At 46.8% G+C, this 55,198-nt stretch carries 72 protein-coding genes (1 of these 72 cut by a window edge); 68 read left to right on the top strand and 4 right to left on the bottom strand.

Features of this window, described 5'->3' with window-relative positions; all coding sequences use genetic code 11:
* The 7 genes from C7R93_RS17115 to sufB form a co-directional block, all read left to right on the top strand.
* Window positions 1-1,062, top strand: the 3' portion of a protein-coding gene (locus C7R93_RS17115) for a M20 peptidase aminoacylase family protein (RefSeq protein WP_106839951.1). The gene continues 81 nt to the left of window position 1, outside the view; 1,062 of the gene's 1,143 nt are visible here — the last part of the coding sequence; the start codon falls outside the window, past its left edge; it ends in the stop codon at window positions 1,060-1,062.
* A gap of 293 nt (window positions 1,063-1,355) precedes the next feature.
* The gene (gene pckA / locus C7R93_RS17110; protein WP_106839950.1) at window positions 1,356-2,939 is read left to right on the top strand and encodes a phosphoenolpyruvate carboxykinase (ATP); all 1,584 of its coding nucleotides are present in this window, start codon (window positions 1,356-1,358) and stop codon (window positions 2,937-2,939) included.
* A gap of 539 nt (window positions 2,940-3,478) precedes the next feature.
* On the top strand, window positions 3,479-4,267 hold the full coding sequence (gene sufC, locus C7R93_RS17105; protein ID WP_017251436.1) for a Fe-S cluster assembly ATPase SufC: 789 nt from the start codon (window positions 3,479-3,481) through the stop codon (window positions 4,265-4,267).
* A 21-nt stretch (window positions 4,268-4,288) separates the two neighbouring features.
* Window positions 4,289-5,587, top strand: coding sequence for a Fe-S cluster assembly protein SufD (gene sufD, locus C7R93_RS17100; protein ID WP_106839949.1), 1,299 nt, complete (start codon window positions 4,289-4,291; stop codon window positions 5,585-5,587).
* Window positions 5,587-6,813, top strand: a complete 1,227-nt coding sequence (locus C7R93_RS17095; RefSeq protein ID WP_048034590.1) for a cysteine desulfurase — start codon at window positions 5,587-5,589, stop codon at window positions 6,811-6,813. Before sufD ends, C7R93_RS17095 begins: the two co-directional genes overlap by 1 nt.
* Entirely contained in the window at window positions 6,800-7,237 is a 438-nt protein-coding gene (gene sufU, locus C7R93_RS17090; protein ID WP_007726380.1) for a Fe-S cluster assembly sulfur transfer protein SufU, read from the top strand. The genes C7R93_RS17095 and sufU overlap by 14 nt, the downstream gene beginning before the upstream one ends.
* Window positions 7,238-7,276: 39 nt before the next feature.
* Window positions 7,277-8,674 (top strand): Fe-S cluster assembly protein SufB, encoded by a 1,398-nt coding sequence (gene sufB, locus C7R93_RS17085; protein WP_106839948.1) that lies wholly within the window; start codon window positions 7,277-7,279, stop codon window positions 8,672-8,674.
* Window positions 8,675-8,735: 61 nt separating this feature from the next.
* Here the strand turns inward: sufB and C7R93_RS17080 are convergent, their stop codons facing one another.
* Both C7R93_RS17080 and C7R93_RS30935 read right to left on the bottom strand, forming a co-directional pair.
* Window positions 8,736-9,890, bottom strand: coding sequence for a tyrosine-type recombinase/integrase (locus C7R93_RS17080; RefSeq protein ID WP_106839947.1), 1,155 nt, complete (start codon window positions 9,888-9,890; stop codon window positions 8,736-8,738).
* Window positions 9,891-9,949: 59 nt separating this feature from the next.
* A complete protein-coding gene (locus C7R93_RS30935) occupies window positions 9,950-10,084 on the bottom strand; it encodes a DNA-binding protein (protein ID WP_106839946.1) in 135 nt (44 codons plus the stop codon).
* 107 nt (window positions 10,085-10,191) lie between these two features.
* On the opposite strand from C7R93_RS30935, the gene C7R93_RS17070 reads away from it, so the two are divergent.
* From C7R93_RS17070 to C7R93_RS30060, 3 genes are all read left to right on the top strand, one after another.
* Window positions 10,192-10,986: a helix-turn-helix domain-containing protein gene (locus tag C7R93_RS17070; protein WP_158264034.1), complete on the top strand. Its 795-nt coding sequence runs from the start codon at window positions 10,192-10,194 to the stop codon at window positions 10,984-10,986.
* A 316-nt stretch (window positions 10,987-11,302) separates the two neighbouring features.
* Window positions 11,303-12,535 carry a helix-turn-helix domain-containing protein gene (locus C7R93_RS17065; protein ID WP_106839944.1) on the top strand — a complete coding sequence of 411 codons (1,233 nt, stop codon included), beginning with the start codon at window positions 11,303-11,305 and terminating at the stop codon, window positions 12,533-12,535.
* 25 nt (window positions 12,536-12,560) lie between these two features.
* A complete protein-coding gene (locus C7R93_RS30060) occupies window positions 12,561-12,728 on the top strand; it encodes a hypothetical protein (protein WP_158264033.1) in 168 nt (55 codons plus the stop codon).
* Between the two features lie 390 nt (window positions 12,729-13,118).
* On the opposite strand, the gene C7R93_RS17060 is transcribed toward C7R93_RS30060, so the two are convergent.
* The gene (locus C7R93_RS17060; RefSeq protein ID WP_106839943.1) at window positions 13,119-13,493 is read right to left on the bottom strand and encodes a helix-turn-helix domain-containing protein; all 375 of its coding nucleotides are present in this window, start codon (window positions 13,491-13,493) and stop codon (window positions 13,119-13,121) included.
* Between the two features lie 218 nt (window positions 13,494-13,711).
* Here C7R93_RS17060 and C7R93_RS17055 point away from each other — a divergent pair, with 218 nt between their 5' ends.
* The 16 genes from C7R93_RS17055 to C7R93_RS16970 all read left to right on the top strand — a co-directional run bounded on the left by C7R93_RS17055 (window position 13,712) and on the right by C7R93_RS16970 (window position 25,422).
* A complete protein-coding gene (locus C7R93_RS17055) occupies window positions 13,712-13,984 on the top strand; it encodes a helix-turn-helix transcriptional regulator (protein WP_106839942.1) in 273 nt (90 codons plus the stop codon).
* A 297-nt stretch (window positions 13,985-14,281) separates the two neighbouring features.
* Window positions 14,282-14,512, top strand: a complete 231-nt coding sequence (locus C7R93_RS17045) for a group-specific protein (protein ID WP_106839954.1) — start codon at window positions 14,282-14,284, stop codon at window positions 14,510-14,512.
* 36 nt (window positions 14,513-14,548) lie between these two features.
* Window positions 14,549-14,845 carry a hypothetical protein gene (locus tag C7R93_RS17040; RefSeq protein ID WP_106839941.1) on the top strand — a complete coding sequence of 99 codons (297 nt, stop codon included), beginning with the start codon at window positions 14,549-14,551 and terminating at the stop codon, window positions 14,843-14,845.
* A gap of 247 nt (window positions 14,846-15,092) precedes the next feature.
* Window positions 15,093-15,383, top strand: coding sequence for a DNA-entry nuclease (locus C7R93_RS17030; protein WP_106839939.1), 291 nt, complete (start codon window positions 15,093-15,095; stop codon window positions 15,381-15,383).
* Between the two features lie 21 nt (window positions 15,384-15,404).
* On the top strand, window positions 15,405-15,632 hold the full coding sequence (locus tag C7R93_RS17025; protein ID WP_106839938.1) for an AbrB/MazE/SpoVT family DNA-binding domain-containing protein: 228 nt from the start codon (window positions 15,405-15,407) through the stop codon (window positions 15,630-15,632).
* Window positions 15,633-15,805: 173 nt separating this feature from the next.
* On the top strand, window positions 15,806-16,162 hold the full coding sequence (locus C7R93_RS17020; protein WP_106839937.1) for a replication terminator protein: 357 nt from the start codon (window positions 15,806-15,808) through the stop codon (window positions 16,160-16,162).
* A 15-nt stretch (window positions 16,163-16,177) separates the two neighbouring features.
* Window positions 16,178-16,888, top strand: coding sequence for a hypothetical protein (locus C7R93_RS17015; RefSeq protein ID WP_106839936.1), 711 nt, complete (start codon window positions 16,178-16,180; stop codon window positions 16,886-16,888).
* A gap of 95 nt (window positions 16,889-16,983) precedes the next feature.
* The gene (locus C7R93_RS17010; RefSeq protein WP_106839935.1) at window positions 16,984-17,172 is read left to right on the top strand and encodes a hypothetical protein; all 189 of its coding nucleotides are present in this window, start codon (window positions 16,984-16,986) and stop codon (window positions 17,170-17,172) included.
* Window positions 17,169-18,479: an AAA family ATPase gene (locus C7R93_RS17005; RefSeq protein WP_106839934.1), complete on the top strand. Its 1,311-nt coding sequence runs from the start codon at window positions 17,169-17,171 to the stop codon at window positions 18,477-18,479. The genes C7R93_RS17010 and C7R93_RS17005 overlap by 4 nt, the downstream gene beginning before the upstream one ends.
* Window positions 18,479-19,624: an ATP-binding protein gene (locus tag C7R93_RS17000; RefSeq protein WP_106839933.1), complete on the top strand. Its 1,146-nt coding sequence runs from the start codon at window positions 18,479-18,481 to the stop codon at window positions 19,622-19,624. The genes C7R93_RS17005 and C7R93_RS17000 overlap by 1 nt, the downstream gene beginning before the upstream one ends.
* 18 nt (window positions 19,625-19,642) lie before the next feature.
* Complete coding sequence (locus C7R93_RS16995; RefSeq protein WP_106839932.1) at window positions 19,643-20,248, top strand: hypothetical protein; 606 nt, start codon at window positions 19,643-19,645, stop codon at window positions 20,246-20,248.
* 9 nt (window positions 20,249-20,257) lie between these two features.
* Complete coding sequence (locus C7R93_RS16990) at window positions 20,258-21,838, top strand: DEAD/DEAH box helicase (RefSeq protein WP_106839931.1); 1,581 nt, start codon at window positions 20,258-20,260, stop codon at window positions 21,836-21,838.
* A gap of 16 nt (window positions 21,839-21,854) precedes the next feature.
* Entirely contained in the window at window positions 21,855-22,244 is a 390-nt protein-coding gene (locus C7R93_RS31040) for a DUF3797 domain-containing protein (RefSeq protein WP_106839930.1), read from the top strand.
* Between the two features lie 14 nt (window positions 22,245-22,258).
* Entirely contained in the window at window positions 22,259-24,523 is a 2,265-nt protein-coding gene (locus C7R93_RS16980) for an AAA family ATPase (RefSeq protein WP_106839929.1), read from the top strand.
* A 266-nt stretch (window positions 24,524-24,789) separates the two neighbouring features.
* Window positions 24,790-25,191, top strand: coding sequence for a RusA family crossover junction endodeoxyribonuclease (locus C7R93_RS16975; protein ID WP_106839928.1), 402 nt, complete (start codon window positions 24,790-24,792; stop codon window positions 25,189-25,191).
* A 3-nt stretch (window positions 25,192-25,194) separates the two neighbouring features.
* Window positions 25,195-25,422 carry a hypothetical protein gene (locus tag C7R93_RS16970; RefSeq protein ID WP_106839927.1) on the top strand — a complete coding sequence of 76 codons (228 nt, stop codon included), beginning with the start codon at window positions 25,195-25,197 and terminating at the stop codon, window positions 25,420-25,422.
* A 4-nt stretch (window positions 25,423-25,426) separates the two neighbouring features.
* On the opposite strand, the gene C7R93_RS16965 is transcribed toward C7R93_RS16970, so the two are convergent.
* Complete coding sequence (locus C7R93_RS16965) at window positions 25,427-25,645, bottom strand: hypothetical protein (protein WP_106839926.1); 219 nt, start codon at window positions 25,643-25,645, stop codon at window positions 25,427-25,429.
* Window positions 25,646-25,738: 93 nt separating this feature from the next.
* On the opposite strand from C7R93_RS16965, the gene C7R93_RS16960 reads away from it, so the two are divergent.
* The 42 genes from C7R93_RS16960 to C7R93_RS30055 all read left to right on the top strand — a co-directional run bounded on the left by C7R93_RS16960 (window position 25,739) and on the right by C7R93_RS30055 (window position 55,150).
* Complete coding sequence (locus C7R93_RS16960; RefSeq protein ID WP_106839925.1) at window positions 25,739-26,020, top strand: hypothetical protein; 282 nt, start codon at window positions 25,739-25,741, stop codon at window positions 26,018-26,020.
* A 16-nt stretch (window positions 26,021-26,036) separates the two neighbouring features.
* Window positions 26,037-26,513: a hypothetical protein gene (locus C7R93_RS16955; protein WP_106839924.1), complete on the top strand. Its 477-nt coding sequence runs from the start codon at window positions 26,037-26,039 to the stop codon at window positions 26,511-26,513.
* Window positions 26,514-26,545: 32 nt separating this feature from the next.
* Entirely contained in the window at window positions 26,546-27,202 is a 657-nt protein-coding gene (locus C7R93_RS30700; RefSeq protein ID WP_244191571.1) for a hypothetical protein, read from the top strand.
* A gap of 414 nt (window positions 27,203-27,616) precedes the next feature.
* A complete protein-coding gene (locus C7R93_RS16940; protein WP_106839922.1) occupies window positions 27,617-28,015 on the top strand; it encodes a YopX family protein in 399 nt (132 codons plus the stop codon).
* Window positions 28,015-28,509: a YopX family protein gene (locus tag C7R93_RS16935; protein WP_106839921.1), complete on the top strand. Its 495-nt coding sequence runs from the start codon at window positions 28,015-28,017 to the stop codon at window positions 28,507-28,509. The genes C7R93_RS16940 and C7R93_RS16935 overlap by 1 nt, the downstream gene beginning before the upstream one ends.
* Window positions 28,493-28,813 carry a hypothetical protein gene (locus C7R93_RS16930; RefSeq protein WP_106839920.1) on the top strand — a complete coding sequence of 107 codons (321 nt, stop codon included), beginning with the start codon at window positions 28,493-28,495 and terminating at the stop codon, window positions 28,811-28,813. Before C7R93_RS16935 ends, C7R93_RS16930 begins: the two co-directional genes overlap by 17 nt.
* Window positions 28,810-29,565 carry a hypothetical protein gene (locus C7R93_RS16925; RefSeq protein ID WP_106839919.1) on the top strand — a complete coding sequence of 252 codons (756 nt, stop codon included), beginning with the start codon at window positions 28,810-28,812 and terminating at the stop codon, window positions 29,563-29,565. The genes C7R93_RS16930 and C7R93_RS16925 overlap by 4 nt, the downstream gene beginning before the upstream one ends.
* Window positions 29,566-29,605: 40 nt before the next feature.
* Entirely contained in the window at window positions 29,606-30,025 is a 420-nt protein-coding gene (locus C7R93_RS16920) for a sigma-70 RNA polymerase sigma factor region 4 domain-containing protein (protein WP_106839918.1), read from the top strand.
* 91 nt (window positions 30,026-30,116) lie between these two features.
* The gene (locus C7R93_RS16915; RefSeq protein WP_244191570.1) at window positions 30,117-31,334 is read left to right on the top strand and encodes a site-specific DNA-methyltransferase; all 1,218 of its coding nucleotides are present in this window, start codon (window positions 30,117-30,119) and stop codon (window positions 31,332-31,334) included.
* Window positions 31,335-31,465: 131 nt separating this feature from the next.
* Window positions 31,466-31,735, top strand: a complete 270-nt coding sequence (locus tag C7R93_RS16910) for a hypothetical protein (protein WP_106839917.1) — start codon at window positions 31,466-31,468, stop codon at window positions 31,733-31,735.
* Window positions 31,736-31,930: 195 nt separating this feature from the next.
* Window positions 31,931-32,440 (top strand): hypothetical protein, encoded by a 510-nt coding sequence (locus tag C7R93_RS16905; protein WP_106839916.1) that lies wholly within the window; start codon window positions 31,931-31,933, stop codon window positions 32,438-32,440.
* Window positions 32,421-34,259, top strand: a complete 1,839-nt coding sequence (locus C7R93_RS16900; protein WP_106839915.1) for a phage terminase large subunit family protein — start codon at window positions 32,421-32,423, stop codon at window positions 34,257-34,259. Before C7R93_RS16905 ends, C7R93_RS16900 begins: the two co-directional genes overlap by 20 nt.
* A gap of 13 nt (window positions 34,260-34,272) precedes the next feature.
* Window positions 34,273-34,548 (top strand): DUF6148 family protein, encoded by a 276-nt coding sequence (locus C7R93_RS16895; protein WP_106839914.1) that lies wholly within the window; start codon window positions 34,273-34,275, stop codon window positions 34,546-34,548.
* A 15-nt stretch (window positions 34,549-34,563) separates the two neighbouring features.
* Window positions 34,564-36,216: a phage portal protein gene (locus tag C7R93_RS16890; RefSeq protein ID WP_106839913.1), complete on the top strand. Its 1,653-nt coding sequence runs from the start codon at window positions 34,564-34,566 to the stop codon at window positions 36,214-36,216.
* Complete coding sequence (locus C7R93_RS16885) at window positions 36,200-37,273, top strand: head maturation protease, ClpP-related (protein WP_106839912.1); 1,074 nt, start codon at window positions 36,200-36,202, stop codon at window positions 37,271-37,273. The genes C7R93_RS16890 and C7R93_RS16885 overlap by 17 nt, the downstream gene beginning before the upstream one ends.
* A gap of 12 nt (window positions 37,274-37,285) precedes the next feature.
* The gene (locus C7R93_RS16880) at window positions 37,286-37,660 is read left to right on the top strand and encodes a head decoration protein (RefSeq protein WP_106839911.1); all 375 of its coding nucleotides are present in this window, start codon (window positions 37,286-37,288) and stop codon (window positions 37,658-37,660) included.
* A gap of 6 nt (window positions 37,661-37,666) precedes the next feature.
* Entirely contained in the window at window positions 37,667-38,800 is a 1,134-nt protein-coding gene (locus C7R93_RS16875; protein WP_106839910.1) for a major capsid protein, read from the top strand.
* A 12-nt stretch (window positions 38,801-38,812) separates the two neighbouring features.
* Window positions 38,813-39,106, top strand: coding sequence for a hypothetical protein (locus C7R93_RS16870; protein WP_106839909.1), 294 nt, complete (start codon window positions 38,813-38,815; stop codon window positions 39,104-39,106).
* The gene (locus tag C7R93_RS16865; protein WP_106839908.1) at window positions 39,103-39,435 is read left to right on the top strand and encodes a sugar transporter; all 333 of its coding nucleotides are present in this window, start codon (window positions 39,103-39,105) and stop codon (window positions 39,433-39,435) included. The genes C7R93_RS16870 and C7R93_RS16865 overlap by 4 nt, the downstream gene beginning before the upstream one ends.
* Complete coding sequence (locus tag C7R93_RS16860; RefSeq protein WP_106839907.1) at window positions 39,432-39,992, top strand: phage tail protein; 561 nt, start codon at window positions 39,432-39,434, stop codon at window positions 39,990-39,992. The genes C7R93_RS16865 and C7R93_RS16860 overlap by 4 nt, the downstream gene beginning before the upstream one ends.
* Window positions 39,985-40,479, top strand: coding sequence for a hypothetical protein (locus C7R93_RS16855; protein WP_146142431.1), 495 nt, complete (start codon window positions 39,985-39,987; stop codon window positions 40,477-40,479). Before C7R93_RS16860 ends, C7R93_RS16855 begins: the two co-directional genes overlap by 8 nt.
* Window positions 40,476-40,760: a hypothetical protein gene (locus C7R93_RS16850; RefSeq protein WP_106839905.1), complete on the top strand. Its 285-nt coding sequence runs from the start codon at window positions 40,476-40,478 to the stop codon at window positions 40,758-40,760. The genes C7R93_RS16855 and C7R93_RS16850 overlap by 4 nt, the downstream gene beginning before the upstream one ends.
* Entirely contained in the window at window positions 40,760-42,235 is a 1,476-nt protein-coding gene (locus C7R93_RS16845; RefSeq protein WP_106839904.1) for a phage tail sheath family protein, read from the top strand. The genes C7R93_RS16850 and C7R93_RS16845 overlap by 1 nt, the downstream gene beginning before the upstream one ends.
* 24 nt (window positions 42,236-42,259) lie before the next feature.
* Entirely contained in the window at window positions 42,260-42,784 is a 525-nt protein-coding gene (locus C7R93_RS16840; RefSeq protein WP_106839903.1) for a phage major tail tube protein, read from the top strand.
* Between the two features lie 17 nt (window positions 42,785-42,801).
* Window positions 42,802-43,125, top strand: coding sequence for a phage tail assembly protein (locus tag C7R93_RS16835; RefSeq protein WP_106839902.1), 324 nt, complete (start codon window positions 42,802-42,804; stop codon window positions 43,123-43,125).
* 135 nt (window positions 43,126-43,260) lie between these two features.
* A complete protein-coding gene (locus tag C7R93_RS16830) occupies window positions 43,261-45,243 on the top strand; it encodes a hypothetical protein (RefSeq protein ID WP_106839901.1) in 1,983 nt (660 codons plus the stop codon).
* On the top strand, window positions 45,243-45,458 hold the full coding sequence (locus C7R93_RS16825) for a tail protein X (protein WP_106839900.1): 216 nt from the start codon (window positions 45,243-45,245) through the stop codon (window positions 45,456-45,458). The genes C7R93_RS16830 and C7R93_RS16825 overlap by 1 nt, the downstream gene beginning before the upstream one ends.
* A 6-nt stretch (window positions 45,459-45,464) precedes the next feature.
* Window positions 45,465-46,481, top strand: a complete 1,017-nt coding sequence (locus C7R93_RS16820; RefSeq protein WP_106839899.1) for a phage late control D family protein — start codon at window positions 45,465-45,467, stop codon at window positions 46,479-46,481.
* A 5-nt stretch (window positions 46,482-46,486) separates the two neighbouring features.
* A complete protein-coding gene (locus C7R93_RS16815) occupies window positions 46,487-46,930 on the top strand; it encodes a phage baseplate assembly protein V (RefSeq protein WP_158264032.1) in 444 nt (147 codons plus the stop codon).
* Window positions 46,900-47,310 (top strand): phage tail protein, encoded by a 411-nt coding sequence (locus tag C7R93_RS16810; protein ID WP_106839897.1) that lies wholly within the window; start codon window positions 46,900-46,902, stop codon window positions 47,308-47,310. Before C7R93_RS16815 ends, C7R93_RS16810 begins: the two co-directional genes overlap by 31 nt.
* Window positions 47,310-47,627 carry a hypothetical protein gene (locus C7R93_RS16805; protein ID WP_106839896.1) on the top strand — a complete coding sequence of 106 codons (318 nt, stop codon included), beginning with the start codon at window positions 47,310-47,312 and terminating at the stop codon, window positions 47,625-47,627. The genes C7R93_RS16810 and C7R93_RS16805 overlap by 1 nt, the downstream gene beginning before the upstream one ends.
* Complete coding sequence (locus C7R93_RS16800; RefSeq protein WP_106839895.1) at window positions 47,614-48,729, top strand: baseplate assembly protein; 1,116 nt, start codon at window positions 47,614-47,616, stop codon at window positions 48,727-48,729. Before C7R93_RS16805 ends, C7R93_RS16800 begins: the two co-directional genes overlap by 14 nt.
* Window positions 48,722-49,369 carry a phage tail protein I gene (locus tag C7R93_RS16795; protein ID WP_106839894.1) on the top strand — a complete coding sequence of 216 codons (648 nt, stop codon included), beginning with the start codon at window positions 48,722-48,724 and terminating at the stop codon, window positions 49,367-49,369. Before C7R93_RS16800 ends, C7R93_RS16795 begins: the two co-directional genes overlap by 8 nt.
* A 13-nt stretch (window positions 49,370-49,382) precedes the next feature.
* A complete protein-coding gene (locus C7R93_RS16790; protein WP_106839893.1) occupies window positions 49,383-49,742 on the top strand; it encodes a hypothetical protein in 360 nt (119 codons plus the stop codon).
* Between the two features lie 5 nt (window positions 49,743-49,747).
* Window positions 49,748-50,068, top strand: a complete 321-nt coding sequence (locus C7R93_RS16785; RefSeq protein ID WP_106839892.1) for a hypothetical protein — start codon at window positions 49,748-49,750, stop codon at window positions 50,066-50,068.
* Window position 50,069: 1 nt separating this feature from the next.
* The gene (locus C7R93_RS16780; RefSeq protein WP_106839891.1) at window positions 50,070-50,624 is read left to right on the top strand and encodes a hypothetical protein; all 555 of its coding nucleotides are present in this window, start codon (window positions 50,070-50,072) and stop codon (window positions 50,622-50,624) included.
* A 16-nt stretch (window positions 50,625-50,640) separates the two neighbouring features.
* Complete coding sequence (locus C7R93_RS16775) at window positions 50,641-52,314, top strand: Ig-like domain-containing protein (RefSeq protein WP_106839890.1); 1,674 nt, start codon at window positions 50,641-50,643, stop codon at window positions 52,312-52,314.
* The gene (locus C7R93_RS16770) at window positions 52,311-52,499 is read left to right on the top strand and encodes a hypothetical protein (RefSeq protein WP_106839889.1); all 189 of its coding nucleotides are present in this window, start codon (window positions 52,311-52,313) and stop codon (window positions 52,497-52,499) included. The genes C7R93_RS16775 and C7R93_RS16770 overlap by 4 nt, the downstream gene beginning before the upstream one ends.
* Entirely contained in the window at window positions 52,474-53,646 is a 1,173-nt protein-coding gene (locus tag C7R93_RS16765) for a polysaccharide deacetylase family protein (RefSeq protein ID WP_106839888.1), read from the top strand. The genes C7R93_RS16770 and C7R93_RS16765 overlap by 26 nt, the downstream gene beginning before the upstream one ends.
* Window positions 53,647-53,730: 84 nt before the next feature.
* Window positions 53,731-54,189: a phage holin family protein gene (locus tag C7R93_RS16760; protein WP_106839887.1), complete on the top strand. Its 459-nt coding sequence runs from the start codon at window positions 53,731-53,733 to the stop codon at window positions 54,187-54,189.
* Between the two features lie 2 nt (window positions 54,190-54,191).
* Window positions 54,192-54,998: an N-acetylmuramoyl-L-alanine amidase gene (locus C7R93_RS16755; protein ID WP_106839886.1), complete on the top strand. Its 807-nt coding sequence runs from the start codon at window positions 54,192-54,194 to the stop codon at window positions 54,996-54,998.
* 5 nt (window positions 54,999-55,003) lie between these two features.
* Window positions 55,004-55,150, top strand: coding sequence for a hypothetical protein (locus C7R93_RS30055; protein ID WP_158264031.1), 147 nt, complete (start codon window positions 55,004-55,006; stop codon window positions 55,148-55,150).
* Window positions 55,151-55,198 lie beyond the last annotated feature (48 nt).

The raw sequence follows: 55,198 nt of genomic DNA, 5'->3' as shown, positions 1-55,198 counted from the left end.
AATCCGGAGATAAGCTGGAAGGAAGTAGAAACGACTCGTTATTTGGCGGAGCGCATGCGGGCCTTGGGACTGCGTGTTACGACTTTTGACGATTGTACAGGATTGGTAGCTGAATGGGGCGAAGGAAAGCCAGTTGTTGGCTTGCGTACAGACATCGATGCTCTCTGGCAAGAAGTGGGCGGTGAGTGGCGCGCGAATCACTCCTGCGGTCATGACGCCCATATGACACTGATCGTGGAAACGGTAGAAGCATTGGTTGCCGCTGGATATCAACCGCCGGGAACATTAAAGATTTTGTTCCAACCAGCAGAAGAAAAAGGAACGGGTGCATTGAAGCTGGTGGAGAAAGGTGTCGTCGATGACATCGATTATTTGTACGGTGTTCACTTACGACCGATTCAGGAGATGGCAAATGGAACAGCGGGACCCGCCATCTACAACGGAGCAGCCATGTTTCTCTACGGGGAAATACATGGAGTAGCTGCGCACGGAGCGAGACCACATCTCGGGATCAACGTGATAGAAGTAGCGGGAGCGATTATCTCTGGTCTCGGACATATACATATCAACCCGATGGTGCCTGCCACCGTCAAAATGACCATGCTGCAAGCCGGGGGAGAGAGCTACAACATTATTCCAGACAAGGCGCGTTTCGCTCTCGATCTGCGAGCGCAGACGAATCAGGCGATGGATGACCTCGTGAATCGTGTTCGTCAAATGATCGACGGAATCGCGGAGTCTTTTCAGGCACGCATAGAGGTAGAGTCGGGGTCCCGTATGGTAGCGGCAGAGGTCGATGATCAAGCCAAGGCATTTATGGAGCAGGCGATCATAGATGTGCTCGGTCAAGAGAATTTGCGAGCGGCGCCAGTCAGTCCAGGTGCGGAGGATTTCCACTACTATACGGTGGAGCGCCCTCATATCAAGGCGACGATGCTGGCTCTCGGCTGTGATTTGGTGCCGGGGCTTCATCACCCGCTGATGCATTTTGACCGCTCTGCATTGGAAAAAGGTGTGGCGATTTTGTGTCAAACAGTCGTAAAAACGTTTGAAAATACGTAAATCTTTATGCCTTGTGAGAGCAACACTAAGGGAGTAAACTCTTGGTGTTGCTCTTTTTGTGGGGAAAATGCCTCTGTGTATTTCACTAATAGTCGATAGACTGCTTGGTTTGTGGACAAAATACTGCTGTTGGGGAATAATACGCATGAGGAGGGTTATTCACACATTCTCCATAAGAGATTATAAAATTATGTAGCTTATTTAGCTAAATGTGATATACTAATTACATAATCGAGCGACAATTAGAAAGTCACAATAAATGGTACACATTTTGGGAAGGAGATCGTTCACACATGGAAACCAATACGGTTCAAAAGCTTACTGACATTCTTGGAGCTACAAAAGTGTATCATAACTTGCCTGTAGCTAATCTTGTTGAAATGGCAGTGAAGCGTGGCGAAGGGATTTTGACCGATAAGGGGGCGCTCAATGCGCTAACAGGGAAGTTTACCGGCCGTTCGCCAAAGGACAAATTTGTGGTGGACGAAGCTTCCGTACACGATAAAATCAACTGGGGTCCGGTTAACCAACCAATCAGTACTGAAAAATTCCAAGCACTTCAACAAGACGTGCTCCAATACTTGCAATCAAAAGATGAACTGTTTGTCTTCGATGGTTTTGCAGGGGCAGATACAACCTATCGCCTGCCAATCCGCGTAGTGAACGAATTTGCTTGGCATAACCTGTTTGCACGTCAGTTGTTCATCCGTCCATCCGAAGAAGAACTGGCTACGCACCAATCAGAATTCACCGTTATCTATGCCCCTAATTTCAAGGCAAATCCTGCCGTACACGGCACGAACTCCGAGACCTTCATCGTAATGAGCTTTGAGCAAAAGACAGTGTTGATCGGTGGCACTGAGTATGCAGGCGAAATGAAAAAGTCCATCTTCAGCGTCATGAACATGCTGCTTCCAGAGCGCAATGTACTCTCGATGCACTGCTCTGCAAACGTAGGCAAAGATGGAGACGTTGCCCTGTTCTTCGGATTGTCCGGTACAGGAAAAACAACGCTGTCTGCTGACCCGGACCGTTTCTTGATCGGTGATGATGAGCATGGCTGGTCTGACAATGGCGTGTTCAATATCGAAGGCGGATGCTATGCAAAATGCGTGAAGCTATCTGAAGAAGGCGAACCGCAAATTTGGAAAGCAATCCAGTTCGGTACCGTGCTTGAAAATGTAGACGTAAACGAAGAGACTCGTGTAGCAGACTACGATAGCATCAAATATACAGAGAATACACGTGCTGCGTACCCAGTGGAAGCGATTCCGGGTGCTGTGATTCCAGGCGTGGGCGGGCAACCAAATGTCATCGTCTTTTTGACAGCCGATTCGTTCGGTGTATTGCCTCCAATCTCCAAGCTGAATAAAGAGCAAGCGATGTACCACTTCCTGTCTGGCTACACCAGCAAAATGGCAGGTACAGAGCGTGGCGTAACTGCTCCGCAAACAGAGTTTTCTACTTGCTTCGGATCTCCATTCTTGCCACTGTATCCGGTAGTATATGCGGAAATGCTCGGTAAGAAGATTGACGAGCGCAAGGTTCAAGTATACCTGGTGAACACTGGTTGGACTGGTGGCCCGGTAGGTGTTGGAAAACGGATGAAGCTGTCCTACACACGTGCGATGGTAACAGCAGCATTGAACGGTGAGCTGGAAAAGGTAGACTATGTAGCTGACGAGATTTTCGGAGTACAAGTACCGACTTCTTGCCCGAACGTTCCTGCTGAAGTTCTGCAACCACGCAATACATGGACAAACAAGGAAGACTACGACAAGCAAGCGGCTGATCTGGCTGCACGCTTCATTGAGAACTTCGAGAAAAAATTCCCGAATGCAGCAGATATTGCGAATGCGGGTCCAAAAGTAAAGTAATGCAATAGGAAAGAAACGGGTAGACAATAAGGTCTATCCGTTTTTTCTTCGTGAAAACAGAAAAAAACGTCAGCGTGTGACCGACGATTTTGAGCTTATCCGTTACTTGTTACCATTTCCATTTGACTGTCGGAAAAGAGTCAGGTAAGCTTCCGAAGGGACCTCTTCAGTGGAGTGATAGCGATACATAACGAGAAACTCCTGATCACTTTGGAAACGACCTCTTTCTCAGGCATGCAATAGTACAAGCTGCCTTTCGGATCAGTTGGATCACAGGGAAGAGGTAAGGTGTTTTTTACAAAAAGTACCTGGAATTTAGACGGAGATGTATGGTTAAAAGTTACAAAGGGAAAAATGCTGCGGAGGCAAGAATATTTAGGAAGGATTCATGAGCAAAAACGGACTTTCTAAATATAATGATATAAAAAATACAGATATGTTTCATTCCTTGATTTATAATTATTCTTATTATAAGATAGTTATTGAGAATGGATTGAGAATTTACCAACTCACTTTTGACGTGTATGGAGGGAATTCAGATGACAGCAGTACCGCATTTGCAAATAAAAAACCTTCGCGCCAAGATCGAGGACAAAGAGATCCTCAAAGGCCTGAATTTGGAGATCAAGGGCGGCGAAGTGCACGCGATCATGGGACCGAATGGTACCGGTAAATCGACATTGGCATCCACGCTGATGGGTCACCCGAAATATGAGGTAACTGACGGCGAAGTGCTGATCAATGACGAAGACTTGTTGGAAATGGCAGTAGACGAGCGCGCACGTGCAGGCCTGTTCCTGGCGATGCAATATCCGTCTGAAATCAGCGGTGTCACTAACTCTGACTTCCTGCGTTCTGCGATCAACGCGCGCCGTGGCGAAGGAAATGAAATCTCCCTGATGAAATTCATCCGTGAGATGGACAAAAAGATGAACACGCTGGAAATGGATGAGTCTTTCTCCCATCGTTACCTGAACGAAGGTTTCTCCGGCGGTGAGAAAAAGCGTAACGAGATTCTGCAAATGATGCTCTTGGAGCCAGCCATCTGTATTCTGGATGAAATCGACTCCGGTTTGGACATCGACGCATTGAAAATCGTTGCAGCTGGTGTAAACGAAATGCGCTCCGCAGACCGTGGATTCTTGATTATTACGCACTACCAGCGTTTGCTGAACTATGTAAAGCCTGACTTCGTACACGTCATGATGCAAGGTCGTATCGTGAAGTCCGGTGGTCCTGAGCTGGCTGAACGCCTGGAGGCAGAAGGCTATGACTGGATCAAGGAAGAGCTCGGCATCGAGGACGAAACCGTAAACGCCAACGTGTAGGAAGAAGGAGGCAGCAGTGAAATGAGTGTGGATGTACAGCTACGCTTCGATTCCGAGGCGATCACCCAGTACTCCAAAGCTAATCAGGAGCCTGCCTGGTTCCTGGAAAAGCGCCTCGCTGGACTGAAGGCGGCGGGAGAGCTGGCGCTCCCTGCCTTGGAGAAAACGAAGATTGATAAATGGAATACCGTTGATTTCGATCCGTTCCAAACCACTGCAAAGGTGGCAGCGGCGAATGAACTCAGCGATTTGGTAAAAGCACAAATCGATGTCGACAGCGTGAAAAACCTGTTGGTACAAAAAAATGCTTCTACCGTTTTTCAAGTAGTTTCCGAAGAGCTGAAGGCTCAAGGCGTGATTTTCACGACTTTTGCTGATGCACTGCAAACACATGGCGATCTCGTGCAAAAATATTTGCTGAACGTTATCGCTCTTGATGAGCACAAGTTGACTGCTCTGCATACCGCAGTTGTGAATGGTGGCGTATTCCTCTACGTTCCGAAAAACGTGGAAGTAGATGTTCCCCTGCAAGCTGTGTATGAAATCGCAGGCGACAACGCTCTGTTGGCTCCACATGTTTTGATCGTGGCAGAAGCGAACAGCAAAGTAACCTACGTGGATACATATGTATCTGGCGAAGGCAAAAGCATGGTTGCGAACAGCATTGTTGAAGTATATGTAGGCGCGGGCGCATCTGTGCAAGTAGCTTCTGTACGTTCTTTGTCTGTAGACGTTCACGACTACAGCTTCCGTCGTGCAACCGTTGAGCGCGATGGAAAAATGGAATGGATTTTGGGTGAGATGAACGATGGCAATACCGTTGCCAACAACACAACGATCCTCAAGGGAACTGCTTCGATCGCAGAGACCAAATCCATTTCTGTAGGGACAGGTTCCCAACGTCAAAACCTCACTTCCCAAGTTCAGCACATCGGCACGCACACTGAGTCGGATATGGTGAGCAAGGCTGTTATGACGGATGAAGCAGTGAGTATCTTAAACGGTATCACGAAAATCGAAAAAGGCGCTGAAAAGTCAAACGGCGTACAGGCGGAAAACATCCTGATGCTGAGCGAAAAATCTCGCGGTGATGCCAACCCGATCCTGTTGATCGACGAGGATGACGTTAAAGCGGGTCACGCAGCTTCGGTAGGACGTTTTAGTGAAGAATCTATCTTCTACTTGATGTCTCGTGGTATTTCCCGTCAAGGTGCAGAACGTCTGATCGTTCTCGGCTTCCTGGAACCAGTTGTTGCTGAGATTCCAGTAGAAGAAGTGAAAAACAGACTCCGTCAGGCGCTTGAAAGGAAGTTAGGCTAATGAACGCCAAGGAGCTTCGGAAATATTTTCCCATCCTACACCAAGAAGTAAACGGACATCCGCTCGTTTATTTGGATAATGGTGCAACCTCTCAAAAACCGATTCAGGTTATCGAGGCGATGGATAAATACTACAGGGAGTATAACTCCAATGTGCACCGTGGCGTGCACACCTTGGGTAACATAGCGACAGACGGGTACGAAGGCGCGCGTGAAAAAGTTCGCGCCTTCATCAACGCCCGTGAAGCCGCAGAAATCGTCTTTACGCGTGGTACGACATCTGCTTGTAATACGGTAGCGTACGGCTATGCTCGCATGTTCCTCAAGCCGGGAGATGAAATCGTGACCACATTGGTGGAGCATCACGCCAATTTCATTCCTTGGCAGCAGGCAGCCAAGGCGACCGGAGCGACTTTTAAGTTCATTCCGCTGGCAGAGGACGGAACCGTTACTCTGGAAGCGGTCAAGGAAACGATCACGGACAATACCAAGCTCGTTGCCATTCACCATGTTTCCAACGTATTGGGGGATACTACCCCAATCAAGGAAATTGCCCAAATCGCTCATCAGCATGGTGCACTTTTGTTTGTTGACGGAGCGCAGGGTGCTCCACACAAGAAAATCGACGTCCAGGATTTGGATTGCGATTTTTATACGTTTTCAGCGCATAAGATGGCTGGTCCGACAGGAGTAGGTGTTCTGTACGGCAAGCGTGAGGTGCTGGAGCGTGTGGAGCCGATGGAATTCGGCGGAGAAATGATCGACTATGTGGATATGTACGATTCCACGTGGAAGGAGCTTCCTTGGAAATTTGAAGGAGGTACACCGATCATCGCAGGAGCTATCGGATTGGGAGCAGCAATTGACTTTTTGGAAGAGATCGGTATGGACAATATCGAGCGTCATGAAAAACATCTCGTCAAGTACGCGATGGAACAAATGCGCGAAATAGAAGGATTGAAGATTTACGGCCCACAGCAGGACCGCAGCTGTTTAATTACATTCAACCTGGATACAGTACATCCGCATGACCTGGCGACGGTGCTGGACAGTTACGGAATCGCAGTTCGTGCCGGTCATCACTGCGCACAACCGCTGATGCGTTGGCTGAATGTGACGGCTACCGCTCGGGCAAGCTTCTATCTGTACAACACAGAAGAAGAAGTAGATGTGCTGATCGCGGGCTTGAAGAAGACGAAGGAGTATTTCGGCAATGTCTTCTCTTGATGATTTATACCGCCGCGTCATTATGGATCACTACCAGAAACCGCGCAACCGCGGAAAGCTGGAAGAATCCGACGGACTCATTGTGAATTTGAATAACCCGACCTGTGGCGACAGCATCTCGCTCTCCTTGAAAGTGGAGGATGGCAAGGTGGTTGACGCGAAGTTTCTTGGTGAAGGCTGCTCAATCAGCATGTCATCTGCATCCATGATGACGGATGCTGTCAAAGGCAAGCCAGTAGCAGAAGCACTGGAGCTGTCGCAAAAATTCTCTGATATGATGCAAGGCAAAGAAATCGATGACTCGATTGATCTTGGTGATATCGAAGCGTTGTCTGGCGTAGCCAAGTTCCCAGCGCGAATCAAGTGCGCGACATTGGCTTGGAAAGCATTGGAGCAAGGTGTCAAACAGGCAGAGCAGGAATAGTGATAGGTAAGGGACATGAACACGAAGGAGTGAGCAACGATGGCTGTTAAAGGCCCAGAAATACAGGATTATCAGTACGGTTTCCACGATAAAGACGTTTCAGTATTCCGTACGAAGAAGGGTTTGACCCGCGAGATCGTCGAGGAAATTTCGAAGATCAAGGATGAGCCAGCATGGATGCTGGAGTTCCGTTTGAAATCGCTGGACATCTTCAACAGCATGCCGATGCCAAAATGGGGCGGAGATCTGGATGACCTCGATTTTGACAGCATCACCTACTACGTAAAGCCTTCTGAAAAGCAAGGCCGTAGCTGGGATGAAGTACCAGAAGAAATCAAGGCAACCTTTGACAAACTGGGTATTCCTGAAGCAGAGCAAAAGTTCCTCGCAGGTGTATCTGCTCAGTATGAATCCGAGGTAGTGTACCACAACATGCAGGAAGACCTGGAAAAACTGGGCGTTCTCTTCTGCGACATGGATTCCGCAGTAAAACTGCACCCAGAAATCGTGAAGGAACACTTCGCGACGATTATTCCTCCAGCAGACAACAAGTTTGCTGCACTGAACTCGGCAGTGTGGTCCGGTGGTTCCTTCATTTACGTACCAAAAGGCGTAAAAGTAGAAACTCCGCTACAAGCATACTTCCGTATTAACTCGGAGAACATGGGTCAATTCGAGCGTACGCTGATCATCGCTGATGAAGATTCGTTCGTTCACTATGTAGAGGGCTGTACAGCTCCGATCTACAGCACGGACTCCTTGCACTCCGCTGTCGTAGAAATTATCGTAAAAGAACGCGCTCGTTGCCGTTATACCACGATCCAAAACTGGTCCAACAACGTATACAACCTCGTTACGAAACGTGCGGTTGCATATGCAGATGCGAACATGGAATGGATCGATGGTAACATCGGTTCCAAGCTGACGATGAAATACCCAGCAGTTATCATGAAAGGACCTCGCGCAAAAGGTACTGTTCTTTCCATCGCAGTAGCAGGAAAAGGACAACACCAAGACGCAGGTGCGAAAATGATTCACCTGGCACCAGATTGCACATCGACGATCATTTCCAAGTCGATCTCCCGTGATGGTGGAAAAGTAACCTACCGTGGTCTGTCCCAGTTTGGACGCAAATCGGAAGGCTCCAAGTCCAACATTAAGTGCGATACGCTGATTTTGGATAAACTGTCCACGTCTGACACGATCCCGTACAACGAGATCATGAACGACAGCATCACGCTGGAGCATGAAGCGACTGTATCCAAAGTATCTGAGGATCAACTCTTCTACCTGATGAGCCGCGGTCTGTCAGAAACAGAAGCTACTGAAATGATCGTAATGGGCTTCATCGAGCCATTCACAAAAGAATTGCCGATGGAGTACGCGGTAGAGATGAACCGTCTCATTAAGTTTGAGATGGAAGGTTCTATCGGATAACCCTTGCGCCACAAGGGTTACAAGCTTCGGATGAAGTGTTTGCCCACAATTTGCCCACAATTTAGCTGGGCATGTAATTCACGTAGAGTGAAAGGGCATCATCTTCAATCTTCTTTGTAACATGTAAATACGTGTCCGCTGTGACTTTCACGCTTGCGTGCCCAAGTCGCTCGGACACGTATTTTATATTTATCCCTGCTTCTAACATGTGAACAGCATGGGTATGCCTAAGGGCGTGAGGTGAGAGAACGGGCAGATCAGCTCGCTTACAAATCTCTTTAAAGTAATCCCGGACCACGTTGGTACGGAGCCAGCGCCCGTCATGCTGGTGGAAGATAATATTGTCTTTGGTTGGTTTGTAGTTCTCATACATCAGACAAACCTCTTTTTGGTTGATCCTATGTCGCTTTATTAGTTTTAGTGTGATTTCGTCTAGTTTGATGGTCCTTTCACTGCTTTTTGATTTCGGTGTGGATAGGTAAGGAAGCGAGTTTAATGGATAGACTAGAGTCTTATTTATCGTTATTGTTTTCGAGTCAAAATCAAGGTCATCCCAGGTTAGTGCAAGCGCTTCTCCGACCCGAAGACCGGTACGAGCGAGTAGTGTGAAAAAAGCATAGTATTGGATAGAGTGTTGGTATTTCGCATTTTTCACTGGAGCTTTTACACATTCCAAGAACCTTTCTAGTTGCTCTCGTGTAAAGTAAGCCACCTTGCTTGACTTGTCCACTTGCTTTGGGATCTTGATCTTTTGAACAGGGTTTTCCCGTAAGATACGAAACTCGTGAACGGCGTCATTCATTGCTGTACTGAATATGCTGTGGATTCGTCGGACTGTTCCCTCGCTGTAATGACCACGTAGCTCGTTGATCCATTTTTGATAATCATTTCGGGTGATGTCTTTCAGTCGGTAATTTCCCCAACGAGGCAAGATGTTAAGACGGACATTCCTTTCCTGGAGAGTATAAGTGATCGGTTTCACATTGGGCTTCTTATATATCTCCAACCAATCGTCGAAGAAGTTACTTATTCTTTCGCTTCCGTTCTCAGCAAAACCGAAAAGGTTGATCTTTGATTCCTCTTCAGTTGCTGCAAGTTGTGCCTCTTTCTTCGTTTTAAATCCTCCCTTTGTTTTCTCTTTGTATTGTCCACTTTGCCTGTCTGTATATCTAATTCTGTATTCCCATGCTGTCCCACGTTTCCGGAAAGATGCCATTTAATATACTCCATTTCAATTTGAATTTAAAAAAAGCGCATCCGATTGGGTGCGTCTTTTTATTGGTTCCTTTTTTGAAGCAAAGTAACAATGTAATTGCTCAAGCTTCTGTTTTCATTTTTTGCTTCTTCTTCAAGTTTCGTTTTTAACTCTTTGGGCATTGTTATGAGTGCCTTGGTAGTTTCTGATGACATGATTCTTCACCTCCTCTCCAAAGTATAAACAATCTAATATAGTATTGCAATACTCTGTATCTATGTATATACTTTGGATATCTAATAGATATAAAGGAGATATCCGAATGGGTAAGAGCATGTTATTAGAAATGCAGCCGTTTAGCTATTTTGCTTCAAAGGAACAACTAAGGCACTCTATCAATGAACGGGTACGAAAATTAAGAAACAAGCTTACTCCATCAACTATGTGTGTTCTGGATATATTAAGGCTACGATCAATGAAAGTTTTAGGAGTTTCGTATCTAAAAATCGAAACAATCATGGCTTTAACAAAAGTAAGTCGGGCAAGCGTAGAAAGGGCTATTAGAAAGTTGGAACAAGTAGGCTTCATAAAAAGAGTTACAACCATTAGAAAAACGGGACTCCAAGGGGCGAACATTTACTATTTTTTGCCTTCGGATGACGGGGTTGAGGTGACGGGGTTGGACAAGCCTAAAACACCTGAGAAATCAAAGCTTGAGGTGCCTAAGCAGGAAGCTAATACAGGGGTTTTTAATACTCCAAAAAGACCAAAAGATACTAAGAAAAATAACGTAAACGGAACGCACCTCACGAAAGACAGCTCAGTAATTCCCTCATACATCCCGAAAGAATTCTCCAATTTGATCCAGCAGGGCTTTGAGAGCGGTCACGTGATAAAGCAATTCTGGAGCAAGGTGGTCCTGTTTAAGCGGGTGACTGGGTGGACTCGTAACGAAAACGTGTTGCCAGTTGCCTCAGATGCCTGGGAGTACACCAAGAACGAATACAAGAGGGATAAAAAAGAGTGGGAGCTCGATCGATTCTTAAAATGCTTTTTCGGGACGATGAAACGGATCGAGGAGAAAAGAGTCGAGGAGCACGCAGCAATTTGGGCATAATTTTTAAAAAAGTTTGCCGATACTATAAAATTCTGTTAAGGAAAATGCTATACTATTTTGGGTAAAATTTACTTTTGTCAATGATCAATTTAAAAACTGGTAAAAGCAAAAAGCCAACGGGGCTTGAGCAGCTGCGAACTGCTCAAACTCTTTACCACCAAGGATACAGCTTGGTAGCGGGCCGAAAGCCACTTTCCGTTGACATAAACAATATTTTACAGCTTTGATTAGGATACAACAAGTGGCGCAATAAACTAAATCCTGCCATCATATAATTGGTGAAAGGCTTTTGCTTCTCAAAGGAGAGAAGTGAATAATGCCAAATCCTAAACGTAAACAATTTGGAATGTTATTAAAGAATCTGAGAAATGACCGAGGATGGAACCAGGACAAACTCGCCGAAGAGTTGGACGTCTCAAGACAAACGATTGCAAATACAGAACGAGGTCAGAATGTCCCGAAAGCAAAATTTGTAGAACACGCTTTTCAATTGTTTGGTTCGGCAGAGCTGATCGAGCGTTACATCAGTATCCAAGAGGATAGGAAAGAACTTATGGCATTGGCAGCTGCTGTTGTAACAGAACAGTACCATCCTGTCGTTAATTCAGTCATGAAACAGATAATCAGAGAATCCCTAAAGACTAACGATCTTCATTCAATTTTCTCGACGTTATTTCAGATGATCATGTGGGAGTTAAAATTCAAAGGGAAAGTAAACCGACGCAAAAACGATTGGTTGATTATGGTGACGCAGTATCTTGATCCAGACCCGGATGCTTTTTTTGAAATGATCGAAAAGCTTTACCATCATTCGAGAGAATCCAGTAACTTCTCTGCTTTTATTACAATTACTGAGGGCATTAAATGCAAGGTAACACTAGGGAATAGCCGCCTGTCACAGATTCTTTGCTATCAAGCCAATGCGTATTTTTACTCTGGTAATGTACGAAAAGCCTACAAAGTGTCATCTAGGGCACTGGACGTCATGAATGGTGAAGTATACAAGCATACAGCTTTTGCTTACCATCGGCACGCACTGATTTGCATGCAACAAATTGAGTTTGAAGAAGCTCTTGAAGCAGAACTGGTCAGCCTAAGTCTCCTAAAGCCATCTGAATATCATTATTCGATTGTAAAGGCTGGGCTTGCCCGTTTGTACTATATGAACGAGGATTATGGCAAAGCGAACGAGTTTTGGGAAGATGCATTCACAAAGTATGATGTGCACGATCCTGCAAGAACGCATTCGTTAAATGATATGATAATGATGGAAATCAAGCTGGGGAACATGGAACAAGCACACGCAAAGATCATTGAATGTGATAAACTCTTGGACCGTGCAAAGGAAAACAAATGGCCCCACTACGATGTAGAAAGTATGCTTTTGAGAAGAAACAAGGTAATGCTTGAAGTAGTCGAGAGTGGAAACTTTCTCTCTCCAGCAGTGGGGAATATTCTTCAAGAGCTTAACAACAGCTATTTAAGAGATGAACGTGAACTAACAAAAAATTTTATCCTAGAGAGAATGTTTTTTTCTAGTAGAATATAGGTATATCGGAAAAGGAGGAATTATTATGAAAAAATTACTTGTTGTACCTGTTTTAGCTATGATGTTGGCTCTCGGGGTGTTTAGTGGATCAGCACTAGCTGGACCACCTGAATGGGCTCCGGCACAAGGCGACACATTGCCACCAAGCAATGGAGGAGCTATTGTAGCGCTTAGTGGCCCACCGGAGTGGTAATGATTTTCGGTAATTAAAACCATAAATGTAAAGTGATTTACAATTTTTGGTGAAAATAGGTTGTTGCACTTTACAGAAAAAAGAATTTGATTGGTATAAAATGACGATAGGTAAATAAGCCTGTCGTCATTTTTTATGTTGTGGAACTGGAAATATTTTAAAAATGCACAATCAATTCATACAACAAACAAGAACGAATGTTTGATTCAAGGGGGAGAAGTGCGTGGTCACAGTTAAGTCAACAAAATGGACTCCAGATCTGGTAGGGATTTTACATAATCTTTTAAAAGAGGACCATAGTGAAGCTCTCCAACAAATCGAAAATATCGTTTCGCAAGAAGTTCCAGATAATATAAAAAACGACCGATCTCTCCGTTGAGATTGGTCGTTTTATTTCAAAGCGTTCAATATTCCTATTACACGATCCAGGCTTTCGTCGCTGTCGTCCATTGCCATCAGGATACGAACGGCCTCTTTCTTCTTATCGTTGATGTCTGGGTCATTGAGGATTTTTTCGAAAGCATTTGCGACTTCTACCAAACCGGCTAATTTTAATAGATTCTCTAAAGGATGGTCATAAGCAGTAGCAAGTTTTTGAAGTGTTTCTGTAGTTGGGTTTACTGGTTGTTTCGTACTTCGATTCACACCCAATTCCAGATCGCGAATGTAAGAGAAGCTTAAACCAGTTATATCTGATACTGCTCGCAAGGAGAGTTTTTTGGCTTTTCTCAGTGATTCAATGGTTCTTCCAAGTTCATTTTGCATAGGGGGTAACACCTCTTTTGTGTTGTGTTCACACAACAAATTGTAGTATATATACGACGTAATGGGAAGAGATCATTTGTTCTTTGTGGTAAATTTTCAAAAAAAGTTATTGACGATATGTTGTATGTACAATACAATTCGTCGTATGGATACAACGTAAGTAAGCTTGCCAACTACAACTCGTTGCCTGTAAGCAACACTAGGGAGGTGAATCCCCTATGAAAAATTACATCAGGATTTTACGGAGAAGCCCGGAATATGATCTATCTCAAGAAGAACTAGCAATTGCCCTTGGAACAACACGAGACCGGATCAGTGCGATAGAAAATGGATCAGTTCCTGGTGGTAAATTGATGCTGAAAATTTGCACCTTTTTCAATCGTGATATACGCGAAATTTTTTTTGAAGACATTGTTGTATGCACAACACATATGCGTAAAAAAAAACAGCAAAAAAGGCAAGTTAAAAAAGCAATCAGAGGTAGAGTATGACATTCGGGGACGGCTGAAATATCATCCAGAATTCCATCCGAACCAGGGTAAGAGATTCACCGATGAGGAGACAACCTACCTTTGTAAATTCTACGCGACCGATACTCTCAAATCTCTATCACTTGCTCTTGGTCGCCTAGAAAAGTCGCTAGAGTACAGGATTGCATACCTCAAGAAAACAGGGCTCTTCGATTACTACCGCGCTAAATGGGATCGCCAAATTAATGTTTAAAGAAGGGAGTGAACATTTTGAAAAAGTTAGTAGCTATTGATTTAGATGAACAAGAGGTAAGAAATATGTGCCATGAAAAGATTTCAGAATTGATCAAGGAAGTCGATGCAGAATTGGTTTTTTGGGACAAGAAAGAGCTAGTACGTAGAACCATGATGTGTTGGCCCACTATTCTTAATCAGTTCTTTTATGATCCCAGATTCACCAAACATAAAATCGGAACAAAATGGTACTTCCCGGCTAAGGAGACTAGAGATTTTTTGATTAAATGGCTATCTGAACAACCGAAGCATTGATTCATGGTGGATAACCCCGAAAGGAGACGAGTAAGGATGGGCAAATTCGTACCTGTTTTTACGGACCTGGAAATGGCAGTTACCAAAATACTCAATGAGCGTACGGCAATGGGCCTCAAAGCCGCTATTTTAAGAGACACGACCATGAGTGTGTCGGAGGATGTTTACACCCGCCATGTGGTGATTGGGGACTCAGTAGGCTTGCATACGTTGCATCAGTTCTGCCATCAAACACGAAGCGGCGAGATCGACGGGTTTGGTCTTAGTGTGAATTGTGTTGGAGTCTATGACATCCGTAAGTATATGCGGTATTTGGAGGGTGAGGAGAAGTGAGGTATGACTTCGATTCTGCAATACAGAGGATAGCAAAGCTTTGGAGCATCTACCGTTCCCTGCGCGAACAGCCAGCTGACGGCTCATGGGACTGGTGGCTTGTGAATGAAATCAACGCGCTGGAAAGTGAAATGGCTACAGCCAGGGAAAACGAAAAGGCCACTGCTCGCAACAGTGACCAATTCAACACACAAACAAATTTGAATAGTGCTATCCTACCACAGTTTCTTGGTGGTGGACAAGCACTATGACACGAGCTGCAGCAGCCGTCGTCATCGAAGACGGACTTGAATATGATTCGTACGGCAGGATGCAATACCATCCAGAATTCCACTTCAATCATGGAACGCCATTCGAAGAGGATGAGTTGGAGTACCTCTGCAAGTTCTATGAAACAGATTCAACGAGATCACTTTCATTTGCTTTAGGGAGAACGGAACGCACAGTAAGAAGCAAGATAGATCAACTGAGAAAAACCGGGATGTATCAGGTGTATATAGATCGTTGGAATGCGCGGTATGACCTTAAATCTAACTGAAATTACAGGAGGAATATGGATATGAAATCAACAGGCGTTGTAAGAAAAATCGATAATTTGGGACGAGTTGTTTTGCCAAAGGAGCTGCGTAACATCTTTGATATTCCAGAAGGCACCCCGATGGAAGTCTTCGTGAACAATAACCAAATCATTCTCAAAAAGTATGAGCCAGGTTGCGCTTTGTGTGGAAGTGTTGAGGACGTACAACCTCATAAAACTGGAAAGTTGGTTTGCAAGGCTTGCCTGTGAAACGCGGGCTTCGGCCCTGCGTGCAGCTGATAGAAAATTGTCAGTTGCACGGAGGTTCGAACCTCCAAGTAATACATAGCGGGGTCATCGGGATCAGTCATCGGAGCTGTACGGCTGGCAGAGAGGGTGGGCTGCTGGCGGCCTCGTGACTAAAGAGAAGGGAGGAGAAAAGTATGTTCAAATTGGACGATTTTGCAAATGGCGCTCTCACTGAAAAATTCAACACGGAGGCGCAACGGGTCTTGGAAAACATCGCTGATCCAAATACCGACCCAAAGAAGGCACGGACCATCACCATGACTATCACACTCAAAGCCGATGAAAACCGCGAGCTGGCTATGGTGGATATCAACACGAAAGCGTCGCTAGCTCCATCAAAAGGCGTGCAAACCAAAATCATCATGGGGCGTGACAGACAAGGGAAGGTTGAAGCTGCCGAGTTGAAATCTGGAGCAGTAGGTCAAACATACATCACGGATGAAGGTGATTTTGCAGACGACAAGGGTAACAAAGTTGTTCAGTTCAAATAACCAGGAGGGGTACTCGTGATTAAAGAAGCCTTGCAATATTTGATTGGTCTTGGAAACACAGAAATCTTGACTGCTGCAACAGGTCAGGAATACGCCTCACAGCCGGTTCACTTGATTAAGCAGCCAACACCAGAGGCTTTAGTTGTTCGGAATCTTTCAGGGCTAGTTGATTATCTGATTAACAACTTTGACGACCAGCCTCCAGTCCTTGTCCATGTCGCTAGTCCGACAAGGGTAGATGTTTTTAGTTCGTACAACCAGGATTTTAACAGAAATCATTTGATTCAGGCCAAAGCACTACTTCCCAGGATAACTTTCGGACAATTTATGGATGCGGAATCTTTCAATATTCTTTTGCAAAGTTGCTTTGTCCCTAATGATGCTCGGGCAATCGTGCTAAAAGTAATTGGCAACTTAAAGGAAGAGACGGTATCCAATATCGGGGATGACGGAGTTTCACAACAAGTGACAGCAAAGACAGGCGTAGCAACGGTCGAAAATATCATTGTTCCTAATCCAGTTGCTTTGAAGCCGTTCAGGACATTTGTAGAAATCGAACAGCCCGAAAGCGAATTCGTTTTCCGCATGAAGTCTGGGCCAACTGCTGCTTTGTTTGAAGCAGACGGAGGGGCATGGGAACTGACTGCGATTGCCAGAATTAGTGAGTATCTGCAAGGTGCGCTTGAAGATGAAATCAAAAGTGGAAAAGTAACAATTATCGCCTAGTTATCCAAACAGAAAAGGACTCCGCTGCAACGGAGTCCTAAGTACAACTATGGTTGGCTTCATGCTACCACAGATGACGCCAGGAGGGAAGAACATTGCTTTGTATGAAGGGCGATGAAGTCAAGATGAAATCCGGCGAAATCGGAACAGTAATTGATACATGGGGGATTGCCCGGGATTGGTGCAAAGTTAAGGCAAATGACGGGCAAATCATTATTACCATGACTGAAAATATTGAATCAATCCTCAAGCGTAATCGAGAGAAATCGAGGAGGAAGCCATGATAACAATTAGCAAGTTGGAAATCGAAAACGTCAAACGTGTCAAAGCCGTCAAAATCGAGCCGACAAGAGCGGGATTAACGGTGGTCGGTGGGAAGAACGGACAAGGCAAGACGAGTGTGTTGGATGCCATAGCTTGGGCATTGGGTGGTAATAAATATCGCCCTTCCCAGGCTGAACGGGAAGGATCGGTGGTTCCGCCGTATCTCCATCTCGTCCTATCCAATGGGCTGGTCGTTGAGCGTAAAGGTAAAAACTCTGATTTGAAGGTGATCGATCCAAACGGCCAGAAAGGCGGTCAGCAGCTGCTTGATAGTTTTGTCGAAGAGCTGGCAATAGATTTACCGAAATTCATGAATTCTACGAGCAAGGAAAAGGCAAATATCCTGCTCCGCATTATCGGCGTTGGTGACAAGCTTCATGAGCTAGAAACCAAGGAAAAGGAGATTTACAACCAGCGCCATACGATAGGTCAGATTGCTGATCAGAAAGCCAAATTTGCCAAGGAACAACCGTATTTTCCAGACGCACCGAAAGAGCCGATTTCCGCGTCGGAGTTGATTCGCCAACAGCAAGAAATACTTGCTCGAAATGGTGAGAATCAGCGTAAACGGCAGCGGGTGGTTGAAATTCGGGCAGATTATTTTAGACAACAACAAGAAGTTAAACGACTGACAGAACTGTTAAACGATGCTCAGGCTAAATTCGAACAGCTTGGTAACGATCTAGGGATTGCGCAAAAAGATACACTCGACCTAATGGACGAGTCGACCGAAGCGTTGGAAGCCAACATTCAGCAGATCGACGAAATCAACCGCAAGGTCAGAGCAAATTTGGACAAGGACAAGGCCGAAACGGATGCAAACGACTACCGCGTGCAATACGAGGCATTGACGGGCAACATCACGGCGATCCGTCAGCAAAAGACAGATCTTCTGACAAATGCGAATTTGCCGCTGCCTGGGCTGTCTGTCGAGGATGGTGAGCTGACCTACAACGGGCAGAAGTGGGACAACATGAGCGGTGCCGAGCAATTGAGGGTAGCCACCGCGATTGTTCGCAGGCTCAAGCCAAATTGCGGATTTATCTTGTTGGACAAGCTTGAGCAAATGGATCTGGAGACTTTGAACGAATTCGGTCGTTGGCTGGAGCAGGAAGGACTACAGGCAATTGCTACTCGAGTCAGCACGGGAGATGAGTGCTCTATCATCATCGAAGACGGATACGTTGCTGGGCAGGAAGGTGTTCAGGTGCAACAGCAGCCAGAAGCGATTGATCCGGCCCCAACATGGAAAGTAGGTGAATTTTAATGCAAGTCATCAGTGGAAAAGTAGAAAAGGCCAAGAAGGTTGTGACCTATGGTCCAGAGGGTATTGGGAAATCCTCTTTGGCTGCACAGTTCCCTCGCCCCATCTTTATAGATACGGAAGGGTCCACTACGGAAATGGAAGTCGACCGCCTGCCGAAGCCGACTAGCTGGGAAATGCTCCGGCAGCAGGTGGAGTGGGTGAAGCAACAGGGTAGTCGATTTGGAACGCTCGTTATCGATACGATCGATTGGGCCGAAATGCTTTGCGTGGAGAGTATTTGCGCGAAGCATCAGAAAAACGGTGTTGAGGACTTCGGCTACGGAAAAGGCTACATCTACGTCGCGGAGGAACTTGGTCGCTTTTTGAACCTACTCAGCGATGTCATCGAAGCCGGCATTCATGTTGTGTTGACTGCTCACGCGCAAATCATTAAGTTCGAGCAGCCTGACGAGATGGGTGCTTATGACCGCTACCAGCTCAAGCTGGGACAAAAAACTGGTTCGAGAACAGCGGCACTCGTCAAAGAATGGGCTGATATGGTTCTGTTCATCAATTACAAGACGTTTTCTGTTGCTACGGACAAGGAAGGCAAGAAGAACAAGGGGCAAGGTGGCACACGCACGGTTTATGCAACGCACCATCCAGCGTGGGATGCGAAAAACCGCCATGGTCTACCGGACGAGTTCCCACTGGACTATCGCTATCTTTCCCACATCTTCAATGGTTCTGGTTCTGCAAACGTATCAGCTCCTGCGCAGCAACAATCGTCAGAGGGATGGTCAATGCAATCACCTGAAGGTGGTGGATGGGTAAATACTGCGCCATCGCAAGTTTATGGGCAGCCTCAGTCGCCTACGCAGCCAGACGCGGGACAGCCACTTGCACAGGAACAGCAACCTTCTGCCGATGAAGCATTGAAACCGCATATTCCGAATGACATTCCACCTTCATTGCGGGACCTGATGGTCCAACATCAGGTGTCAGAAAACGAGATTCAGATTGTGGTAAGCAATAAGGGTTACTATCCGATGGATACGCCGATCAGTAATTACGACAAGGGATTTGTGGAAGGTGTACTTGTGGGTGCTTGGCAACAAGTGTTTCAAATGATTCAAGAAACCAGAAATGACTTGCCATTTAATTAACAACGGGAGGAATTAGACATGAACAATATGGAGAGAGAATTCGGCTGGGACGACGAGATTCAAAAGGATGGTGGCGGGGACTTTGTTTTGCTCCCTGTAGGTGACTACAATTTTACAGTTACTAAATTTGAACGAGCCCGATTTGCTGGAAGCGAAAAAATGCCGCCTTGCAATCAGGCAAAGATGGAAATTACCATACACTCTCCAGAACATGGTGACGTTGTGGTTTTCCATAATCTATTCCTGCATAGCAAGACGGAAGGTCTGCTCTCCAATTTCTTCGCTGGGATTGGGCTCAAGAAGAAAGGCGAACCACTGCGAATGAACTGGAATGCCACGCTTGGACGTAGAGGTCGCCTGAAACTTGAGGTGCGAAACTACACGAGTAAGGGTGAGCAACGATCTAGCAATCAAATCAAAAGTTTCTATGATTACGATGACATCGCTGCACAACAACAGCAGCCACAATACAATCAGGCTTCACAGTACAATCAGCAACCACAATACCAGCAACAAAACCAATATCAACAGCAACAACAGTATCAACAGTCACAACAGCAGTATCAGGCACCGTTTCCAACGGGCGGGCAGCAAAGCGGCGGGTTCACGCCGGGCCAGTTTTAGGAGGTAATTATGGAGCTTAGACCTTATCAACAAGAGGCGCGCGACTCCATTCAAAACGAATGGAAAAACGGTGTGAAAAAGACGTTGTTGGTTCTTCCGACCGGATGTGGCAAAACAATCGTGTTTTCGAAGGTCATTGAAGATCGGGTAAGGCTGGGCGAGCGTGTGCTCGTCCTGGCCCACCGCGGGGAGCTGCTTGACCAGGCGGCGGACAAACTGGAGAAGTCAACAGGTTTGAAATGCGCAAGGGAAAAAGCCGAGCAAACGTCAGTTGGTAGCTGGTTCCGTGTTGTTGTAGGCAGCGTGCAAACGATGATGCGTGAAAAGCGTTTGGAGCGATTTGATCATGATTTCTTCGATACGATCATCATTGACGAAGCGCATCACTGCATTTCTGATAGCTACCAACGGGTTTTGCAGTATTTCGAGACGGCAAACATTCTGGGAGTAACGGCCACACCGGATCGCGGCGACATGCGCAATCTGGGGAGCTATTTCGAGAGCCTGGCCTATGAGTACACGCTGCCGAAGGCGATCAAGAGCGGTTATCTCAGCCCGATCAAAGCAATGACGATTCCTCTCCAACTGGATTTGACCTCAGTTGGGCAACAGGCGGGTGACTTCAAGTCAAGCGACCTGGGGACAGCTTTGGACCCGTATTTGGAATCTATCGCTGCTGAAATGTGGCGAGTAGCGCAAGACCGAAAAATCGTCGTGTTCCTGCCACTTGTGAAGACGAGCCAGAAATTTACTAACATCCTGAATTCATTCGGATTTCGGGCTGCCGAAGTCAATGGAGAATCACAGGATCGGGCGCAGATTTTGGAAGATTTCGATAACGATAAATACAATGTCCTATGCAATTCCATGCTGCTGACAGAGGGCTGGGATTGCCCAAGCGTAGATTGTGTGGTTGTCTTGCGGCCTACCAAAGTTCGCAGCTTATATAGTCAGATGGTCGGGCGTGGTACCCGGCTACACCCTGGAAAAACTGAATTGTTGTTGTTGGATTTCCTGTGGAATACCGAGCGGCACGAGCTCTGCCATCCAGCGCATTTGATTGCTGAGAATGAGGAGATCGCTAAAGCCATGACTAAACAGATTGAGGAAGCAGGCATTGCGCTTGATCTGGAAGATGTCGAAAAGCAAGCCGTGGAAGATGTGATTGCGCAGCGTGAGGAAGCACTTGCCAAGCAACTGGAAGAAATGAAGAAACGGAAGCGCAAGCTGGTCGATCCGCTCCAATTTGAAATGAGTATCCAGGCAGAAGACCTCTCCAGCTATGTTCCGTCTTTCGGATGGGAAATGGCACCGCCGAGTGATAAGCAAATCAAAACGCTGGAGAAGCTGGGCATTTTACCAGAAGAAATCCATAACGCTGGTAAAGCGACGAAGCTGCTAGAGCGCCTGGACAAAAGGCGTGAGGAAGGGTTGACCACGCCCAAGCAAATCAGGTTCCTGGAGCAACGAGGGTTCGAACATGTCGGCACTTGGTCATTCGATAATGCAAAACGCCTGATTGATCGGATCGCAGCCAATGGTTGGCGCATGCCAGATGGTGTTAATCCAAAAGAGTATCGCGGCGAGTAGCTATGAGGAGGGTAATATGAACGCTCTTAAATCAGTTCAATTGATGCGCAAGTATGCAAATTGTAAGGAATGCGGTAACGACAAAGTTGGCAACGGCGAAGGAGCTTTGCTCATTGAAGACGATATTTTCAAACGCAGTTGCAAATGCGGATGGAGTATTGAAGTGGATGAAAACGATAACCCATTGCTAAATCTGAGTATAGCTGCCTGGGCGACTATAGGTCCAAGAAAAATCTACGAGATCCATGATAAAGATGATAGGTTCTTCGGCTATGTCAGCGTTAATGAATTGCAGAAAATGGGCTACGTAAAGCGCATCGATCATTGCAAAAAGGCGGAGGAGTTTTTCAATACTCCCGATGGATTGGCATGGGTTAAGAAAAATAGATTTTTCATTGTGATGTAAAGGTTGTGACATTAATGGAACGTAATTTGGACCTTATTGCGCTGCTGGCTTACATCGACCCGGCCTATCTGGCTTATCAGGAATGGATCAATGTCGGCATGGCTCTCAAATATGAAGGATATACAGCAAGTGATTGGGATGATTGGAGCAAGCGCGACGGGTCCCGTTACAATCCAGGCGAATGCTTCAAAAAGTGGACGACATTCGAAGGAACAGGCGGTAAGCCAGTCACTGGCGCGACAATCACACAGATGGCGAAAGACAACGGATGGATGCCGCGTTCTGGCGGTGAAGACAGAGAGTTGGGCTGGGACGATGAGATTGCGGGCGATTACGTAGTGGTTGATAAGAACTGGATCGAAGGCAAGGAGATCCACGAGCCGGCTGTGTGGAATCCGGTGCAGCAGCTAACAACGTATCTGACCACACTGTTTGAGGCATCCGAAAATGTTGGGTACGTGGTGGATACATGGCAGAACGATGAAGGGAAATTCCTGCCCACCAAAGGGGCATGGGACCGGACAGCAGGCGAGCTGATTCAATTGCTTAATCAAAGCAATGGCGATATCGGGTCTGTGCTGGGAGACTACAATCCCGAAGCAGGAGCCTGGATACGATTCAATCCGCTCGATGGCAAGGGCGTGAAGAACGATAACGTGACCGAATTCCGGTACGCCTTGGTAGAGTCCGACACCATGGACATTGAAAAGCAACACGCGATTATGCGCGAGCTGGAGCTGCCAATCGCTGTCCTCGTGTATAGCGGCGGGAAGAGTCTCCACGCAATCGTTCGTATCGATGCGGTCAGCTACGACGAATATCGGAAGCGCGTAGATTACCTGTACAACGTGTGCAAAAAGAACGGCTTGAACATCGATAATCAAAACCGCAACCCCTCCAGGCTTTCCCGTATGCCGGGCATTGAGCGGAACGAAAAAAAGCAATTCATTGTAGATACCCACATTGGGAAAAGCAGTTGGGCTGAATGGAATGAATGGATCGAAGGTATCAACGACGATTTGCCGGACCCAGAGAGCCTGGCAAACTATTGGGACAATATGCCGCCGTTGGCTCCACCGTTAATTGAGGGTGTACTCAGACAGGGACATAAAATGCTGATGGCAGGGCCGTCAAAGGCTGGTAAATCGTTTTTGCAGATTCAGCTTAGTATCGCCATTGCTGAGGGCATCAAATGGTTAGTGTGGCAATGTACACAGGGAAAGGTTCTTTACGTCAATCTGGAGCTAGACAGCGCCAGTGCCTTAGATCGTTTCAAGAATGTTTACCTGGCCTTGGGGCTACAGCCTCGCAACATTGACAATATCGACATTTGGAATTTGAGAGGCAAATCCGTACCAATGGACAAGCTGGCTCCGAAATTGATCCGGCGGGCAGCCAAGAAAAATTACATTGCGGTCATTATTGACCCGATCTACAAGGTCCTGACTGGCGACGAGAATAGCGCTGACCAAATGGCCCATTTCACGAACCAGTTCGATAAGATCGCGACGGAGCTCGGGGCCAGCGTCATCTATTGTCACCACCATTCAAAGGGTTCTCAAGGTGGCAAAAAGTCGATGGACAGGGCCAGTGGCAGCGGCGTGTTTGCCCGCGATCCAGACGCGCTGATCGACCTAGTGGAGCTAGATGTAACAGAGGCTTTACTCAAACAAGAGGAAAACAAGGCGGTATGCGCCGTATACAAGCAGCTCTTTGAAAAATTCAATCTGAACTATTTGGACGAGCATGTCTCCCAGGACGATCTACTGAGTACCAGGGCGATGGAGGATCACGCCAAACGCGCCATACCAAGGCAAGCAGAAGCAGCCAAAGAGAGCCTTGAACAAGCTGTGCGCAGTGTCCGCAAACGATCAGCATGGCGCGTGGAGGGCACGCTGCGCGAGTATCCAAAATTCGATTCAGTCAACATGTGGTTCCAGTATCCCGTCCACCGCGTAGACGATGTAGGCAGCCTGAAAGACATCGAGCCAGAAGGCGATGCGCCAGCCTGGAAGAAGGCAACGAGCAAGAGAAAAGATAAAGCCAACAAGGAGCGCCGAAGCAAGGCAGACGAGTTCGAAGATGCTGTCAACAATTGCAATATGGGCGAGGCTCCGACAGTCAAAGACCTTCAAGAGTGGTTTTCGTCAACTGGAAAAACGGTTGCTGATCGTACAATCCGGGACTGGATAGCGAAATTCGGTTACTGGATCGACAAGAACAACGGAAACGTCGTTGTCAAAAAAGAAGACGGTGACGGCGGCAACGATCATGATTAATGCCGCCGCACAAAATCCGCTGAACGGCGGCGGAAACCATAATTTTATGATCATTTCCGCGCGGCGGATATACGATTTTTATGATGAACGCAATTCGGCGGATTAGCGGCGGGGATTTGGTACGTCATGGTGCATGCCGCCGGGAGGCGGGGACTCTATATATAAATATATAGGGATAGGGAGTGGCGTGTCGCAAGCGCCACTCCCCCTCCCCCTACATTTATTTAAAAAGCCGCCGCCGCAAATTTCAAAATGGAAGTGGTAAAATGGCGACCGAATTTTTTATGGCGATGATTCCCCCGACTGCTACGCATCAAGAGAAGAAGGTGTCTGGTGCAAACGGCAAACCAACCTTCTATGAGCCTGATAACCTCAAAGCAGCACGAGCAAAACTAACAGCTCATCTCGGGCAACATGTACCGAAGCAAAAATATACCGGAGCTTTACGAGTAATAGTCAAATGGCTTTTTCCGATTTCAGAGGGGAGTAAGCATTTCGACGGAGAGTGGAAGATCACTAAACCAGATACACACAATTTGAATAAACTTCCGTTCGACATTATGACTGATTTGGGATATTGGACTGATGATGCCATTGTGGCAAGTGAGATCATCGAAAAGTTCTGGGCCAAGCGCCCAGGAATCTATGTCCGAATCGAAGAGCTATAGCCTATGGATTACAAAGCCTTTTACGACGATGTCGTTAGCTGGATCAATCAGGTTAACCAAGCTGCTGCTAGATACGGGATGCATACTGAGCAATTCTGGGTATGGGTAGCAGATTCAACTGCAGCTATCAGCAAGAAGTATCAGAATAATCGGCTGGTCATCAAACAAATGCTCATGCTCGTTAACTGGCTTGAAGAAGTGTATGAAAACAGCATCAATACTAAAGGGTAAACGGTTAATCTGCTGGATAGACTCGACCGTCTCCACCAAACAAGTTGCGGACTACAGCGTAAACTCGCACAGGCAGGGACGGAAAAACAATAGCAATATGATTCGGTGGAATTTTTAGCTGCTTCGACTGAACGAGTGCAAACGGGATAAACCGTTCGGATAATACCCTAACAAGTGCATTCGCTTCGGACCAAGTAACGACATAGTAAAACGACCTTTCCACATGACAACACTCCTTTTTCTTGGAGCGTAACGTGGAAGGATGGGACAAAAAAAGCAGGGTACACAAGCTCAATTAAGTTAAGGAGGCGCGAAGGTGAAAACATGCTATGTGGGTGTAAAGGCTGAGAGCGTTGAAAAGCTTGCAAAACGAATCGAAGAAGACGAGGAGGATGTAATCATTCTACCAGTTGTTTCTCCTAAGTCGGTTTCGGCTCCAACTAAGAAAAAGCCAAATCACATGTTTGAGTTTGTGGCTATGGTACCGCCTGACATTCTCAAGGAGGAATATCAGAAGGCAGCTATTTCAAATTTCGGAGGATTCATTGTCATGAGGCTACCCAAACACATGATCAAGCCTGAATTTTTAGGGAAGTAACGGGGGGGAAGGGCAAATGAACAAGGAGCAGATTTTTACTGGACAGGATGACCTGCAAGAAGCATTAGAATCCCTCCACACTACACTTGTTTTTGATCCGAGTGATTGGGCGGTAAGTAACAGAAAGGCATGGATTTACGGAATTGTTATTGGGTGGGGAGATGTGCTGGAATCGGTCGCGAAGGCAATCGGATGGACAGACGAAACAGTAGAGCGTCTGAAAAAGTATCACAATGCCGTTGAAGCGTACCGCAAAGGAACGGAACAGCATTCAAATTTGTATCAACTTTTTCAGGAAATCTTCGGTTTTGAGCTGTCAGAACGATCGCACGACATTATCGAAGAAAGTATTGGATACACGTTGATTCATGAAGGGGTGCCTCTGAAAAAGATCGTGCAGATTGCTAAGGCCTACTACGACGAGCATGAATGGGCACGGGATGATATCCCATACTGCTTTGTGACTGGGCTGCATAACGAGGGGCTCATTTAACAAAATGCTCAGGGAGATAAGGAGGGTAGCGCATGGGATCCATCAGACACAACGCCGTTGTGGTGACAGGAGAAAATTATGACAGGAAGAAGTTCGAGAATGCCCATGTGAAAGCAATGGAGCTGTTCGGGTTGCTTACTTCACCTATCGTGACAAGCGAATTGAACGGATACATGAGCTTTTTTGTAGCGCCAGACGGCAGTAAAGAAGGTTGGGCAGAGTCCGACATTGGCGATGAGAAAAGGAAAGAGTTCGCTGATTATATTGATTCGTTGGCATATGGGGACGGTTCGAATACCGTGAAGTTCGTTGTTGTCGCGTATAACGAGTTGCACGGGACGGAGATCGAGCGAACCAACGCTTTGGATCGTAACCTTGTTTCCGAAAGTGGGATGAAGAGGGAACGAGATATCCATGAGTGGTTCGAACTAACATACGCGCAGTACCTGACAATTCCGAGGAGTGTCCTGCAATCCATGCCTGAAACATGGCAGAAGAAGTTTGTTGTACTCCTGGAGGAGCTAGATGAAACACAGTGGCTATCTTTGCTACCAAAGGATACCTGCTACAAGGTAGAACTCAGGCAAATGAAAGATTCTCTTAATGGCAGAGGGTGGACGTGGGGCGGAAAAGTATCGGACCCACTCGCTGATTATCAAAGGGGCCGAAGGAACATATTTGCCGAGTAATCGGAGGTATTGAGATGGGAGAGTATTTTGAGTGCGAAGTGAAAAGAAACAACGAGGATGAAACATTTGTAGCTACGGTCTCCCTTCGGCTTTTACCCAGAATTGGGGAACACATTAAAATCGCAACGGATCAGAATGTTTACAGTTTCAAGGTAACAGACATTTGGCACTTTGTAGCCGGATCGCAAGGAGGACATATAGTACAAATTTACGTTGATTGGGCCTAAATCATTACGTTTGAAAACTGAGGAGCGATCAAATTGAATGCTTATGGATTCGCAGCCGTTACAAACGTCGGGGTGTGTATAGCGGTGGCATCGGCACTTTGGTATACGGGGAGTTTGTGGTCGTTCCTCGGCCTTATCTTTCTCCAAAGTGTCAACGTGACAAATGAAAAAGACGAGGTGAAGCAGGATGCAAGCAGGACGTGAAGTGAAGTACCAGATATGGATAGAGCCTACAAGGGAAATGAAAACGGTCACCGCGCTATTGTTTGACGATGATGGACAGCTGTTCGGCGTAAAGACCCCAGATTCCGAAGTTAACTCTTGCTTGAGTATTCATACAGTCCGTGTAAGACAATTCACTGGCTTGAGCGACAAGAATGGCAAGGAGATTTATGAAGGGGATCTTGTTGAAATCAGTGATCATCCCTTTGAAGGACCTGTAAAAGTTAACGGAATATACGAAGTGGGTTACAACGAACGAATGGAATTGTGCTGTGGGAGTTGGTTGTTGCATCGTGAACTGCCTTACATCATGGTCGTTGGCAACAAATACGTAAACCCTGAGCTGCTGGAGGTGGGCAAGTGATGCAAGCAAAACGTGAGGTCAAGTTTCGTGTTTGGGACAAGCAGAACAAAGAAATGATCTATCAAAAGCCTCTGAGCCTAACTAAGTTCATGATTACGATTGACGGGGATTTCGGGTGGTTCGATTTTGAGCGGCAGATATGGAGTGGTATTATTCCGAAAGCGTTTATTGAGCTCCAGCAGTTCACTGGCCTTTACGATAAGAACGGCGCAAAGATTTATGAGGGTGACATCGTGTCCTTATCAATCGATGATGAGACAAGACTATTCGAGGTAGCGATTGAAACCGTCGTACGTGACGTTGTCAGCCACCCAAGCTTTGATGGGGCCACCGCTAGAGTTGCGATAACTGGAGTTGTGTTCAAGTGGAAAGGATTTGAGTTATTCCCTTGCATCAATAAAGGCATTCCTGACAATTTGAAAATGGAAGTCATCGGCAACATCCATGAAAACCCTGAGTACCTAGAGGTGAGCGATAATGCAAGCTGGGCTTGAGGTGGACAAGAAGATAGCCGAGGCAATCGGGTTGCAAGAAATACTACCTGATATGTGGATAAGGAACGGTGTACCAACTATCTTGCCTAAATTCTCGACCACCTGGGGAGACATGGGCGTGCTGGTGGAGGAAGCGCGGAAGCAAGGTATCTACCTCGACATTCTGCCAAACGAAACTTGCTATATCTGTGAAGCCAAAACAATATCTAACGCCATAATCGGACAAGCAACAAAGAGTGAAGCACCTTACGCTGCATGCTTGGCATTTCTGGAGGCAAAAGAAAAAAGGGGGATTGTACGATGAGTGTAAAATTGTATGTTTCCGAAGGACAAAAGCGCGTGGAGCTTGAGTTGTCAAAAGCAAACAACCTACAGGTGTTAAACATCATTCAGGGGATGTTTGGATTCTTGGGGTACGAGCTGAAAGAAGTCCCAAAGCCAATTCAGAAAAGCGTGAGCTTCGAGCCAATTTTGCCTAAGCCAATGGTGATAGATAAAACGGAAATTGGCGTTGAATTGAAAGACACCTCAAAGGGTGAGATGCCGACGAAAGACTCCGAGGAAGTGGACAAGCAGACTAAGGGATTACGGAAGCTACCATTCATCAATGGCGAACATACTTTGTCTCAATCTCTTGGAGAAAAGTTGGGGCCGCTTCTTTGGTTGGAAGTGAAGGAGGGCGCGGCCTGGGTGGATGGATCAGATAATCCGCTAGTTCCAAAAGAGAGCCAATCTCATATGACCTTCCAAGTGGAAGAATCGCTTATTGATCTAACTAAGGAGAATCCAGGTGTTCGTTATGTCGATGGTGTCCCACGATATCAAACATACATCTACTGCAAAAACGGAAAATGCAGTCAGCGGACAAAAGTGTTCGTAAAAGAATCGCAGTTGTCCGTCTATTGCCCAGCATGCAATACCAAGCATGTTAGACGGGATGCCACGCATGGAGGATTCCCGGAACAAGATGATTTTGGAAACTACTACAAAGCGGATCGGCTCTGGGTGGAGAACCACAAACCTCATCACGAAAGAATCAAAAGCCCGTTGAAATGATCCAATAGAGTAAGATGGCCAAACAAGGACGGTGAACAGCATGCAGCCCATCCAGTCCTATCAGGATATTTGTAAGGAGATTGATATTTTTGAAATACGTATAAAAGATTTAGAACGGGAATATCAATTTTGGTACCATGGGTGCTTTAATTCCAGTAGACGTTTTTCTGCGCCATTGGATATTTGCCTGAAGCGGATGGAAACGATATGCGATCAGGTAGAGGCATATAGTCGTGTCCTTGAAGAGAAAGAGAAAACGAGGAAAGCCATTGAGGAACGTTTGAATGAATTCGATGGGCTGGAGTACAAAGTGCGATTTATGCAGGATGTGGAAGGAAAGACGTTGGCAGAGATTGCGGCTGAATTAGGTTACTCCTATGACTGGATAAGAAAGATCAACAGTCGGATCAAGAAGGCACAAAGAAGGCACACTGCCATTGCAAAAAACGTGGTACGATGATAGCATCGAAAAATTATGAACAGCGAAAATGTACAAGCCATCCGGCATATCGGGTGGCTTTTTTCGTGCATTTTGCAAGGAGGAAAAAGGCGTGAACATTCGTACTATCCCTGTTTCTATGATCAACGTTGCTGATTACAACCCACGCCTCGACCTACAGCCAGGTGAAGATGAATACGAAAAGCTGAAAAGATCCATCGAGGAGTTTGGGTATCTAGAGCCAGTGATTTGGAACGAAGTCACGGGGAACATCGTAGGTGGGCATCAACGGTACAAAATTCTGTTGAACGAGCAGGGCCGGACCGAGATTGAGGTGGTTGTCGTTCAATTGGAACCAGAAAAGGAAAAGGCGCTTAATATTGCTTTGAACAAAATAGGTGGCGATTGGGACCTTCCCAAATTGCGCGATATGATGAACGACCTGCAAGGGCTTGACTTCGACCTTTCGCTAACAGGATTTGATACGGCTGACTTGGACGAATTGTTCCAAAGTGAGTCGTTTTCTTTAGAGCCAGAGAATGTCGAAGTGAAAGAGGATGATTTCGATGTTGAAGACGCGCTCTCAAAAGCCGAAGATCCAGTCACACGACCAGGCGACCTTTGGATTATCGGGCGACATCGCCTTTTGTGCGGAGATTCGACCAACCAAACGGACGTTGAACGGCTTATGGATGGCAAGCTTGCTGCGATGGCATTCACGGATCCGCCGTACAACGTGGATTACACCGGTAAAACGAAGGATGCCCTCAAGATTGAGAACGACAAGATGGCAGACAGCCAGTTCAAGGAATTCCTGGTGACCGTCTATCAAAACCTCTTTTACGTATCCGAAGACGGAGCGCCTATCTATGTATGTTATGCCGCTACGGAGGGCGCAAATTTTAAATCAGCTATGAAAGAATCGGGATGGCTTTTGAAACAGTGTCTCGTTTGGGTAAAAAATAGTTTTTCTATCGGCCGACAGGATTACCATTGGCGTCACGAACCCATTCTCTATGGATGGAAGCCGGGGGCTGCACATCGATGGTATGGTGACCGTAAGCAGGACACGGTCTGGGAAATCGATAAACCAGCACGTAATGCAGAGCATCCCACGATGAAGCCAATTGCTCTAGTAGCTCGAGCTTTACAGAACAGCAGCAGGCGTGGGGACATCGCGGTCGACTTCTTTGGCGGTTCTGGATCAACGATTGTTGCAGCTGAGCAAACCGAGCGGGTCGCCTACCTCATGGAGATTGACCCCAAATATTGCGATGTGATCGTAAAACGATGGGAACAACTCACTGGTGAAATAGCTGTGAAGGCATAAGAAAAGGAGAGCGCAATAGCACTCTCCCACTCAAGCCGGGTCACCCCAGCAGAGATAGTGGAACACCGTGGCCACGGATTCTTCAAGCCACTATCTCATTTCCATAATATAGGAAAGCTGTGGTGGCATCAATGAAAAAGCAAAAAGACGAACTGCTGACCGACTTTGTTGATACGAACCAGAAATATAGAAAGGTGGTCCATGCGGTCATTGCCCAATGGGTGAAGGATTACAAAACTGGGAAGATCGTCATCAACTCAGTGCGTGATCTGCATTTGCTCATGAAGATGGAGCAAGAGTTGCAAAAATCTATAGCTGCAGATACCAAGCGAATAGAGGACAAGCAAGGACGCCACGCAGGTGAGGAGCGCCAAATGACTATGTATGACGATGGTCAATAGGTACTTCCAGACAGCCTGATGCCATGCGGGTCGAGCGAGCCCCGAAATTCAGCTAGACTCAAAATTTTAAAGTCACTTCCTATTCACAGATCGTTGCTACTACTGAAAAAGTCGCTTCATCTACTGTCCCGAATTGCCGTGGGTCAAGAAGAGGAAGCGATTTGTTTTTTACTTCCGAAAGAAAGGAGAGAACTCATGGATATGATTGTGGGCACACAGCAGCTTGCTGATGTGATCGGAAAAACCCCCAAATGGGTAAATACACTCACCCGGGATGGTGTCCTTGAACAAATCAGCAGAGGAAAATACGATCTAGCCAACAACGTTCAGCGGTACATCAAATACGCGCAGCATCTTAGCGATAATACAGACATCGATTACAACGAGGAAAAAGCGCTGCACGAACGCGCAAAGCGAAAAATTGCTGAGTTGGATCTGGCAGAAAAAGAATTGTCGCTTATTCAAATAGATGAAGTAGTGAAGATTATAGAGCGAATGGTTGGTCTGTTCAAAGCGCGCTGCCTCACAATCCCATCGAAAGTATCTCCTTTGCTCCAATTTGAAACAGAAATGCCGGTAATCGTGGGGATATTGCAAAAAGAGATTAAAGAAGCATTGCAAGAGCTGGCCGATCACTATACCAACTTTGCTGAAAAGGGCACGGTCGAGCCAACTGGTGAAGAGCATGAGCCAGAAACATCGTAAGCTTTACCAGGCTATCGCCCAAATCGTTTCTCCTCCTACCGATTTGACAATAACTGAGTGGGCAGATGCCTACCGATATCTGTCTCCTGAATCGGCAGCTGAGGCAGGGAAGTACAGAAGCGAACGGGCGCCCTATCAAAAGGGCATGATGGATGCAGTTAGTGATCCAGAAGTAGAAGAAGTAGTATTTGAGATGGGATCACAGGTTGGAAAAACGCTATCTCAGGAAAACATCATTGGATATTACATCGATCAGGACCCGTCTCCTATGATGCTGGTTGTCCCCACACTAGATATGGGAAAAAGCTTTTCAAAAGATCGACTAAGCACAATGATACGCGATACGCCAGTTTTGACTAAAAAGGTAGCTGATTCGAAAGCCAAAGATTCAGGAAATACCATCTTGCACAAATCATTCCCGGGCGGTCATATCACCATCGTGGGTAGTAATTCCCCTGCCTCCCTGGCGAGCCGCCCGATCAGGATATTGCTGGTCGATGAGCTGGACCGATTCGAGGCGACTTCTGAGGGTGACGCGTTGGATTTGGCAAGAAGACGGACAGCCACGTTCCACAATAGAAAAATTGTAGTTGCGTCAACGCCGACAATTAAGGGCCATTCGCGGATCGAGCAGTTATACAATAACTCTTCGAAAGGTGAATGGAATCTTCCATGTCCAAAGTGTGAGGCACTCCAACCTTTGGATTGGAAACGGATCATATTCGATTCCGTATCGATGCGCTGCTTGCATTGTGGCTTCGATTCTCCTGAAATTGATTGGAAGAAACAACAGATTGCCGGAAAAGGTGAATGGATACATGAATTCCCGGAACGAAAAGTAAAGGGATTCCACATGAACGCGTTAGCGTCTCCATGGACTCGTTGGCAAGAAATGATCGAAGCTTTTTTGATCGCACAGGACGAGTTGAAAAAAGGAAATCCCGAGCAGATGCAGGTTTTTGTTAATACGTTATTGAGCGAAACATGGGAAGATCGCGGTGATATTCAGGACGAAAACATTCTCCTGGAGCGGCGAGAAAGCTACGATGCTGAGCTACCGAACGGCGTTCTCGTCCTTACGATGGCAGTCGACACCCAGAATGACCGATTAGAGTACGAAGTTGTCGGCTGGGGCAAAGAAGAAGAGTCTTGGGGAATCGAAAAAGGAGTTATCTGGGGAAAGCCAGACAATCCGCAAACATGGAGAGAGCTCGATGATAAGCGGGAACGAGTCTGGAAATTCGCCAATGGTGCAGGACTGATTATAGCGTGTACTTTTGTTGACTCAGGCGGTCATTACACCGATGAAGTTTATAAATACTGTGGGCAGAGACTCCAAAGCCGTGTTTTCGCCATTAAAGGGGAAGGCGGTTCAGGCCTTGAGTTAATTCGAAAGGTATCCAAAAACAACAAATACAAGCTTCCTCTCATCCTCCTTGGTGTGGATTCTGGAAAGACGACGATCATGCAGCGCTTGCTGATCCAAGAGCCAGGACCGCACTTTTTTCATTTCCCGATTGAGGAAGAGTGCGGATATGATCAGATTTATTTCAAAGGTCTTGTTTCTGAGCGGCAGGTGTTTCGAAGAAAGAATGGCCAAACGGTCATGGTTTGGGAAAATGTCGCCAAGGACAAGAGGAATGAGCCGCTGGATTTACGGGTCTATGGTCTTGCAGCGTTGCGTTTGCTGAAACCAGACTTTGATGCACTCGAAAAACGCTTGCGGGAAACTAATCCTCCCGTAAAACATACAGCTGCAGCCAAACAAATATCAGGCCAGCAAGCAAAGCAGCTAGTCAAGCGCTCAAAGCTTTGGTGAGGGGGTGTAGGATATGGCTTATGATCCAAGACAACAGACAAGGCTACAAGATGAGCTGGAAATTGTTAAAGACCGTCTGAGTAAATACTACGAGGCTGAAACAGCCATTTTGACTGGGGCACAGGAATACCGTATCGGGTCCAGGAATTTGCGGCGTGGCGACTTAAAACTCATCAAAGAAGAGATTGAGAAGCTGCAAGACCGGAAAAACGAACTGGAAAACTCACTAACAACAGGTGAGAGTCCATCAAAGCGTAAGGCATTTCGAGTCATCTATCGAGATTTGTAAGGGGGTGAGTAATTTGTGAAGTTCTTAGACAAAACAATTGAATGGCTATCACCAACTATGGCGTTAAATCGAGAAGTGAATCGCGCAAAACTATCGGCACTTCGGAGGGTTACGAATAGCGGTTATTCGAATAGCGGGGGCAGCAAACAAAAAAACTCAATGAAAGGCTGGCGCAGTGACAGCAAAAGTCCGCAAGAGGACATCGGACAAAATCTTGCTTTACTGCGGGAGCGCAGCCGTGACCTTTACATGGGTGGGGGTCTGGCTACAGGAGCCATTAAGAAAAATCAGTCGAATGTCGTGGGCTCAGGACTCACACTCAAATGCCAACTCAATTACCGGTTACTTGGTATTACAGCGGAGCAGGCAAAGGAGTGGGAAGATCGTACAGAGTTTGAATTTAACCTTTGGGCATCATCCAAGATCGATAACACTGGGTTAAATGACTTCTACGATGCACAACGGATCATGTTGACCGGATGGCTGCTGAACGGTGATTCCCTTGCTGTTATGAAATATACAGATGCCGCAGAGCGGCTAAATCCATATCGTATGCGGCTTCACCTCATTGAGGGAGACAGGCTCAACAATCCAAATCATACGCAAGGATACTCCCCAATCCTTACTACCGAGGGCTTCTCGTTTTCCGAATATGTGCAGCTGTCAGATGGCCGTGCTATCCAAAATGGAGTCGAGACAGACCCGAATGGTAAAGTGATTGCTTACTGGATAAGCAATAAACACCCGAACAGTACGATTCCACAAGGACATATAACACAATGGACGCGCGTTGAGGCACAGAATCCAGTTTCCGGATTGCCTAACGTGCTTTTTGTCATGGATGCGGAGAGGGCAGAGCAATATCGCGGTGTACCGTATCTTGCTCCTGTCATCGAGCAAGTCAAACAAATGGACCGTTATGCCGAGGCTGAGATGGCAGCGGCGATCATCAATAGTTTTTTCGCTGCCTTCATTACACGAAAAGAAGGAGCAAAAAACGAAATACCGTTTACCAATCCCATTCCTGAAAGTGAGCAATTGAAACTGTCGCCAGAGGAACGGCTTTCCAGTTACGAGTTGGGTCCGGGAACCATCAACATGTTGGCAGAAGGCGAGGAAGTGACCTTTGGAGATCCTACGCATCCGAACGCCGGCTTTGATTCGTTTACAAAGACCATGGCGCAGTTAGCAGGCGCAGCGTTAGACATGCCATATGAAGTGTTGCTTTCTGTGTTCAACAGTAGCTATTCAGCGAGTCGAGCTGCACTCTTGCAAGCGTGGAGATCCTTCCGAGACCGTCGTGATTGGTTCTCGCATGATTTCTGTCAGCCGGTCTACGAAACATGGTTATTTGAAGCCGTGGCAACCGGACGTATTAAGGCACCTGGATATTTTAACGATCCGGTCATGCGAAAGCTTTGGAGCCAAGCCATTTGGATTGGACCGAGTCCTGGTCAAATCGACCCTGAGAAAGAAGTAGATGCTGCCGTGAAACGAATCAACAACGGATTTAGCACGCATGAACGAGAAACGGCGGAGCTCACAGGGATGGACTGGGATAGCAATATTGACGTGCTGATGCGCGAGTGGGAGGCACGTCGGGACCTGCCACAAGCACAAATTCCGGGCATGAAAGGAGGTGACAAACAAAATGCCAAAACGGATTGAAGTTAGAGGTGCAATCATCCCGAATGACCATCAATGGATTTACGACTTATTCGAAATGGATGCAACAAGCCCTGGAAAAATATCGAAAGCGATTGCGGAAGCAAACGGCGATGATCTTGAGGTCATTATCAACTCAGGTGGTGGTGATGTTTATTCGGGCAGTGAAATCTATACCATGCTGAAAAGTCATCCAGCTGGTGTTGACGTCCAAATCGTCGGTGTGGCAGCAAGTGCTGCTTCTGTAGCGTCCATGGGTGGAAAGAAGGTCAGAATGTCACCAACGGCACAATTCATGATTCACAACGCAAAGACTCGGACTCAGGGAGATAAGTGGGAGCATCGGCACACAGCGGATTTCCTCCAAGCGGTCGATAAGTCCATTGCGAATGCATACCGACTAAAAACAGGGTTGTCTCAGAACGAATTGAGTACCCTCATGAACCGCGAAACGTGGATGACGGCACAAGAAGCATTGGCAAAAGGGTTTATCGATGAAATCATGTTCGACGATTCTAATCAGCTCAGTGCTGTCGCACATGCAGGCATCGAAATGATTCCCCAACAGGTGATAGACCGTGTCCGAAATGAAATTATGAAGTTCCAAACGGAAGGAGCGAGCATAATGCAAGTAACCAATCAAACACAAGTAATCGATCCACAACCACCGACAGCATCAAATGCAGCACCACAACCACCCGCACCGAATCAGGCACAAAATACTCAAGATGCAGCTGCACAAGAGAGGGAGCGCCTTCGCGCCATTGACGCTATTGCAGCAAATATCGATCCTGCTTTGGTCAACGAGGCGAAGTATGGGGAAAACCCAATGACAGCAGCTGATCTGGCGCTTAAGGCTATGCAAGAGGGCAAGATGATTAATAACGGCCTATTCAATGCGGCAGTAGCAGCTAATCAAGCGTCTGGAGCTCTTGATGTGACAGCTCAATCACAACAACAAAACACGGAAAAAGAGTATGACTTGAACAACTTGAAAGACGTGAACGCAGTCTTCCAGCAACTCGCACATTCACATTCAATGCAACGCCTACAAAGATAAGGGGGAATAACCATGGCAAACGTTTCTACTACATTTGGCACGGTAGATAATCAGTCATTTTTCGCGGGAACGGAAGTGTCTGCGATGACCACAGCAGTGACATTACTTGCTGGTCAAGGGAAGCTCAAACGCGGATCGGTGCTCGGCAAGATTACTGCCAGCGGAAAATATGCATTGGTAAATAAATCTGCGACAGACGGCAGTCAGATCGCATCGTTGGTGTTATCTGAGGACGTGGACACAACCGGAAGTGATGTAAACGCAGTAGCGTATAAAACGGGTGTCTTTCGGTATGATGCTCTGAAAGTGGCGGCCGGAGACTCAGTAGCCAACCACAAAGATGAGCTTCGCACCGTCAACATTCACTACAAAACTGATCGGGGGTAAACAACCGTGAAAATTAGACAATCCGCCATTGCAGGACGCTTTATGAGTCCACAAAATGCCGCAACTGTTACAGGTGGCAGCATTAGCATCTATGAACCACAAACCATACTTCCATCGTTTCAACGAAGAATGCCAGTTACAACGTTCCTTCGGGACATGTTCTTCCCTGGAGAGGCGACTTTCGATACAAAGCATGTCCTAGTGGATTTCTACAAAAACCGCCAACGTGTTGCACCACTTGTTGCAGAAGGCAGTATGCCAGTTAATATCAAGCGAGATGGATTTGAAACGAAAATTTATACGCCACCTTTTATCAACCTGTCTTCCCCAATTGATATCAGCATGCTACAAACTCGCATGCCTGGGGAAGCGGTATTTGGCGGTATGTCGCCAGATGAGCGTGCTGTACAACAGATGAACCGCGACTTTTTGGAGCTCTCCGACATGGTCACGCGCCGCGAAGAGCTGATGGGTGCAGAACTTATGCAAACGGGGAAAGTGACCGTATCTGGTTACATCGATGATGCTGCAACGGTTGTTCGTACTGATACCATTGACTTTGGATTCGACAACATGATCAATCTTACAGCCGGAAGCCAGTGGAACCAGTCTACGTCCAAAAAGTATGAAGACTTAGAGGAAGCGGTCAGAAAATCTCGTAAGGCCGGATACAATCCAACTGTCGCCCTTCTGGGTGATGAGGCGTGGGCTAATCTTCGAGCAGACGATAATTTCATGACGAAGTTTATGGACCTGCGATACGCGCAATTCGGAACGATCAATCCCCAGCTCAGCATCGAGAGTGGAAACGGATATACGTATATTGGTCGCTTGACTGAACTTGGCCTCGACTTGTACCGATATGATGCGTGGTACTACGATGAGGCAACGCAGGCTCTCAAACCATACATTGACCCCGAAAAGGTCATTGTCGCGCCAAGAAATATCGGGGAGCTTTTGTACGGTGCGAATACCTTCATTCCAGAAGATAGTATCAACTATATAACTGTAGCAGGGCCTCGTGCGACAAAGGTAACGGTCAACCGTGAGACCGATGTGAAATCTCTTATTGTGAAGAGCCGTCCATTGCCGAAGCCGTTTGACGTATCTGCATGGTCTGTTATCAAAACGCGCGTGTAGGAGGAAACTATCATGCGATTTCTAGTGCAAATTGGAACAGTGAAGCATAATGGTGTCTTTCATGAGAAGGGCGCCATTTTTAATGCTCACAAAAAGGATGTAGCGCATCTGATCGGTGAAGGCGCGGTAGCTGTGTTTGAAGAGACAGATGTTGTCGAAGACGTTGAAGTAGGATCTGTTGAAGCAACAAACGAGAATAACGAACAGGATGAGCATTCCGACGATAATCAAGAGATTGTCTTCGAACTGGATACGGATGAATTGGTTGTGGATGCTCCTAAAGGCGGAAAAGGCAAAGACAAATGAGCACATTCAAGGACCAACTAAAGGCGGATGCCGCTGTCTTTCTCAATCCAGGCGAATTTGCAGATCAAATCGATATCGATGGGAAACAGATAACCGGAATGATTGAGCCTGTCGCGATTGGTGGGGGGAATCGATCGTACTCCTACCCGACCCATGACCGCGAATACACGGAAGAAATAATGCTCTATGTGAACCGAGCCGATTTTACATTCATTCCACCAGTTGGACACACGTTAAAAATAAACAAAAAAGCGTATGTGATCGTGGCTCCACCTGCTGATCTTGAGGGCATCTTGGAAATCCGCCTTGGGGGTAATTCAAACCCATGATTGATTTCGACAACTCAATCAAACAGAGACTGAATGAAGCAGCAAATCTTCTGGCACATATGCCGAAGCAGATTCCAAAGGTACAGGCACGGGCTATGAACCGTGCCCTGTCCAGCGGGAAAACGGAAGCAGCCGCCAGGGTGAGAGATACGTACCTTGTCCGAAAAAGAGACGTTAGCGAGACAATGGAGCTCAAAAAGGCATCCGCGAATAACCTGGATGGCAGTCTGGAATCCAAGGGTCATGTGATGCCGCTGATTCGGTTTCGTGTCACGCCGAAATCACCGCAACCCGGTAGGAAAAAACCCATCTTGGCACAAGTATTACGAGCTGGCGGGAAATCTCCGATTCCTGGTGCGTTTGTTGCGAAAGTCAGAAGTGTGGCCTCTGTATACAGACGAACGACACAGAAGAGGTTCCCAATCAAAGGACTCTATGCGCCTGCTGTACCGCAAATGCTAGACAACGAAAAGGTACGAAAATCAATACAGAATAAAATGCTGGAGACATTGGACAAGCGTCTCGAGCATGAAATAGGACGGGTGCTGGATGGTTAATGTGGTCCTAGTCAAAAAGCTGAAAGAGCGTATTGAAACGCTCGTGAAAGATTTTCTGCTACCCACCAACGTAGATGGCCACGATCACAAAGCACCACAGGTAGTCAGCGGATTCCTGAGTGAGAGCAAGCAATCACCTGTAGCCGATCCGCAAGAAATCAAAGCCGAGCTGCCCGCCGTTGTCGTTCGTTTCCTGAGAGAGAACGATGGGAGGCAGGCAAACATCGTTAAAATTCGTGTAATCGTCATCACATACAGCGAAGATGAGCAGAACGGCTGGATTGATAGCTTGAATGTATCAAACCGGATAAAGATTGGATTAAAAAGAGATCCGATCATTGATGATCGTTTTCAGATCGATGACGAATCTTTCGAAACGGAACAGCCAGACGAGCAGCCATTTCCTGAGTGGGCGACATACATCACGTTCGACGTACTGATTCCGCAAGTACAGTCCGAATTCGATTGGGGGGTATTTTATAAATGAGCAAAGCAGAATCAAAGGTGACTGCAAAAGAACCAATGCACGTCATCTACTGCGGGAGTAGTTTACGTGATGGCACTCTGCATCGATACGCGCTATTTACGGACGGGATTCCACAACATCTGAGCAAGCACATCGAAGCGTGCCCAGCCATCAAGAAAATGTTTGTGCCCGTAGAAAAGCTATCCCAAACAGAAGCGGCGATTAGAGATCATGGAACACCTGAGAGCGTCTTTTTTCAGCAGACTTCTGATTACGCCGCAGGAAAGAGAGTTGAGGAATAGTGGCATATAAACACCAGATAGGCGTCTCAGAGAGTGATACGAGCATTCTTTCTCCTGTTAAGGCCACATCCGGACTGCCCGTATATTTCGGTACTGCGCCTATTCATTTGACAGACAATCCAACAGCATTTGTGAATAAGCCGGTACTGGCCTACAGCTATGAGGAAGCGGTAAAGGCTCTCGGGTATCATTCCAACTGGGACGATTATACGCTGTGTGAAGCAATCAAAGCGCAATTTCAGCTTTACAATGTTGGCCCTGCGGTATTCGTCAACGTGCTTGATCCTTCCATCCACAAGGTAAACGTGAAGGACAGCACAATTAATCTATCTTTGGGTAAATACATGATTGCTGCCGAAGGAGTGCTATTGGCGAGCCTCATTGTTAAGCTCACAGGTGCTGGTAATGCGCTGGTCCGTAATAAGGACTTTACAGTTGTATTCAATACGTCGGGACACCCTGTTATTTCGCGGGTGGATGGTGGAGATATTCCAGCAAACCAAGCCACATTGACTGTATCCTACGATAAACTCACGCCTTCGGCTGTAACGGATGCCCAAATCATCGGGGGGATTGATTCGGCAACAGGCAATGTGACCGGGCTAGAATTGATCAACAAGATTTTCCCATTGTATCGGTTGGTGCCAGGACAAATTATTGTGCCGAAACACTCAAAAAAGCCGGCTGTTGCCGCAGTCATGAAAGCAAAAGCGGTGGGAATTAATAGCCTATTTAAAGCCATGGCAATTGCCGATATTGATTGCTCGCCAACAGGTGCTGGCGTTTACACAGATGCGCCCGCATGGAAAAATTCCAACAACTACAGCGACCCTTATCTTATTGCCTGCTATTTGAAACCGAAATTGGGTGACGAGATTTATCACGAGATCTATCACCTGTCTACGCAATTTGCAGCGTTGAATAGCAGAGTTATTGCTGACAATGACGACGTTCCTTACGTATCTTCTTCTAACAAAAACATTCAAGCAAACGCTGTTGTAAATGAAGCCGGAACCGAGATCAATCTTGGCGTAGATCAAGCTGCCTATCTGAATGGGGAAGGCATCGTTACAGCAATCAATTTCACTGGTGGATGGAAACTATGGGGGAACAATACGTCAGTCTATCCAGCCAATACAGACGTAAAGGACCGTTTCTTCCCTGTTCGTCAGATGTTCAACTGGATCGGAAATACGTTGATTCTGACACACTGGCAAAAAGTTGACGACCCGACAAACAGAAGGTTGATTGACACGGTTGTTGACTCAACAAACATCTGGCTGAATGGGCTGACAGCGCAAGGTTCCATACTCGGCGGGCGTGTAGAATTCAGAGCAGCGGATAATCCGGTCACATCTCTACTGGACGGAAAAGTTTCTTATCGGTTGTTCCTGGCGGCTCCCGTACCGGCTGAGAACATCGAGTTCAAACTTGAATTTGATGTGGCCTATCTACAAAATCTCTTTGCAGCCTAATCATACAAGGCAGGTGGATAAACAATGGCTAACAAAGCAATTCCTGATCGCGTAAAGGATTTCATGGTATACAAAAATGGCACAACAGACCTCGTAGGGGTGGCAGATATTCAATTGCCATCCTTTTCTTTTGCTACAGAGGAAGTCAAAGGAGCTGGTGTATTTGGCAGCTTTGAATCCCCGGTAGGGCATTTCGGTAGCCAAAAAGTCACATTGAATTGGCACTCGATCACAGATAGATTGTTTGACTTTCTGGAGCTAGGGGCTCATCGGCTAGATTGCCGTGGAGCTTTACAAGAGCATGACCGTGGATCTGGTCGTCTAATTACCCGTGCGCTACGGATTGTGGTACAAGGGAACACCACCGGTGGAGAACTGGGAAAGCTAGAAAAGGGCGCAACAACAGACAGCAATACAGAGTTGGAAATCACCTACATCAAGATCGATATTGACGGAAAGAACGTTCTGGAGCTCGACAAATTAAATTACATCTATCGAGTGAACGGCAAGGATCAGCTGGCTGATACGCGTCGGGCGCTTGGGCTATAGAAGGGAGTTTTGCAAAAATGAAATTACCACTGCCATTGGAAAAACCATTGAAAGTAGACGATAAGGAGATAACCTCCTTGACGTTTGATTTCGATAAACTGACAGGCGCGGATATTATCAATGCTACTAATGAGGCCCGTCAGATTAGCGGATATTCCCCGAATGAGATGCAATCATCGACTTTCCGGGCTGTGCTTGCCGCAAAAGCTTGCGGAGTCCTCTACCATGATCTATTAAAACTTGGGGCACGGGATTTTTTCCGAGCAGTAACAGCGGCACATGCTTTTTTGCTCGGTATGGATTTGAAGGAGATGGAGGAGATAGAGAAGACGGAGGAATAAGAGAGTTACGGAAACTCGTACTCAATATGGCAAGAAACACGCATACCAGCATGGAGTTTTTCCTTGGCATGACTTTAAACGATTTTAATGAATGGGTAACAGTAGCCATGGAAATTACGGAGGGAGGCGAAACGGATGGGTAGGAAACTGTATGAATTCACAATCAAGATGTCCGGGAAAATGAATAGATCGTTCACCAGCGCGTTCGATAACGCTTCCCGCCGCATGCAGGATATGCGAAAAAAAATCAGCGGCTATCAGTCTTCTATTGAAAAGGCAAACAGCAAGTTGCAATCTATGACCACCTTGCATACGAAAATGTCGGCCGCGATAGATAAAACCAAACGCGGCCTTGCCGCTTTGGAGCGGAAATACCGAAGTGGCGCGATTAGCGAAGAGGTGTACAGACGGGAAAGTACGAAGCTACAAAACGACCTTCAACGGTTTACCAACGTGCAAAGAAGAGCGTCCTCACAGGTCGATAAGTTTAAACGGAACATATCAGAATTAAATCGAGAAATGAGAAGCGAATCAAACAATCTGAATTCTTATTCGCGCCAACTTCAAACCATGGAGGCAAAGGCACTTGCAGCGGGGGTCTCCATAGGAGAAATAGCGATGGCAGGGGCCGCATTGATACCTGTTGGAGGGTATCTTGGCACAGTTGGGGTTGGTCTGGCTGGGATTGCAGTCGGAGCAAAGACTGCGAAATCTGCATTTGACTTGATGATGGATAGCGTCAGCAAAGCGGCTGATAGGGAGTATAACATCGAAGTTATTGAATCGCTACTCCGGGACCAAAAGAAAGCGAACCAGTTGTTCAACTGGATGGAGAAGCGTGCCATCGAATCCCGTTTCGGGATGACGGACTTCTTTGAATCCGGGCAAGCGTTTTTGTTTAAAACGAAGGATTTGCGGCAAGTTCAAGCATTGCTTGATATCTCCGAGAAGCTGGGGACGATCAATAAACAACAGGGTATGCAGGGGGCGGCAATCTCTCTCAACGAGTTATTGATTGGCGATACCACCTCCATTGTTGAACGTTTCAATATGCCTCGCACAGACATCAAGAAGTTCGCCAAGTCGGGAATTGACGGCATTATCAAAGGCATGAATGAGCTGCTGGATAAACAAAACATCGATGCCAAGCTGTTGAGTGATGTCGATACAACTGGTCTTGTTATGTATGAACAGCTCGTGGAAAAGCTACAGCTTACCTGGACGAAAATGGGGGCGGAAGCATTAGATGCGTTGAAGCCTACCCTAAAAGAAATCGATAATTTGACCAAAACAGAAGCGTTTCAGGATTTGTCGAAGCTGGGATCAGATGCCTTTGCGGAAATGGGAAAAACCATTACGAAATCCGTCCAGTTTGCATCCAATAAACTACAGACGATTTTCAATAATCCAGATTATAAAAAGCTGGATATCTGGGGGAAAATCGAATTCATCACTGCGGATGCTTACGAGACGTTTAACAAGTGGTGGAGTTCCGGCGGGAGTGAATCTACGCAACGTGTCACCTACGAGATATCGACGAAACTGGGTGAGCTGATCAAAGCGGCAGCTGTACCCCTCATTCCAATTGCACAAGACGTGGGATATGATGTCGGCAAATCCATCATTCAAGGCATTTGGGATGGAATGTGGGGAGAAAACAAGCTGGAAACTCCCTTTAGCAAACTGGAAGCTCGGATAGAGAGCATGAGAGCTGCTGGTCAAGATCCGACCACTACACCTGTTTATGGTGGGCCGAACGCAACCATGACAGCAGGGCCGGAACCTGCATGGTACGAAAAAGCGTGGGGTTGGGTAAATGGTTCCCATGCAAACGGACTACCTTATGTCCCGTTTGACGGATACCGGGCGGAGCTTCACGAGGGTGAGCGGGTATTGACTGCCCAACAAAATCGCAATCTCGATTCAAACCTATGGTCGAGAGCGAATCAGGCGTTGTCGTCACGTAATGGCAATCAAACGCTTGTCTTTCAGTTCTCGCCAAACCTTTCAGGCGGAAATCGGGCGGAAAACGAGTCGATGCTTCGAGACTCGTATCATGAATTCAAAGCGAATATGCAGCGGTTCATGAGGAATGAGAGGGCGGTGAGGTTCAACTGATGGCAGGGACTTATACAACGAATGCAGGAGACATGTGGGACTGGATCGCGTATAAAACGATGGGCAGCGAGTATTTCATGCCACAGTTGATTGAAGCCAATTTAAAGCATCGTGAGACGGTAGTCTTTTCTTCCGGAATCGTCCTCGTTGTTCCCGACATTGACACCGCTACAGCGCAAGACACATCGAATCTGCCTCCCTGGAAGAGGGAGTGATAACGGGTGGCACAGCCGAGGCGAGTCAGTTTTGAACTTTTCTATGACAACAAGAACATTTCGAATGACCTGCAGCCGTACCTCACCTCGTTTGAGTACACCGACAATCTCTCTGGCACGGCCGATACTATATCTATCAACCTAGCAGACCGGGAACGCCTTTGGTGGGCAGCATGGATGCCAGAATTGTATGCAAGCATAAAGGCAAAAATCATCCGTGAAAACTGGATCGATGACGGGAAAATGGATGCTTTAAATTGCGGGTATTTCGAGATCAACGAGATCAGCCTAACAAGTCCACCCAATGCCGTAAGCATCCAAGGCGTGTCTGTGCCAGATGCATCGACGATCCGGGCACAACGAAAATACCGTGCATGGGAGAAAACGCGGTTGTCGGTGATCGCAAAAGATATTGCAGGCAAGAATGGCCTCAAACTTCTTTTTGACGCAGAAGACGAGGACTATGATCGGATTGAACAAACAGAGGAAACCGATCTTGGTTTCCTCATGCGCTTGTGCGATGATGCTGGCATTGCTGTTAAGCTGACAGGCAAACAGATCAGTTTATTTGATGAATTCAAATATGAGGAGAAGCCTCCGGCCTTTTCGCTCAATTACGCAACGTCCAAGATCAAAAGCTTTTCAGCACAGGTGACCACGACAGGCATCTATAACCGAGCGATTGTGGACTATCACAGTCCAAAAGGGAAAAAGAAGATCCATCATACCTTTATACCTCCTAACGCTCCAAAAACGGGACGTACGCTGTATATCAATGAGCGCGTAAAGGATGGACGTCAGGCAGAACGAAAAGCCAAAAGTGCGTTGCGCCAAGCAAATAAGGAGCAGAATACGGCAAGCATTACCTTGATGGGAGACGTTAACCTGGTAGCCGGTATGACGTTCATGCTGAACAATTTTGGGGCTGTCAGCGGGAAATACATCATTACGCAAGCTGTTCATGCTTATAGCGGTAATGGCTACGAAACTTCGCTTGAATGCAGAAAGGTATTGGGCTGGTAATGGATATGAAAAACATATTACGTGTCGGCATTGTATCGAGCGTAGACGAGAGGGACGCGACAGCAAGGGTTGTTTTCGGTGATCGCGAGGATGTGGTGTCCTACAAAATGGACATCCTTTCTCGTGGTTCTTTTTTGTTAAAAGATTATTGGCTACCGGATGTGAACGAACAGGTATGGTGCCTATTTTTGCCGACAGGGAATGCGGATGGGATTATCCTCGGATCAACGTACAATCAAGAGGACCCAGTGCCAATCAAGAACAAAAATAAACGACACATCCGTTTTGGTGATGGGACATTCATTGACTATGATCGAGAAACGCATACCTTGACGGTCGATTTTTTTCATCCTGGGAAAATCGTCTTCAATAACGCCGTTATCAAAAACAACCCATCGACACAGCGAGGTGAACCGGAATGGCGGTCATCGGAAGTCTTGGAGAAGTGATTTTTGAAGTATCTTCTCAGCGTGTTCGTACTTTTGATGATATGACAAGAAATGGCTCGAGCCGGTGGGTAACCCATGACATCCATCGAAACAAACCGATTCCGGAATTCGTTGGTCCGGGGCTTGAAGAAATCAGTCTTTCGATTCAATTGAAAGCTTCACTCGGGGTAGATCCAGAAGCAGAACTGAAAACCTTGCGGACCAAAAGGGATACAGGACAAAGGGATTTATTGGTCATCGGAAACAAACCTGTTTCAACTAGCCAATGGGTTACCGAGTCGGTCAGCGAACAACACAAAAACTATGACGGCCGTGGTCGTTTAGTATCTGTTAATGTTGAGCTGCGTCTCAAGGAGTATCCGAAAAAGGCGGGAAGCTAATGGCTCAAATTGTAACGATAACAAGTGATTTTAATGAGGTTATTTTCGGCGCGACCGGAGAAACAGAAGTTATCCAAAATGTGAGAACGATCATGATGAGTATGATTCATACGTGTCCAATGTATCGTTTATTCGGATGGGACCCAAACATAGATGCTCCTGTGAATGCCTATAAGGCTATCTCTTCGGCACGACTCATTGAAAAAATCCAACAGTATGAGCCGCGCGCAGAGGTACAGGAAGTTACGTATGAAGGTGATGAAAACGGGATGTTAAAACCTTTGGTAAAGGTGGCGATAAAAGGTGTCCAGGTTTGACTTTTTACCAGATGTATCGTTCGCCAATAAATCGCCTCAACAGATCGAAGCGGATCTGATCGCAAACTATGAAAGAGAATACAGGAAACCACTTGCACCAGCCGATCCGGTACGACTCTTTATCAAGAGCCTCGTGCCTTTTTTTGTGCAGCAAAGAGTCATTATCGACGACTCTGCAAAACAGAACTTGCTTAAATACGCGCGAGGAAAGTACCTGGACCTAATTGGCATCTTGCTGAACGTATTAAGAATACTGGCTACAAAGGCTAAGACGACGATTCGTTTTACCTTATCGACACCAGTATCCCAGATCATCCCGAAAGGGACCCGAGTCACAGCAGGGGACAACGTATTTTTTGCAACAACAGTGGACGTCACAGTCACAAGCGGGGAAACGAAAGTAGAGGTCAAAGCGGAATGTGTTTCCGTGGGTGTGATTGGCAATGGGTATCCAGTTGGGAAACTGAACCAATTGGTTGACCCTCTGCCATTTGTCCAATCGGTATCCAATGTCACAGAATCGGGCGGCGGGGCAGATGAAGAGGACGACGATTCATATGCAGAACGAATCCGGCAGGCACCAGAGAGTTTTTCCGTGGCTGGCCCATCGGGAGCTTACGAATTTTGGGCAAAGTCCGCCAGTACCCTTCTGGGGGATGTAAATGTATCAAGCCCAAGGGCTGGAGTGGTAGAGATTCGACCTCTGCTCAAAACGGGCGAGATACCTGATCAGACAATTCTCGATCTGGTCGCGGCAGTTTGCAACGATAGAAAGATTCGGCCACTGACCGACCAAGTTTTTGTTTTGGCCCCGACTCAAAAAACATACAACATTGAGGCTACTTACTGGATTGATACAGACAAGGAAAGTGCTGTTACAGCGATACAAGCCAAAGTGAATCAAGCTGTCATTGATTATCAACTTTGGCAAAGAGCCAAGCTTGGCCGTGACATCGATCCATCCGAGCTTGTTTTTCAAATGAAAAAGGCGGGAGCTAAACGGGTATCTGTGACAAGTCCAGTTTTTACCACGCTGACTGAATCACAAGTAGCTAAAGAACACACAGTCAACGTGGTATACGGAGGGTTGGAAAGTGGTTGATATCTACAACGCAAAGCTGTCGGACATCCTTCCCTCGTCCATAAAAGAAGACAAGAAGATGCGAGCGTTAGCTGCAGCGATTATAAGGGAAATGCAGGACATATCCTCTGACATGAAACTAGTGCTCATGTTCTCTCGGATCGATGAACTAGATTCAGAGGTTGTGGACATTCTGGCCCACCAATTGCACGTCGATTTCTATGATTCAACACTATCCCTTGAAAGTCGGCGGGAGCTCGTTAAAACGGCAATTGGAGCTCATCGATATAAGGGCACGCCCTGGGCAATCGAACAGGTCGCATCCATCGTGTTCAAAAACTCATCGGTCCGCGAATGGTTCGAATATGGAGGGGAACCGCATCATTTTCGAATTGAGACGGAACAACTGGTATTTGCGCCTGGCGACCTAGCAAAGTTCCGCCGCCTTCTGGAAGGTGTGAAGCGCAAAAGCTCCTGGCTAGATGACATTGTTTTCAAAATTATAGCCAGCACGATCAGAGTAGATATTTCTTCCAAGAGATTTATCGTTGATTACTTTGTGTGCAATACCTTTTACCCAAACGAGATTGTTGTCAAGGCTCCAAGCATGCCCGTTTTTGTTGCGCCAGGCATGCCTATGTTTACAGCAACGGAAGGATGAAGGAGGGAATCAGATGCCAATTGGCACAAGACATATTTTACGTGACGGGGGTCTTTTACCAGTTCCGCAATACTTCAATGGAATGAAGGATGAATTCCAAGAGATTCAAGGTCGCAACGGAGCCATGTTCGTGCAACTACGTGGTTTAGCAGCAAAAGAGCCTTTTAGTGGCGCTACTGACACCGTTCAAGTTTTCGATGAGCCTATGTTTGGTTTTGTCATTAAAAATGATGGAACGAGTGACCTTGGCTTCACCATCAACGGCCATACATTTACGGTCAAAGAGGGGGAAGTGTTCGAGGAGTTTTTCGAACCGTTTACACAGGTGACTATCAAAACAACTTCTCCATTTCGTGCATACGTAAAGGGGTGATCAAAATGGCGTTAAAAGTGGAACCAGCCTTTTTGGAATTCATCCGCAATGCGGTGAGTGCAAAACTGAGCAATGCGATCGTCACTGTTGACGGGAAATCGGTCGTTCATCCGATTACACAGACGAAGCACCTTACCAGTGCCCAGAAAACGGTTGTGCAGCTATACGTTTACTTGGACGCCGTGGATGCAGCGGGCACCATTACAGAAGCAAAACTAGTGGACGCAAGCGGAGCGACAATGATTACCTCTGAGGCACATATTACCTCGCATGAAACAGGGGCTTTGTTGCTGTTTGAAATACCTTTTGATGTGAGGAGTGTGTAAGATGCCATACGAGCGTCAATATTGGACTGACCGGCTTGTGAATACGGAAACAGGTGAAACAATTCAAGATGGCACCCGTTTCACAGCACGGCGCATGAATCACATAGAAGAAGGTATAAAGGGCATCGATGGCATTGTGATCAAATTAGAAAATCGCATCCTGTATCTCCATGCCAAGATCACGACAGGAGACAGAACGGCGGGGAATAGTGGAATTTTTGTTGATCTGTTTGACGGCATCCAAGATGCGGTCATTGCATTAGACAAGACTAGAACAACGATTCAGAGCACATCTGGATCGAATGTGGCCGTTGCGCAAATAACTGGCTTCGCCGTTGGACAAGAGGTTACTTTAGCGTCTGTCACAAGTCAGGAAGAGAGAACAATTACCGCAATTGACCCAGTAACTCGGATTATTACGCTAAACACAGCCCCTACAGGAACATATACAACTAACGCCATACTGGCACGCTCTACCGTGGAGATTGATACGGCAGCAAAACGAATGCGTCGAGGAACAATTGACACATATAGCGTGAAAATAGCGGTAACGTAAAAAAGGAGGCGGTTAGATGGCAAGTAAATCAACCGTTGTTAGCTTCCCTGAATCTACATCACAAAGCCGGTCACAAAAGATAACCATTCCTAACCTAAAGCGTGTGGTGTCAGTTACAGTCAATACGGGTAAAGTGTCACACACTGTCAATGGCAGCGAAGTGACGCTCAATGTTACCGAAGGTTCTTACACTCGATATACTACATCCAGCACGCCGAACACCAAAACCGTATCGGATACTCGTACAAGCAGTACGGATAGTTTTCAATCGACCATCAGCTATAACGATGGCACCTATAGTGGTACCTTGTCTAAGTCAGGAGGATCGACTCCTTACGTAGTTAGTGGTAGCCCTTCTGGTCAAAAATCAGTTACTGATTCTCGCTCTTCGTGGTATGACCTGGGGGGGTCTTGTAGCGGTGCGCAAAGCGGCGCATTGTCTGCGTTACCATCGTCTATTTCCTATTCGGACGGTGAAGGATATTCTGGTACTTTACAACGTACCGGGGCGTCTGCGGGATCATGTCAACTTTTAAACAATGAGGGCGGAGGAGAAAGAACTTACGGTGCGTCTGCTACTGGCACCTATTCCGGTACGGTGTCTAAGCCTGATACGCGTAAGTACAACTACTCCCAAAGCTATTCCGGCACAGTGTATGGACCATCTTCGGTATCATATACCTACTACTACGCTTATACCGTAACGGTTACTTATGAAGATAACTTTGGTCAGACGCTCACACTTACAGCTCCAGTAAGTGGGGTCAAGTTGTCTGTGGGTAATACTTATGTGGTCACGGGCACCACATTGGACACTGATCCTGGGGATATCATATCAGTCTATGTACGTGTCAACAAAGGCACGAATTATCGGATTGCCCAAGGATCAGTCGATGGAGTAAATCCGTTAGCCTTCAGCAAGACACTGACATTTACAGGTGGAGCATTGAAGGACGGAACGACAGCCGTATCCGGGCTACTCGATGAGGGAACAACGCACCTGTTGGAAGTATGGTCGGAGGATAACAAAGGCGGCACCTCCATCATTGCGGAGCGGACCTTTACCGTGATATTGAATCGTCCTCCAACTCTGACTCATTCATTTGTGGCGAATAATGATAACTTGTCGGATGATTCGCCCATTACGATCAATGGGACGGTGTCCGATCCAGACGGACAAGCAGTAACCATGAAGTATCGCATGAACGGCGGTGCAGATGTACCCATATCAATCAGTAATGGCGCGTGGACGATAACCGTCACACCAAAGCAGATGGTTACCGGAACGAACAGTCTTGTCATAACAGCAGCAGACTCATTAGGAGCAACAACGGTCCTCACGTTTTCCCTGACCCGTTCGGTGACGAAAACACGCCTCAAAACTGCCCATGCTCGATACAAGCTATCTCCTCAGTCAACAACAGCCAAAGAAGTCCTAGCTTGGCTCCAACATGAAACAGGAGATCTGATTGTGGACGGAGCTCTTTCCATTGTGGCGGCTGGCGTTGCTGAATCTTACAAGGCCATGACCAAAACGTCTGCTCCTGTTATCACTGGAATCGTAGAGAAGGAGTTCATTGGAACGTACGCGGCACAAGGCGCACAACTTCATTTGAAATTTACACTGACCTGCAATGACGTCAACTCAACAGCGTCAGCTACGAATTTATCGGGGGCGATCAAAGCATGAGATACCGACAAAGAAATTCAGATGGGTCCCTGGGCGATTGGGTCTACACGCCAGCAGGAGAGGAGGAGCGAAAGCAGGAAGAGGCACTACAAAAAGAGCTGGAAGCATTGCGGAAAGAAAATGAGAAGCTGAAAAATGCTCAAAATGGCGGTGGTGATAATGGCGTGGTCAATAAGCAGGAATAGGAAGAATATTGAAAGCCTAGCGAAGTTGCAACGCTCCTTTAAAAAGGGACAGATTGTTGATCCATGCTCAGACAGTTCAGCATGGTATAAAGCATATGGCACTGGCACGGTAACTTTCCCGGATGGCAAGCTACGTATTCTGTCGGCAGGTACTGATGTAGCCGCCCGCCGCGGTTGCCAATTCAATCTAAGCGGTGCAAAAACATTAAAAATCCGTTTTTATCTCGATAACCATACAGATATGTATGACATACAGTTTTACTTTTCCAATGACACAACATACACGGATTACCTTACCTATTCAATCCGTTTCTGGCGTTTGTCCGCAGGTTGGAACGAACACATTATCGACGCTAATAAGCTCGTGGTTAGGGGAGGTGGGAGTCTTACTCGCGAAATTGTGTCTATGCAAATCCGAGTGTTGGCGTATGAGGGAAAAACGGCATCCGCTACTTTTGACCCGATCATACGTGATGAGTCGCAACGCGGGAAGGTCATCTTCATGTTCGATGATGGCTGGGACTCGCAATATACGGAAGCGTTCAAGTATATGAGTAAGTATTCTATGCCTGGCGTGATCGCAGTCATTCCTACCCGTGTGGGAACCCCTTACTATGTCACGATGGCGCAGCTTAAGGAAATTTATAGTTATGGCTGGGACTTGGCAAACCATACGCAGAACCATCTTGATTTGGCAACCTTGAGCAACCCTATGATCATCGAGCAAGAGATTTTATTGGGGGAAGCATGGCTCAATGCAAATGGATTTTCGCGAGCCTCAAACATCGTCGCATATCCATTCGGCTCCTATGACAACAGGGTGTTACTAGCTATGCAGTCGCGGAGAGCAGGACGCATCGTCATGGATGACACCGTTACTCAACCACCTCCAGATAAGCGCCTTATAAAGATTCAACGTGCTGATTATACCGCCGCGCCAGACAAACTAATTGGATTTATCGATGAGGCTGCAAACCTTGGCGGCGTGTGCCTGTACTTGTTTCATAAGATCGTGAGCGGAGCAGCCGTGGACAATCTTGAATACAATGTGGATTTCTTCAAACAGGTCGTTGATTACGCCTATTCCCGGCGAGCTGACATCGATACGGTGACGTTCAGCGATTGGCTGGACAGTTGCGGGTTGTAGTAAACGAATATTGTTTTTCATGGGGAGCTGCTAACGTGGCTCCTTTAATTTTTGCCCCGAGGGGGGTGAGGAGAAGATGAGCTGATGAAATTTCTTCTAAGCCTAGAAAACGTAGCAACCCCAGCAAACGCCTGGGCGACAACAGCAGGTGCAATCGTGTCGCCCGCCTTTCACTATCTATACGGAACGAACCGCCAAGACATCCTGATTGTGCTCTTTTTCATGATTGTCTTGGATTGGATCACAGGCATTTCCGCAGCAAAAAAAGATCAATCCTACTCCTCAGACTATGGCTTGAGCCGAATACCACGTACGATGTTCCTATTTGCACTACCAGCACTAGCAAACTTGTTGGATCGCGTCATGGGCACCCCAGGCTTTTTGTTCTACGGCGTCACCTTCGGCCTCATCTACCACACTTGGACAAGCCTCACCGCCAATGCTCACCGCGCAGGCTGGCCTATGCCGAAATCTATCGAGAATCTGGTGGGATCAGAGATCAAAGCGAAAGCAGAACGAGCTGCACGAAAGGAGACAATATAGCAATGAACATTACTATTCAAGGTGCGCGTGTGGTCGACGTTCGCACCTCTTTGCCACGTCACAAAACACTAAGGTATGGACGGCGCAAACCCTCGGATATACGATCGGCAGCCCTCCACCATTCAGCTACAAAAAGCGGGTCGCCAGAGGCATTCGCAGGCTATCATGTCAGTACTAATGGATGGCCGGGCATTGCTTATCATTTTGTGATCCAAAAGGACGGAACGATTTACTGGTGTAACGATCCAGAAACAATTTCCTACCACGTGGGCAATAGCAACCGTCATGCGCTAGGCATTTGTCTTGTCGGTGACTTTAGGACACAGCAACCCACAGCAGCGCAGATTGATGCAGCAAATCGACTGATCGAGCACCTACAGGTTCAGATTCCATCCATGAAGCAGGTGTTCGGTCACCAGGAGTACCCCGGCTACGCGTGGAAAAACTGCCCTGCATTCCCGATGGGCACATTCCGCACAAATTATTCACAATTCTTGCAAAAAACTGTGGGTAAAGTGGATAAGCCCATGCAACTTCCGGTTGCAATTAAGTTGAACGAGGCATTACTCGCGGTAACTGGCTTTTTGCAGGAAGGCGTTTCTATGCTGCCAGTCCGTGCAGTAGCCAATGTTGTAGGTGGAAAAGTGGAGTGGATTGAACAGTCGAAGGACGTTCGCGTGAACGGGAAGGATCTGAATGAAAAGGTGATTGATGGATCGGCCTATGCTCCTGCTCGTGAGTTGGCTGCTGCACTTTGTCTACAGGTTGAGTGGGATGGCAGTACAAATACAGTAATATTGAGAGGATGAGGGCTTTGGATAAGGCAAACAAAAAGAAACAGGGAGTTTTGATGATTGTAGGGGGAGCTCTTGCAATTGTAGGAGCAGGGTACGGGTTACTGACAGATGAGCAAGTTCAGTCGCTTCAGAAGGCTTTTGAGTTAATTTTAATTGCATTCTAAAAGGCGAAGCCCTCCTTCGGAGCAACAATGAAGTGCCCCCTGTCAAGT

The sequence above is a fragment of the Brevibacillus fortis genome (assembly GCF_003013395.1).
GTDB classification, from domain to species: Bacteria; Bacillota; Bacilli; order Brevibacillales; family Brevibacillaceae; genus Brevibacillus; species Brevibacillus fortis.
This window is presented reverse-complemented; position numbering and strand designations above follow the sequence as displayed.

Excerpts from the sequence above, each read along its gene's own strand:
- C7R93_RS16775 (WP_106839890.1), top strand. The coding sequence starts at position 50,641 with ATGGCAAGTAAATCAACCGTTGTTAGCTTCCCTGAATCTACATCACAA.
- C7R93_RS16970 (WP_106839927.1), top strand. The coding sequence starts at position 25,195 with ATGGATTACAAAGCCTTTTACGACGATGTCGTTAGCTGGATCAATCAG.
- C7R93_RS16830 (WP_106839901.1), top strand. The coding sequence starts at position 43,261 with ATGGGTAGGAAACTGTATGAATTCACAATCAAGATGTCCGGGAAAATG.
- C7R93_RS16765 (WP_106839888.1), top strand. The coding sequence starts at position 52,474 with ATGGCGTGGTCAATAAGCAGGAATAGGAAGAATATTGAAAGCCTAGCG.
- C7R93_RS16835 (WP_106839902.1), top strand. The coding sequence starts at position 42,802 with ATGAAATTACCACTGCCATTGGAAAAACCATTGAAAGTAGACGATAAG.
- C7R93_RS16780 (WP_106839891.1), top strand. The coding sequence starts at position 50,070 with ATGCCATACGAGCGTCAATATTGGACTGACCGGCTTGTGAATACGGAA.
- C7R93_RS16935 (WP_106839921.1), top strand. The coding sequence starts at position 28,015 with ATGCAAGCAAAACGTGAGGTCAAGTTTCGTGTTTGGGACAAGCAGAAC.
- C7R93_RS16805 (WP_106839896.1), top strand. The coding sequence starts at position 47,310 with ATGGCTCAAATTGTAACGATAACAAGTGATTTTAATGAGGTTATTTTC.
- sufU (WP_007726380.1), top strand. The coding sequence starts at position 6,800 with ATGTCTTCTCTTGATGATTTATACCGCCGCGTCATTATGGATCACTAC.
- C7R93_RS16850 (WP_106839905.1), top strand. The coding sequence starts at position 40,476 with ATGAGCAAAGCAGAATCAAAGGTGACTGCAAAAGAACCAATGCACGTC.
- C7R93_RS30060 (WP_158264033.1), top strand. The coding sequence starts at position 12,561 with ATGAAAAAATTACTTGTTGTACCTGTTTTAGCTATGATGTTGGCTCTC.
- C7R93_RS17020 (WP_106839937.1), top strand. The coding sequence starts at position 15,806 with ATGTTCAAATTGGACGATTTTGCAAATGGCGCTCTCACTGAAAAATTC.
- C7R93_RS16905 (WP_106839916.1), top strand. The coding sequence starts at position 31,931 with ATGGATATGATTGTGGGCACACAGCAGCTTGCTGATGTGATCGGAAAA.
- C7R93_RS16925 (WP_106839919.1), top strand. The coding sequence starts at position 28,810 with ATGAGTGTAAAATTGTATGTTTCCGAAGGACAAAAGCGCGTGGAGCTT.
- C7R93_RS16940 (WP_106839922.1), top strand. The coding sequence starts at position 27,617 with ATGCAAGCAGGACGTGAAGTGAAGTACCAGATATGGATAGAGCCTACA.
- C7R93_RS17065 (WP_106839944.1), top strand. The coding sequence starts at position 11,303 with ATGCCAAATCCTAAACGTAAACAATTTGGAATGTTATTAAAGAATCTG.
- sufD (WP_106839949.1), top strand. The coding sequence starts at position 4,289 with ATGAGTGTGGATGTACAGCTACGCTTCGATTCCGAGGCGATCACCCAG.
- sufB (WP_106839948.1), top strand. The coding sequence starts at position 7,277 with ATGGCTGTTAAAGGCCCAGAAATACAGGATTATCAGTACGGTTTCCAC.
- C7R93_RS16760 (WP_106839887.1), top strand. The coding sequence starts at position 53,731 with ATGAAATTTCTTCTAAGCCTAGAAAACGTAGCAACCCCAGCAAACGCC.
- C7R93_RS16895 (WP_106839914.1), top strand. The coding sequence starts at position 34,273 with ATGGCTTATGATCCAAGACAACAGACAAGGCTACAAGATGAGCTGGAA.
- C7R93_RS16810 (WP_106839897.1), top strand. The coding sequence starts at position 46,900 with ATGGCGGTCATCGGAAGTCTTGGAGAAGTGATTTTTGAAGTATCTTCT.
- C7R93_RS30700 (WP_244191571.1), top strand. The coding sequence starts at position 26,546 with ATGGGATCCATCAGACACAACGCCGTTGTGGTGACAGGAGAAAATTAT.
- C7R93_RS16910 (WP_106839917.1), top strand. The coding sequence starts at position 31,466 with ATGAAAAAGCAAAAAGACGAACTGCTGACCGACTTTGTTGATACGAAC.
- C7R93_RS16855 (WP_146142431.1), top strand. The coding sequence starts at position 39,985 with ATGGTTAATGTGGTCCTAGTCAAAAAGCTGAAAGAGCGTATTGAAACG.
- C7R93_RS16770 (WP_106839889.1), top strand. The coding sequence starts at position 52,311 with ATGAGATACCGACAAAGAAATTCAGATGGGTCCCTGGGCGATTGGGTC.
- C7R93_RS17080 (WP_106839947.1), bottom strand. The coding sequence starts at position 9,890 with ATGGCATCTTTCCGGAAACGTGGGACAGCATGGGAATACAGAATTAGA.
- C7R93_RS17025 (WP_106839938.1), top strand. The coding sequence starts at position 15,405 with ATGAAATCAACAGGCGTTGTAAGAAAAATCGATAATTTGGGACGAGTT.
- C7R93_RS30935 (WP_106839946.1), bottom strand. The coding sequence starts at position 10,084 with ATGTCATCAGAAACTACCAAGGCACTCATAACAATGCCCAAAGAGTTA.
- sufC (WP_017251436.1), top strand. The coding sequence starts at position 3,479 with ATGACAGCAGTACCGCATTTGCAAATAAAAAACCTTCGCGCCAAGATC.
- C7R93_RS17055 (WP_106839942.1), top strand. The coding sequence starts at position 13,712 with ATGAAAAATTACATCAGGATTTTACGGAGAAGCCCGGAATATGATCTA.
- C7R93_RS17095 (WP_048034590.1), top strand. The coding sequence starts at position 5,587 with ATGAACGCCAAGGAGCTTCGGAAATATTTTCCCATCCTACACCAAGAA.
- C7R93_RS16755 (WP_106839886.1), top strand. The coding sequence starts at position 54,192 with ATGAACATTACTATTCAAGGTGCGCGTGTGGTCGACGTTCGCACCTCT.
- C7R93_RS17070 (WP_158264034.1), top strand. The coding sequence starts at position 10,192 with ATGGGTAAGAGCATGTTATTAGAAATGCAGCCGTTTAGCTATTTTGCT.
- C7R93_RS17060 (WP_106839943.1), bottom strand. The coding sequence starts at position 13,493 with ATGCAAAATGAACTTGGAAGAACCATTGAATCACTGAGAAAAGCCAAA.
- C7R93_RS16920 (WP_106839918.1), top strand. The coding sequence starts at position 29,606 with ATGCAGCCCATCCAGTCCTATCAGGATATTTGTAAGGAGATTGATATT.
- C7R93_RS17040 (WP_106839941.1), top strand. The coding sequence starts at position 14,549 with ATGGGCAAATTCGTACCTGTTTTTACGGACCTGGAAATGGCAGTTACC.
- C7R93_RS16870 (WP_106839909.1), top strand. The coding sequence starts at position 38,813 with ATGCGATTTCTAGTGCAAATTGGAACAGTGAAGCATAATGGTGTCTTT.
- C7R93_RS17030 (WP_106839939.1), top strand. The coding sequence starts at position 15,093 with ATGACACGAGCTGCAGCAGCCGTCGTCATCGAAGACGGACTTGAATAT.
- C7R93_RS17045 (WP_106839954.1), top strand. The coding sequence starts at position 14,282 with ATGTGCCATGAAAAGATTTCAGAATTGATCAAGGAAGTCGATGCAGAA.
- C7R93_RS16995 (WP_106839932.1), top strand. The coding sequence starts at position 19,643 with ATGAACAATATGGAGAGAGAATTCGGCTGGGACGACGAGATTCAAAAG.
- C7R93_RS16815 (WP_158264032.1), top strand. The coding sequence starts at position 46,487 with ATGAAAAACATATTACGTGTCGGCATTGTATCGAGCGTAGACGAGAGG.
- C7R93_RS16880 (WP_106839911.1), top strand. The coding sequence starts at position 37,286 with ATGGCAAACGTTTCTACTACATTTGGCACGGTAGATAATCAGTCATTT.
- C7R93_RS31040 (WP_106839930.1), top strand. The coding sequence starts at position 21,855 with ATGAACGCTCTTAAATCAGTTCAATTGATGCGCAAGTATGCAAATTGT.
- C7R93_RS16825 (WP_106839900.1), top strand. The coding sequence starts at position 45,243 with ATGGCAGGGACTTATACAACGAATGCAGGAGACATGTGGGACTGGATC.
- C7R93_RS16980 (WP_106839929.1), top strand. The coding sequence starts at position 22,259 with ATGGAACGTAATTTGGACCTTATTGCGCTGCTGGCTTACATCGACCCG.
- C7R93_RS16785 (WP_106839892.1), top strand. The coding sequence starts at position 49,748 with ATGGCGTTAAAAGTGGAACCAGCCTTTTTGGAATTCATCCGCAATGCG.
- pckA (WP_106839950.1), top strand. The coding sequence starts at position 1,356 with ATGGAAACCAATACGGTTCAAAAGCTTACTGACATTCTTGGAGCTACA.
- C7R93_RS16990 (WP_106839931.1), top strand. The coding sequence starts at position 20,258 with ATGGAGCTTAGACCTTATCAACAAGAGGCGCGCGACTCCATTCAAAAC.
- C7R93_RS17000 (WP_106839933.1), top strand. The coding sequence starts at position 18,479 with ATGCAAGTCATCAGTGGAAAAGTAGAAAAGGCCAAGAAGGTTGTGACC.
- C7R93_RS16975 (WP_106839928.1), top strand. The coding sequence starts at position 24,790 with ATGGCGACCGAATTTTTTATGGCGATGATTCCCCCGACTGCTACGCAT.
- C7R93_RS17005 (WP_106839934.1), top strand. The coding sequence starts at position 17,169 with ATGATAACAATTAGCAAGTTGGAAATCGAAAACGTCAAACGTGTCAAA.
- C7R93_RS16900 (WP_106839915.1), top strand. The coding sequence starts at position 32,421 with ATGAGCCAGAAACATCGTAAGCTTTACCAGGCTATCGCCCAAATCGTT.
- C7R93_RS16790 (WP_106839893.1), top strand. The coding sequence starts at position 49,383 with ATGCCAATTGGCACAAGACATATTTTACGTGACGGGGGTCTTTTACCA.
- C7R93_RS16955 (WP_106839924.1), top strand. The coding sequence starts at position 26,037 with ATGAACAAGGAGCAGATTTTTACTGGACAGGATGACCTGCAAGAAGCA.
- C7R93_RS16865 (WP_106839908.1), top strand. The coding sequence starts at position 39,103 with ATGAGCACATTCAAGGACCAACTAAAGGCGGATGCCGCTGTCTTTCTC.
- C7R93_RS16885 (WP_106839912.1), top strand. The coding sequence starts at position 36,200 with ATGCCAAAACGGATTGAAGTTAGAGGTGCAATCATCCCGAATGACCAT.
- C7R93_RS16860 (WP_106839907.1), top strand. The coding sequence starts at position 39,432 with ATGATTGATTTCGACAACTCAATCAAACAGAGACTGAATGAAGCAGCA.
- C7R93_RS16840 (WP_106839903.1), top strand. The coding sequence starts at position 42,260 with ATGGCTAACAAAGCAATTCCTGATCGCGTAAAGGATTTCATGGTATAC.
- C7R93_RS16930 (WP_106839920.1), top strand. The coding sequence starts at position 28,493 with ATGCAAGCTGGGCTTGAGGTGGACAAGAAGATAGCCGAGGCAATCGGG.